This is a genomic window from Acidovorax sp. K2F, from assembly GCF_025246485.1.
Lineage (GTDB): Bacteria > Pseudomonadota > Gammaproteobacteria > Burkholderiales > Burkholderiaceae_C > Acidovorax > Acidovorax delafieldii.
Window position 1 is genome coordinate 57,063 of the sequence record NZ_JAOBSQ010000052.1, and the last position, 56,576, is coordinate 113,638.

The window sequence follows — 56,576 nt, forward strand, 5'->3', positions numbered from 1 at the left end:
GCATGCAGGCCGATGGTGGGCTCGTCGAGCACGTAGCACACGCCCTGCAGGTTGCTGCCCAGCTGCGCGGCCAGGCGGATGCGCTGGGCCTCGCCACCGCTCAGGGTGGGCGCGCCCCGGTCCAGCGTGAGGTAGCCCAGGCCCACTTCTTCCAGAAATTCGAGGCGGCTCTGGATCTCGGGTACCAGGTCGCGGGCAATGTCGGCCTCGCGCTGGGTCATGCCGCCTTCAATGCGCAGGGTCTCGATCCAGCGGCGCACATCGGTCACCGACAGCGCGGCGATGTCAGTGATGCCTACACCGGCAAATCGGACCGCTCTTGCTGTGGCATTCAGCCGCGTACCGCTGCAGGTCGGGCAGGCCGTGTCGGCCAGATCTTCCACCTCGGGCTCGGCAAAGGTCTGCTCGCGGCCTTTTTCTTTGTCGTCCTGCACCGAGTCGTCAAACACCTTGCGCTGGTCTTTGGTGAGCTTGACGCCCGTGCCCACGCAGTCGGGGCACCAGCCGTGTTTGCTGTTGTAGGAGAACAGGCGCGGGTCCAGCTCGGCATAGCTCGTCGCGCACACGGGGCAGGCGCGCTTGGTGGAGAACGCCTGCATCGTGCCAATACCCGCCGTGGGCTGGCCGCCCTCCATGGCTTCGCGCAGACCTGTGATGCCTGAGAGAACATGCACCACGCCCTTGCCGTGCGTGAGCGCATCGGCCAGCGCGGTGCGCAGCGCCGCCTCGTTCTCGGGCGACACATCGAGGCTGGCCACGGGCAGCTCGATGGTATGTTCCTTGAAGCGATCGATGCGCGGGAAGTTGGTGGTGGGCAAGAAGTTGCCGTCCACCCGCAGATGCGTATAGCCGCGCGGGCGGGCCCAGTCGGCCAGCTCGGTGTACACGCCCTTGCGGTTCATCACCAGCGGCGCGAGCAGGCCGATGTGCTGCCCACGGAACTGGGTGAGCAACTGCGCGGCAATGCTCTCGGGCGTTTGCGGCTGCACGGCGGCGCCGTCCTTGGTGCAATGCTGCGTGCCGAGCTTGACGTACAAGAGGCGCAGGAAGTGCCACACCTCGGTGGTGGTACCCACGGTGGACTTGCGCCCGCCGCGCGACAGGCGCTGCTCGATGGCGACGGTGGGCGGAATGCCGTAGACCGCGTCCACCTCGGGCCGACCGGCGGGCTGCACGATGCTGCGGGCATAGGCGTTGAGCGATTCCAGATAGCGGCGCTGGCCTTCGTTGAACAGGATGTCGAACGCGAGCGTGGACTTGCCCGAGCCGCTCACGCCCGTCACCACATTGAACTTGCCGCGCGGAATGTCCACGCTCAGGTTCTTAAGGTTGTGTTCCTTCGCGTTGACAATTTCAATGGCGTTTTTGGCCGCAGGCGCTTGATGAATATGCGCAAGACGCTCTGATTTTCGTAGCGCAGCAGCCTTTTCATGCACCGAATGGCCGCCCACGCCCAAAGCCAATTCGTAGTCGCGCAGGGCCTGCCCGGTGTGGGATGTGGCGTGCGCTCGCACGTCTTCGGGCGTTCCTTCGGCCACGATGAGGCCGCCCGCATCACCGCCTTCGGGGCCCAGGTCGATGAGCCAGTCGCTGGCGCGGATCACGTCCAGGTTGTGCTCGATGACGATGAGCGAGTGCCCCGCATCGATGAGCTTGCGCAGCGCGCGCATGAGCTTGGCGATGTCGTCAAAGTGCAGGCCCGTGGTGGGCTCGTCGAACAGGAACAGCGTGCCCTTGCGCGTCACAGCCTGACGCGATTTGGCGGCCGTTTTCGCCGCCTCGGCCAGGAAGCCTGCCAGCTTAAGGCGCTGCGCTTCACCGCCGGACAAGGTGGGCACGGGCTGGCCCAGCGCCACGTATTCGAGCCCCACGTCCACGATGGGCTGCAGCGCGCGGATCACGTCGCGGTCGTTGGCAAACACCGCCGCCGCCTCGGCCACGGTGAGCGCCAGCACATCGGCCACGTTCAGCGTCTTCCCGCCGCGCTCGATGGTGATTTCCAGGATCTCGGGCCGGTAGCGCTTGCCGTCGCAGTCCGGGCAACGCAGGTACACGTCGCTCAGGAACTGCATCTCCACATGTTCGAAGCCCGAGCCGCCGCAGGTCGGGCAGCGCCCGTCGCCGCTGTTGAAGCTGAACTTGGCAGCGGTGTAGCTGCGTTGTTTGGACAGCGGCGCCACGGCGAAGAGTTCGCGGATGCTGTCCCACGCGCCCACATAGCTCACGGGGTTGGAGCGCGCGGTCTTGCCGATGGGCGACTGGTCCACAAACACCACGTCCGACAAATGGTCCGCGCCCAGCATGCGGTCGTGCGCGCCGGGCGCGTCGGTGGCTTTGCCGAAGTGACGCAGCAGCGCCGGGGCCAACACGTCCTGGATCAGACTGGACTTGCCCGAGCCACTCACGCCCGTCACGGTGACCAGGCGCTGCAGCGGGAATTCGACCGTCACATCCTTCAGGTTGTGTTCGCGTGCACCTTCCAGGATGAGGCGTGGGGTTGACTCCGTCACCATGCGCTTGAAGCCAAAGCCCACATGCTTGCGGCCGCCCAAGTAGGCGCCCGTCAGGGTGTCAGCCTTGCGCAAGTCGGCGGTGGTGCCGTCAAACACGATCTGCCCGCCCAGGCGGCCGGGGCCGGGGCCCATGTCGATCATGCGGTCGGCCGCGAGCATCACGGCCGGGTCGTGCTCCACCACAACCAGGGTGTTGCCCGCGTCGCGCAGGCGCAGCATGGCCTCGGTGATGCGGTGCATGTCGCGCGGGTGCAGGCCGATGCTGGGCTCGTCCAGCACAAACAACGTGTTGACCAGGCTGGTGCCCAGAGCCGTGGTGAGATTGATGCGCTGCACCTCGCCGCCGCTCAGAGTACGGCTTTGCCGGTCGAGCGTGAGGTAGCCAATGCCCACGTCGCACAGGTACTGCAGGCGTGTGGTGATTTCTTCGTGCAGCAGCTTCAGCGCCTGGGCATCACCGCCTTTGGCATCGTCGCCCACGGGCAACTGCATGCGCGCAAAGAACTGGCGGAGGCGGTCAATGGGCAGGAGCATCAGGTCATGCAGGCACAGGCCGGGCAAGGCCTCCAATTGCTCACGCGACCATTGCACGCCCTCGGGCATGAAGCGTTTTCCGGGCTCCAGCACCGCGTCGGCGTCTTCCTTGCGGCCGATGCGCCAGAGCAGGCTTTCGGTCTTGAGGCGCGCCCCCGCGCAGGTGGGGCACGGCGTGTAGCTGCGGTACTTGGACAAGAGCACGCGGATGTGCATCTTGTAGGCCTTGCTCTCCAGGTATTCAAAGAAGCGCTTGATGCCGTACCACTGCTTGCTCCACTGCCCGTCCTTGTAGCCCGGCGCGCCGTTGATGACCCATTTCTTCTGGTCGTCGGTGAGCTTGTACCAGGGCGTGTCGCGCGGGATGCCTGCGGCCTCGGCGTGGCGCATGAGGTCGTCCTGCGCCTCTTGCCATGCGGGGGTCTGGATGGTCTTGATGGCGCCCGCGCGCAGCGTGAGCTTGTCGTTGGGGATGACGAGGCCGTAGTCCACCCCGATCACGCGGCCAAAGCCCCGGCAGCTCTCGCACGCGCCCACGGCGGAGTTGAACGAGAACATCGAGGGGATGGGGTCGCTGTAGCGCAAGTCGCTGTCCGGACAATGCAGGCCTGTCGAAAATCTCCACAACTCGGGCTCGCCCTCATCCACCAGCCGGTACACATTCAGCCGCCCTGTTCCGCGCTTCAGTGCCACCTCAATGGCCTCGATCACACGTGCCTTCTCGGCGTTGCCCAGGCGGAAGCGGTCGGCCACCACGTCCAGCACCTTGCGCGGACCGGTGGGCGTGCCCACCTCGCGCTCGGCCTGCACCTTGGTGAAGCCGCTGGCGGACAGCCACTGCTCGACCTGTTCGGCGGAGGTGCCCCCAGGCAGTTCCACAGGGAATGTCAGCACGATGCGCGGGTCGCCTGCCTCGGCACTGCGACGCTGCAGCTCCGCGTAAATGGTCTCTGGCGAGTCGTGCCGCACCGGCTGCGCGGTCTGCTTGTCAAAGAGCTGGCCCGCACGCGCGAACAACAGCTTGAGGTGGTCGTTCAGCTCCGTCATCGTGCCCACGGTGGAGCGGCTGGAGCGCACGGGGTTGGTCTGGTCGATGGCAATCGCGGGAGGCACACCCTCGACCTTGTCCACAGCCGGTTTGTCCATGCGGTCGAGGAACTGGCGCGCGTAGGCGCTGAAGGTCTCCACGTACCGGCGCTGGCCTTCGGCATACAACGTGTCGAACACCAGGCTGGATTTGCCCGAACCGCTCGGCCCCGTCACCACCGTGAGTTCGCCGGTTCGGATGTCCAGGTCCAGGTTCTTGAGGTTGTGCTGGCGTGCGCCACGGATACGGATCTGTCCCTGGGTCATGGAGGCGGTCTTTCTGGGGTGAGGCGGGACATTCTAGGGACGCACTCCGGGTTTGCGCGTGCGCCCGTCGATTACCCCCGAGGCGCACTGCGGTGCTTTTGACCATGGACAAAGCACGCGCAATGGAGCAGCGGCTAGGGAAAAGCGTGTGTTCTGGCCGGGAACATGCGGCTAGACTGCGGCCTCCACACAAAACAAGAGGAGACCGCCATGACAAAACAATGGCAACTGCGGGCGGCGGGCTTGGTCCTGGCGCTGGCGGCCAGTGCAGCCAGCCATGCCCAGATCCTGATCGGCCAGACGGCAGGTTTCAGCGGCCAGGTCGCCGCCGGGGTGAAGGAGACCACCGACGGCGCACTGCTTTACATCGATGCCATCAACGCCAAAGGCGGTGTCAACGGCCAGAAAATCGAGCTGATCTCCCTGGACGACAAATTCGACCCCAAGCTGGCCGCGGAAAACGCCCGCACGCTGATCGAGGACAAGAACGTCTTGGCCCTGTTCCTCAACCGGGGCACCCCGCACACTGAGGCCATCCTGCCCCTGCTGGACAAACACGGCGTGGTGCTGGTGGCGCCGTCCACGGGTGCCATGGTGCTGCACCAGCCGGTGCGCAAATACATCTTCAACGTGCGCGCCACCTACCAGCGCGAGGCCGAAAAGGCGATCACCCACCTGGCCTCCATGGGCATCACCCGCGTGGCGCTGGTGTATGCGGACGACAGCTTTGGCGCCGACGGCATCCAGGGCGCACAAAAGGGCCTGGCAGCCGCCAAGCTGACCGCCGTGGTGTCCGAAAAGTTCGACCGCGCCAAGCCCGACTTCGCCCCCATTGCCGCCAAGGTGGCCAAGGCCGACGCGCAGGCGGTGTTGATGGTGGCCTCGGGCTCTGCGGTGGTGGACGCCACCAACGCGCTGCGCACGGCGGGCTCGGCCGCACAGATCGTGACGCTATCCAACAACGCCTCCAGCGGCTTCATCAAGAGCCTGGGTGCCAACGCACGCGGCGTGATCGTGACCCAGGTGTTCCCCAACGAGCGGGCCGTGACCTACCCGATGGTGAAGGAAGCCCAGGAACTGGCCAAGACCAAGGGACTCACCGAAATCAGCCCCGCCATGCTCGAAGGCTTTGCCGCCGCCAAGGTACTGGTCGAAGGCCTCAAGCGCGCAGGCCCCAAGCCCACCCGCGACAAGATCCAGACCGCGCTAGAAAGCATCAAGAAGCTGGACCTGGGCGGGCTGGAGGTGAACTTCAGCCCCGAGGACCACACCGGACTGGACTTTGCCGACCTGTCCATCATCGGCACGGACGGGCGCTTCCGCCGCTGAGCGGCCGCGCACCGGGTCTACGCGTTTTTACAGTTGTCCCGCGCGGGAGCATGCCTACACTCGGGCGCTCTACACGCAGGAGACAACCCCATGAAGAAAACTGGCCTGGCCGGTGCGCTCTGCGCCCTGGCCGCCGCCCTGGGCATCGGTTCCGCCCACGCACAGATCCTGATCGGCCAGACGGTAGGCATCACCGGATCGGCCGCCGCCACGGTGGCCGAATCCATGCAGGGCGCCGCCCTCTACATCGACCACATCAACGCCAAGGGCGGCGTGGGCGGGCAGAAGGTGGAGGTGCTGTCGCTGGACGACAAGTTCGACCCCAAGCTGACCCTGGACAACACCCGCACGCTGATTGAACAAAAGGGCGTGATCGGCCTGTTCATGACCCGTGGCACGCCCCACACGCAAGGCATCATCCCGGTGCTGGAGCAGCATGGCGTGCCGCTGGTGGGCCCGTCCACTGGAGCGATTGCGCTGCACCAGCCGGTGAGCAAATACGTGTTCAACGTGCGTGCGCCCTACCAGCGCGAGGTGACCAAGGCCATTTCGCACCTGCACACGCTGGGCATCCAGCGCATTGGCGTGGTACATGTGGACGACACGTTTGGCGCAGACGGCCTGGCGGGCGCCCAGGCCGGCTTCAAGGCCAACAACATCGAGGCGCTGTTCATCGAGAAGTTTGACCGCGCCAAGCCCGACTACAGCGCCATCGCACCCCGCGTGGCCGGCAAGCAGCCCCAGGCCGTGATTTTCATCGGCACGGGAGCGGCGGTGGTCGATGGCATCAAGGCCTTGCGCGCTGCGGGCGTTGCCGGCCAGATCGTCACGCTGTCGAACAACGCGTCGGGCGGGTTTGTGAAGGCCCTGGGCGACCAGGCCCGGGGCGTGGTGGTGACGCAGGTGTTCCCGTCGGAGCGCTCGCTCAACTACCCCGTGGTCAAGGAGGCCATGGACTTGGCCAAGGCCAAGAACATCGGCGACCTGACGCCCGCCATGCTGGAGGGTTTTGTGAGCGCCAAGGTGCTGATGGAAGGCCTGAAACGCGCGGGCGCCAAGCCCGACAGCGCCAAACTCCACATGGGGTTGGAAAGTATCAAGAAGTGGGATCTGGGCGGCATGGAGCTGAGCTACAGCCCTACCGACCACAGCGGGCTGGACTTCTCCGACCTGTCCATCATCGGCACGGACGGCCGCTTCAAGCGCTGACACGGCTCAAGCTTCCGAGCCGCAGGACACTACAAAAAAAGGCCCTGCCAGCGATTGCTGGCAGGGCCTTTGTCATGCCGGGCAATGCGCTTATTGCGCGCTGGCGGCCGAGGCAGGAGCCGCAGCGGGTGCAGGTGCCGCTGCGCTGGCCGGTGCCTCCGGCGCGTGCACCGCATCGGCACCGTGCTTTTCACCGCCCATGTCGGCCTTGTCGCCCGCCGTGATGATCACGTACATCGACAAAGCGGCAAACAAGACGAAGCCAACAACAATCTTCCACATATCAATATCTCCTGGGATGGGTTTGTTCAATCAAGGGGCCTGGCTGAACGCGCAAGGTTGTGGGTTGTACTGGTGCGCGGTACAAGCCCCTTGATGGAACACAGGGCCCAGCCCTTGCGGGGCGGGCCCTGTACACCGGTCAGTAACGATCAGTCGTTGGCGTAGATGTCAACGTCCTTGGTTTCCTTGATGAACAGACCACCGATCACCACCGTAGCACCGGCGATGATGATGGGGTACCACAGGCCGTTGTACATGTTGCCGGTCTGGGCCACGATGGCAAACGCCGTGGTGGGCAGCAGGCCGCCGAACCAGCCGTTACCGATGTGGTACGGCAGGGACATGGACGTGTAGCGGATGCGGGTGGGGAACATTTCGACCAGCATGGCGGCGATGGGGCCGTACACCATGGTCACCAGCAGCACCAGATAGGTCAGGATGATGGTGACCATCACCTTGTCGATGCGGGCTGGGTCAGCCTTGGTGGGGTAGCCAGCAGCCTTCAGGTCGTCGGCCACGAGCTTCTTGAACTCGGCGTCCTTCTTCTTGGCTTCGTCAGCGCTCAGGCCCTTGCTGGAGTACGAGGGGATCGCGGTTTCGCCAATCTTGATGGTCGCCACCGTGCCAGCGGGTGCCACAGCGTTTTCATAGCTCACCGAAGCGCCCGCCAGCACCTGCTTGGCGATGTCGCACGAGCTGGTGAACTTGGTGGTCCCTGTGGGGTTGAACTGGAACGAGCATTCGGCGGGGTCGGCGGTGATCACCACCTTGTTCTTGGCCTGGGCTTCAGCCAGAGCGGGGTTGGCCGCCTTGGTCAGTGCACCGAACACGGGGAAGTACGTCAGCGCGGCCAGCAGGCAGCCTGCCAGGATGATGGGCTTGCGGCCGATCTTGTCGGACAGGGCACCGAACACGATGAAGAACGGCGTGCCGATCAGCAGCGACACGGCCACAAAGATGTTGGCGGTGGCGCCATCGACCTTCAGCGCTTGCGTCAGGAAGAACAGCGCATAGAACTGGCCCGAGTACCACACCACGGCCTGGCCGGCGGTCAGGCCCACCAGTGCCAGGATCACGATCTTGAGGTTCTTCCACTCACCGAAGGATTCCTTCAGCGGAGCCTTGGAGGTCTTGCCTTCGGCCTTCATCTTCTGGAAGGCCGGCGATTCGTTCATCGACAAACGGATCCAGACGGAGATGGCCAGCAGCAGGATCGACACGATGAACGGAACACGCCAGCCCCAGTCGGCAAAGGCTTCTTCGCCCAGCGCGGTGCGGGTGCCCAGGATCACCATCAGCGACAGGAACAGACCCAGCGTGGCAGTGGTCTGGATCCAGGCCGTGTAGGCGCCGCGCTTGCCGTGTGGAGCGTGCTCGGCCACATAGGTGGCAGCACCGCCGTACTCACCGCCCAGTGCCAGGCCTTGCAGCAGACGCAGGGCAATCAGGATGACGGGAGCGGCCACACCGATGGACGCGTAGGTCGGCAAGATGCCCACGATGAAGGTGGACAGGCCCATGATCAGGATGGTGACCAGGAACGTGTACTTGCGGCCGATCATGTCGCCCAGGCGGCCGAAGAAGATGGCGCCGAAGGGACGAACAATGAAGCCCGCCGCAAACGCCAGCAGCGCGAAGATGAACGCCGAACCGGCATCCAGACCGCTGAAGAACTGCTTGGCGATGATGGCTGCGAGCGAGCCGTACAGGTAAAAGTCGTACCACTCGAAAACGGTGCCGAGCGACGAGGCGAAGATGACCTTCCTCTCTTCGGGCGACATCGGCCGCGGTGCGGGATGAACAGTTGCCATGGTGTGTGTCTCCTATTGGTGTTACAGACCGCACTGCGGCGGGCTTTGGGAACGTGTTCGCGGTCTTTTCGAGGTCGCGCAAGTGCCTTGCCGGGATGGGGTGCAAGGCGCGGTGCGCAGCCAATAGCTCGGCTATTGGCAAGCGCCGCAACGCCGCAGACCGCCCGGCAAAACACTTGCCCGAAGGGTTGGAGCGAAATCGGGCGATTGGGCGCCTCGACTGCTTGCATGGGCATGAGCCCATGCGGCGCATCCGAGGCATCCACTCATCCCGATTGCGCTCCAACGCGGCCCCGAAAAGACCGCGAACACGTTCCCTTGCATTCTTGGAGATGGCACTGACCACCCTCTGACGCGAAACCAACAAGAGCTTTCATCAAACTGACCGCTCTCTGACAACTTAGGGTGAAACCCGCAGCACCCCTTTCAGCATCCGGAAATTGTTCAGCGCTTGCCGGGTAAACCCGATGGGAGCTGGCTGACGGCGTCCCAAGCCGGTCCGTCAAACCAGGCGTCGCCATCAAGGTAGGCACGCAGCATGGGCAGGCCGTCGAGCCCCCAGAACAGCTTGCCGTCCACGCCGAACGCGGGCACACCAAACACACCGGCGGCCTGCGCAGCTTCGGTGTTGGCGCGCAGTAAGGCCTTGGGGCCGTCGCTGTTCACGTCCTGTCCGGGGCGCATCTGTTCCGCCAACGCCTCGGCCAGCGCGGCCAGACGCGCAGGGTCGAGCGCGTCACCACCGCCCTGCCACACGTGACGCAGCACCGTGCCCGCCACGTAGCGGTTGATGCTGCCGTCTTCGCTGCAGGCCAGGGCCTGGCGCAGCAGGGGCAGCGGGTTGAACGGGTGGCGCGCTGGCATCTGCAGCGGGGTGCCCTGCGCATGGCCCAGCCAGGTCACGTGGCGGTAGGTCCAGTCACGTTTGGGGGCAATGCCCGCAGGGCCGGGGTTGCCGTGCTGCTGCAGCAGGGCACCCAGCAGCACGGGCTGGTACGTCACGCTGTAGGTCAGCCCTTCCAGCACCTCGGGCAAGCGCTCAAACGCCAGCCACGCATAGGGCGAAATGAAATCCAGGTAGAACGTGATGCGCTTCATGCTTCGGTCTCCGGCACGGGCCAGGCAATGCCCGCACGCTGCAACAGCTGCGCCCAGATGGCGCGCCGCTGCGGGGCGTCGGCGCGCGACCAGGCACGGATTTCATCCAGCGTGCGAAAGCAGCCTTCACAGTGGCTGCGGTCGGGCGTCATGCGGCACACCGAGATGCAGGGTGAAGGTACCGGCTCGGTGCTTTGGGGGTCCAATTGGCCGGTAGCGCTAGTGTCTTTTGCCTTGGCAGCTAGCAAATCAATAGCATTCATGCGGCCACCTGGGGCGCAGGGGTGTCCGCCACAGGCGCTTGCACCACGTCCACCACGGGAGCGCCCGTCAGGCGCTGCAGGTCGCTGGGGTGCAGGGGGAACACGCCATGCGGGTGGCCCGCTGCGGCCCACACCACGTCAAAGCGCAGCAGGTCCTGGTCGATGAGTGTGACGGGCGGCGTTGCATGCGCCACGGGCGACACGCCGCCAATCGAAAAGCCGGTGCGCGATTTCACAAACTCGGCATCGGCCCGCCCGATCTTGCCGCCCACATGGGCTTCCACCTTTTTCTCGTCCACGCGGCGGTCGCCCGATGTGACCACCAGCACCGCTGCATCGTCGCTCTTGCGCCGGAAGATGATGCTCTTGGCCACCTGCCCCACCAGGATGCCCAGCGCATCAGCGGCCTGCTGCGCAGTGCGCGCGGCATCGTCCAGCATCTGCGGCAGGTGCGGGTGGCCGAGCCGCTGCAGCTCGGCAGCCACACGCTGTACGCCCTCGGGCAGGTTATTCAGTTCGGCTCCACACATGCGCATCGGTCTCCAGCGGGCCCCCATGGGGGCGTGATTCGGTCGGGTCTCCCTCCATTTTGCCGCGCGCCAGGGCCTGCCTGGCGCCCTGCCCCGCATGTCCCTGCACGGCGCTCCGGCACCCGGGCCAAATCAGGCCACTTTACAAACAGGAAATGTGCGCCCTCCACAATGCGCCGAACTTTCCACCCCCACGCCCCAAGCCCCACGCCCATGAACGATGCCGCGTTGTCCCTGCTGTGCCCGAGCCTGTCTGCGCCGTCCCCTGCCGATCCCGTGTCAGGCCGCGCCGCCCGCACCGCCCTGGGGGCCTTGCCGTCCCGGGGAGCGTTGCTGGGGCTGCTGCTGATCGCAGGCATCCTGGCCGGCTGCAGCAAACCCAACGAGGCCCCTGCACCGGCCAAGGCCGCCCCTGAAGTGGGCGTGGTCACGCTCAAGCAGCAAAGCCAGCAGCTCGAAGCCGCGCTGCCGGGCCGCACCCGCGCCTCGCTCACGGCCGAAGTCCGGCCCCAGGTGTCGGGCATCCTGCAAAAGCGTCTGTTCACCGAAGGCGCGCTGGTGCGCCAGGGCCAGCCGCTGTACCAGATCGACGACGCCTCGCTGCGCGCCACCGAGGCCAGCGCGCAGGCCGCCCTGGCCAAGGCCGAGGCCACCGCGCGCACCCAGGAGGCCGCGGCCAAGCGCAATGCGGAGCTGGTGAAGATCGACGCCATCAGCCAGCAGGCGTTTGAAGAAAGCCAGGCCGCCGCCGCCCAGTCGCGCTCCGACGTGGCCGTGGCCCAGGCCAACCTGGCCACGGCGCGCATCAACCTCAAATACAGCCGCATCGAAGCCCCGATCAGCGGCCGCATCAGCCTGTCCAACGTCACGCCGGGGGCGCTGGTCACAGCCAACCAGACCGACGCGTTGACCTCCATCGTCCAGCTCGACCCGATGTACGTGGACTTCACCCAGTCCACCACCGAGCTGATGCAGCTGCAGCGGGACTGGGACGCGGGCCGCTTCCAGAAGGTGGAGGGTGACAAGATCCCGGTGCGCATCCGCCTGGACGACGGCACCGAGTACGCACAGCGCGGCCAGCTGCAGTTTGCGGGCGTGATCGTGAACGCCACCACCGGCACCGTCACGCTGCGCGCCGTGGTGCCCAACCCCAAAGGCACGCTGATGCCCGGTATGTACGTACAGGCGCTGCTGCCCACCGGCCTCGCGCCCGAAGCCCTGCTGGTGCCCCAGCAGGCTGTGACCCGCGACCTCACCGGCAAGCCCAGCGTGCTGGTGGTCAAGGACGGTGATGTGGTGGAAAAGCGCCCGATCAGCATCGACCGTGCAGTGGGCAACCAGTGGCTACTTCAAGGCGGGCTGGCTGCAGGCGAGCGCGTGGTGGTCGAGGGCTTCCAGCGCGTCAAACCCGGCGACAAGGTGCGCGCGGTAGAGGTGGACCCGAAGGCCCCCGCCAAGGGCCGCAAGGGCGCCCCTGGCGCTGACGCACCCGCCGCAGCAGGTGCCGCGCCCGCGTCGGCCCCCGCTTCAAATCCCGCTCCGGCAGCCTCCCGCTGAGCACGAAGGACGCAGCACATGGCTCAGTTCTTCATCAACCGGCCCATCTTTGCGTGGGTCATCGCCATCATCATCATGCTGGGCGGCGCGCTGTCCATCGTCACGCTGCCGCTGGAGCAGTACCCCGACATCGCTCCGCCGCGCGTGACCATCGGCTCGCAATACACCGGCGCCTCGGCCGAGACGGTTGAAAACTCGGTGACGCAGATCATCGAGCAGCAGCTCAAGGGCATCGACAACATGCTCTACATGAGCTCGACCTCGGACGCCTCGGGCCGCTCGCGCACCACCCTCACCTTCGCGCCCGGCACCAACATCGACGTGGCGCAGGTGCAGGTGCAGAACAAGCTGCAGGCCGCCACCAACCGCTTGCCCGACGCCGTCAAGAGCCGGGGCGTGTTCGTGAACAAGGGCGGGCAGGACTTCCTGGTCACCTACAGCTTCTTCTCCAAAGACCCGTCGATGAGCGCCGTGGACATCGGCGACTTCCTGACCAGCAGCTTGGTGGATGTGATCGGCCGCATCGACGGTGTGGGTGACGTGACCGTGTTCGGCACCAACTACGCCATGCGCATCTGGATGGACCCGGCCAAGATGGAGAAGTACGCGCTGATGCCGTCGGACCTGGTCAACGCGCTCAACGCCCAGAACGCCCAGGTGTCTGCCGGCCAGCTGGGCGCCCTGCCGGCGGTGTCCGACCAGCAGCTCAGCGCCACCATCACGGCCCGCACCAAGCTCAAGACGGTGGAGCAGTTCGAGGCCATCGTGCTCAAGTCGGCACTCGACGGCTCGGTGGTCACCATCAAGGACGTGGCCCGTGTGGAGCTGGGCGCCGAGAACCTGACCGTGAAGGCCAAACTCAACGGCATGCCCGGCGCGGGCATGGGCATCGTGCTGGCCGACGGCGCCAACGCCATGCAGGTGGCCGACGCCATCGCCGCCAAGCTTGCCGAGCTCAAGCCCTACTTCCCCAACCAGATCGACTACTTCGTGAGCTCGGACTCCACGCCCTTCGTGCGCGCCTCCATCAAGGAAGTGGTGAGCGCGCTGGGCGAGGCCATGATCCTGGTGGTGATCGTGATGTTCGTGTTTTTGCAGAACTTCCGCGCCACGCTGATCCCCGCCATCGCCGTGCCAGTGGTGCTGCTGGGCACCTTTGGGGTGCTGTCGCTCGCGGGCTATTCGATCAACACGCTGACCATGTTTGCCATGGTGCTGGCGATTGGCCTGCTGGTGGACGATGCGATCGTGGTGGTTGAAAACGTCGAGCGGGTGATGCACGAGACCGGCCAATCGGCCAAAGAGGCCACCCGCCAGTCCATGCGCGAGATCACGCCCGCCCTGGTGGGCATCGGCGTCACGCTGTCGGCGGTATTTGTGCCGATGGCGTTCTTTGGCGGCTCCACCGGCGTGATCTACCGGCAGTTCTCGATCACCATCGTGGCGGCCATGGCGCTGTCGGTGTTTGTGGCGCTGACCCTCACCCCGGCGCTGTGCGCCACGCTGCTCAAGCCCGCAGCCGCATCGGCTGGGCATGACCGGCCCATTCGGCGCGGCCTGCTGGGCCTGAACGACCGGTTCTTCCGCTGGTTCAACCACCATTTCGAGGCCACTGCGGCACGCTACCAGGGCACGGTGGCCTACACCCTGCGCCGCACCAAGCGCATGGCGCTGATCTTTCTGGCGGTGTGTGGCGTGGTGTGGCTGCTCATGGCGCGCCTGCCCACCTCCTTCCTGCCCGAGACGAAGACCAGGGCTTTCTGTATGTGAACGTGAACCTGCCCTCGGGCGCCGCCGATGCGCGGCTGCAGAGCGTGCTGGACCAGGTGCGCGACTACTTTGCACAGCAACCCGATGTGCTGAGCTTCTACCAGGTCTCGGGCATCAACGGCGACCAGGCCTCGGCACGCGGCTTTGTGCGCCTCAAGCCCTGGGAAGACCGCACCCTGCCCAACCAGGCGGCCGCGCAGATTGCCTACAAGGCCACGCGCGACCTCGCATCCATCCGTGATGCGCGGGTGCTGGTCGTCATGCCGCCGGCCGTGCGGGGCCTGGGCTCCAGCTCGGGCTTCAACTTCGTGATCAAGGACATGAACGGGCTGGGCCACCAGGCGCTGCTGGCGGCCACCAACACCTTCCTGACCGAAGCGCGCAAACGGCCCGAGCTGACCAACCTGCGCATGACCAATCTGGAGGACGCCAGCGAGCTGCGCCTGGAGATCGATGACCGCAAGGCCGCTGCGCTGGGGCTGTCGTACAACGACATCAACAGCGTGCTCTCCAGCGCCATTGGCGGCACCTACGTGAACGACTTCCTGAACAACGAGCGGGTCAAGCGCGTGTACATACAGGGCGACGCCCCAGCACGCATGCTGCCGCAAGACGTGGCGCGCTGGAGCGTGCGCAACAGCAAGGGCGAGATGGTGCCGTTTGGCGCGTTCTCCACCAGCTACTGGGCCTACGGCTCGCCGCAGCTGCTGCGCTACAACGGCAACCCTGCCTACGAGCTGGAAGGCCGCGCGGCACCGGGCGTGAGCTCGGGCGCCGCCATGAAGATCGTGGAAGACATCCTGCGCACGCTGCCGCCCGGCATCGGCTACGAGTGGACGGGCGCCTCGCTGCAAGAGCGCCAGTCTGGCGCCCAGGCGCCCATGCTGTACGCAATCTCGATCCTGTTCGTGTTCCTGTGCCTGGCCGCCCTGTACGAGAGCTGGACCGTGCCGCTGTCGGTGATCCTGGCCGTGCCGCTGGGCGTGGTGGGCGCGCTTGCGGCCACTTACACCCGGGGCCTGACCAACGACGTGTACTTTCAGGTGGGGCTGCTGACCACCGTGGGGCTGGCGTCCAAAAACGCGATCCTGATCGTCGAGTTTGCGGTGCAGCTGCAGGAGCAGGGCAAGAACCTGTTTGACGCCATCGTGGCCGCCGTGCGCCTGCGCCTGCGGCCCATCCTGATGACGTCGCTGGCCTTTGGCTTCGGGGTGATCCCGCTGGCCATCGGTACCGGCGCGGGTGCAGGCGGGCGGGTGGCCATCGGCACCGCCGTGCTGGGCGGCATGCTGGCGTCCACCGTGCTGGGCATCTTCCTGGTGCCGGTGTTCTTCCTGCTGATTCGCCGCTGGTTCAAGAGCCGGTCGCGCAGCGAGGACAACGCCCCGCCGCCCCCAGCCACCACCCCACCGCACCCCACACAGGAGAGCGCAGCATGACGCGCCCACCCTTGTCGCCAGGCCGCGAGCGTCGGCCCACTACCCTTGCCGCCATGACGGCCGCCCTGGCCGCTGCTGCACTGCTCGCGGGCTGCAACCTGGCTCCCATCCACCAGACCCCTGCCCTGCCTGTGCCCGACACCGTGGGCACAACCGGCGGACAACACGCCGTAGCCAGCGACGCCAGCGTGGAAGCGGCCGCTGCGCTGGGCTGGGTGCAGGCCCAGCCGTTGCGTGATGTCATTGCCCTGGCGCTGTCCAACAACCGAGACCTGCGCGTAGCCATCGAGGCCATCGAGCGGGCCCGTGCCCAGTACGGCATCACCCGGGCCGACCTGTTGCCCAGCGTCACCGCGCAGGCGCAAGCCAGCCGCGCACGCACCGCCGCCGGCATGAGCAGCGCCACCGCGCCCGCACAAGTGGCTACGCAGTACACAGCCCAACTGGGCTTTGCCAGCTACGAAATCGACTTCTGGGGCCGCGTGCGCAACCTGAACGAGGCGGCGCTGCAGCAGTTTCTGCAGAGCCAGCAGAACCAGCGCAACATCCAGACGGGCCTGATTGCCGATGTGGCCAACGCCTGGCTCACCCTGGCCGCCGACGAAGCACGGCTGCAACTGGCACGCGACACCCTGGCCAGCCGCGAGAAGGCCTATGCGCTGACCGAACGCATCCACGCCATCGGCTCCACATCGGGGCTGGTGCTGGCCCAGGCACAGACCACGGTAGACGCTGCACGCGGCGATGTCGCGACCTATCTGGCCCAGGTGGAGCGCGACCGCAACGCCCTGCAACTGCTGGTGGGCGGCCCAGTGCCTGCGGCCCTCTGGCCCACCGCCAGCACGCTGCGTGCCGACGCGCAGGCCCCGGCGGCCTTGCAGCCCGTGCCGGTGCCACTGGCCTCCAGCGTGCTGCTCGCCCGGCCCGACATACAGGCTGCCGAAGCCGCCCTGCGCGCCGCCGAGGCGAACATCGGCGCTGCGCGGGCGGCCCTGTTCCCCACCATCAGCCTCACGGCCAACGTAGGCACCGGCAGCCGTGAGCTGGACGGCCTGTTTGGCGCAGGCAGCGGCACCTGGAGCTTTGTGCCGCTGGTCCGTCTGCCCATCTTCGACGCTGGCCGCAACCGCGCCAACGTGCAGGTGGCCGAGGCCAACCAGCGTATCGCAGTGGCCCAGTACGAGAAGGCCGTGCAGACCGCGTTCCGCGAGACCGCCGATGTGCTGGCCGACCGCGCGCAGTGGGACGAGCGCATTGCAGCGCAGACGCGGCTGGTGGCCGCCACCCAGAAAGCGTTCGACCTGTCGGAGGCGCGTTTCAAGGCCGGGGTGGACAACTACCTCACGGTGCTGGATGCGCAGCGCAGCCTGTATGCGGCGCAGCAGACCCTCATCGGCCTGCGCCAGGCCGAGCAGGTCAATCGCGTGACGCTCTGGAAAGTGCTGGGCGGCACCCCGGACGCCGGTTGACGGCGGCCGGGTGCAGATGGATCAATAGTCAGCCCGCGCGCTTGGTCAGCAAGGCATTGGCCGCGCGTGAGTTGGGCTTGCGATCCAGGAAGCCGCTGATGTAGGCCCCGGCATCGATGAGCTGGTCCAGGTCGATGCCGGTCTCAATGCCCATGCCCTGCAGCATGTACACCACGTCTTCGGTGGCCACGTTGCCGGTGGCGCCCTTGGCATAAGGGCAGCCGCCCAGACCCGCCACGGACGACTGGAAGTTCCACACGCCCAGTTCCAGCGCGGCGAGCGTATTGGACAGCGCCTGGCCGTAGGTATCGTGGAAGTGGCCTGACACCGCGTCGATGCCAAAGTGCTGCAGCGTCGCCTCCAGCGCCTTCTGCACCTTGCGCGGGGTGCCCACACCAATGGTGTCAGCCACATCCACGCGCTGCACGCCAATGCCCTGGAGCAAGCCAGCCAGGTAGGCCACGCGCTCAGGGGCAATGTCGCCTTCGTACGGGCAGCCCACGGTGCAGCTCATGGCGCCGCGCACACGGAAGCCGGCGGCCAATGCTGCCTCCACTACCGGAGCAAAACGCTCGATGCTCTCGGCAATGCTGCAGTTGATGTTGCGTTGGCTGAAGGCCTCGCTGGCGGAACCAAAGACGACGATCTCGTCGGGTTTGTCCAGCAATGCCGCCTCAAAGCCCTTGAGGTTGGGCGTGAGCACCGAATACGCGACGCCGCTCTGGCGGGTAATGCCGCTCATCACTTCGTGGTTGTCGGCCATCTGCGGCACCCACTTGGGGCTGACGTAGCTCGTGACCTCGATCTCTTTCAGGCCGGCCTGCTGCAGGCGGTGCACCAGCTCGATCTTGACGGCGGCGGGCACCGGGGTCTTTTCGTTCTGCAGGCCGTCACGGGGGCCAACGTCGATGAGGCGGACGCGGGAGGGAATGCTCATGGGGCTACCAAGGGTGGATCAAGGAATGCCGCCATTGTCTCGCCACCGCCTTCACAGGGCCACCCCATATCGTGCCAGACCATTCGCCGGACGCGCCATCAGCCAGCCCGGGTGTGATCACCCTCGACCTCCTGCCGCAGCAAGGCCACCATGGCCTGCGCCGCCAGCGACAGCGGCCGCCCGCGCAGCGTGATCAGCCCGATGGGCCGGTGCAGCACGGGCGCCTTGAGCGGGCGTGTGACCACCTCGGGCCGGCGCACCACCTGGGCGGCCAGCTCGGGTAGCGCGCTCACACCCAGCCCCGCTGCCACCATGGCCGCAATGGTGGCCAGGTGCTCCACCTCGTAGCGGGGTTCAAAGCGGATGCGGTGTGTCAGCAGGGCCTCTTGCGCGTACTGCCGCACGCTGGTGCCCGCCGGCATGGAGATGTGGTGCAGCTCGGCCACCTCGGCCCAGGCGATGGCACCCCGCCCACGGGCCAGGGTGTGCGTGCGCTGCATCAGCAGCACAAACCGATCGGACACCAGCGGGGTGTAGTCCAGATCAGCATAGGCGGGGTTGGCGGCGGTGAGGGCAAAGTCCACGCGCCCGGCACGCACCATGTCAAACGCCGGGCCCGCCAGGCTGTCGATCAGCTCCATCTGCACGCCCGGGTGCTGTGTGGCGAACCGGGCAAACGCGCGGGGTACGGCCCCGGCTGCCAGCGACGGCAGCGCCGCCAGCGCAATGCGACCCACCTGCAGCTGCGCCACCTCCTGCACGCGGCGCACGGTCTCCTCCATCTGGTGGCGCAGAAACCGCGCCTGCTCGGCAAACACCTCGCCCGCCAGCGTGAGCTGCACGGTGCGCGTGGTGCGCTCGAACAGGCGCACGTCCAGCATCTCCTCCAGCCGAGCCACCGTGCCCGACACCGCCGACTGCGACAGGTGCATCTGCAAGGCCGTGCGCCGAAAACTCAGCGTCTCGGCCAACGACAGGAACACATCCACCTCGCGGGCGGACCAATTGATCTTCATAGCCGATCAGTCTATCGAAAAAGACGTCTGGACCGCGCAATGCGAGCCCCCTAGACTGAATTCGACGCAAGCACACCGCTTGAACAGATTGAGAGCAACAAGGAGACACGATGGAGAACAGTTCGCCGCGCAGCGCGCGCACCGTGGTGGTAGGCGGAGGCACCATGGGGGCCGATGTGGCCGTGGTCCTGGCCCGTGGTGGCGCACAGGTCACGGTGGTGGACCCCCACGCCGCCCGCCGCGAACACTTGCGGCCGCACATTGCGCAGGAGCTGGCCGCCGCAGGCCAAGCTACCCACGCCGGCCCGGTGCAGGTGTGCGCCAGCCTGCAGGATGTGGACTGGAGGGGCGTGGTGCTGGTGGTGGAATGCATCACAGAGCAACTGGCAGCCAAACAAAAGCTGTTTGCCGAGCTGGAAACCGTGGCGCCCCCCAACGCCGTGCTGGCCAGCAACAGCTCGGGTTTTCCCATCAGTGCCATCGCCCAGGGGCTGGCCACGGCGCAGCGCATGCTGGGCCTGCACTTCTTCATGCCCGCCCACCTGGTGCCCCTGGTGGAGGTGGTGCTGGGCGAGCGCAGCGACCCGGCCCTGGGCACCTGGCTGCACGCCTTCATGCGCGGCTGCGGCAGCGTGCCGGTGCTGGTCAAGAAGGACAAGCCCGGCTTTCTGGCCAACCGCATGCAGCACGCGCTCTCGCGCGAGGCCTTTGCACTCATCGACGAAGGCATTGCCTCGCCCGAAGACGTGGACGCCGCCGTGCGCTTTGGCTTCGGCTTCCGCTTTCTGGCGGCGGGGCCGGTGCTGCAGCGCGACCACGCGGGCATCGAGGTGCACACCGCAGCAGCAGCCACCATGTACCCCACGCTGTCGAACACCGACGTACCCGCCCAGGCCTTGCGCGACAAGGTGGCCCAGGGCGAGCTCGGCATGAAGACGGGCAAGGGCTTTTTTGACTGGCCCGAAGACCGCAAGCAGGCCGAACGCGCGCGCTACGACACGCTGCTGCGCCAGGGCCTGGCCCTGCTTGCCAGCGAGCTGCCCACCATCGAGCCCCCCACCGATATGTCACAGACGGACACCCCAACGACCACCGGAGCCCGCGCATGATTGCATCGCCCGCATCACCCACCATTGCCAGCCAGTGGGGCGACCCGCTGATCGTGACCGTGGCCCCCAACGGCGCGTACAAACAGCCCGCCGACCACCCCGCCGTGCCCATCACCCCCACCACGCTGGCCACTACGGCCAAAGCCTGCCTGGATGCAGGCGCGGCCATGCTGCACATGCACATCCGCGACGCACAAGGCCGCCACAGCCTGGACGTGGAGGGCTACCGCGAGGCCCAGCGCGTGGTGCGCCAGGCCGTGGGCGATGCCATGGTGATCCAGATCACCAGCGAAGCCGCAGGCGTCTACCAGGCCCCGGCGCAGATCGCCATGGTCGAAGCCCTGCAACCCGAGGCCGTGTCCATCGGCCTGCGCGAAATCGACAAGCCCGAGATTGGCGAGGCCGGGCTGCAGCGCTTCTTCACCGGCCTGGCCCAGCGCCGCACCATGGTGCAGGTCATCCTGTATGACGTGGCCGACCTGTGCCGCTGGCAGGCGCTGCGCGCCAGTGGCGTGGTGCCCGATGCACCCTGGTTCCTGCTGTTTGTGCTGGGCCGCTACAGCGCGGGCCAGACCTCCAGCCCGCGCGACCTGTTGCCTTTTCTGAACGCCCATGACGGCAACGAGCCCTGGGCGGTGTGCGCCTTCGGTGCCGCAGAAAACGCCTGCGTGGCCGCCGCTGCCGTGTTTGGCGGCCACGCCCGCGTGGGGTTTGAAAACAACCTGCTGTGCAAGGACGGCAGCGTGGCCCCCGACAACACCGCGCTGGTGCGCCAGGCCGTCGAAGCGGCCGCCGCGCTGGGTCGCCCACTGGCCACCGCCGCCGACATCCGGCAGCGCTTTGGCGCAGGCTGAGCGGCACCGCTCCATCGCGCTCCCCATTCATTGACATCAACCCGCAGCAGACGGGCTTTATCCATCCCCACAGGAGACAGACATGCACCACCGCCACCTTTCCTCATCCACGCATCGCGCCGCCCGGCGCGCCGTGCTGCACGCAGCCCTTGCCGTGCCCCTGGCCCTGGGCATCGCAGGTCACGCTGCGGCGCAGACGGCCGCCACCGCCTTCCCGAGCAAGACCATCCGCTTTGTGGTGCCCTACCCGCCCGGTGGACCCACCGACCTGATGGCCCGCATGCTGCAGCCCGAGCTGCAAAGCCGCCTGGGTGTATCTGTGGTGGTGGACAACAAGGGCGGCGCCGGTGGCAACACCGGCAGCGCCGAGGTGGCCAAGCAGGCCCCGGCCGACGGCCACACGTTGCTGCTGGCCGCCAGCGGCCCCATGGCGGTCAACTCCTCGCTGTACGCCAGCATGCCTTTCAACCCCTTGTCTGATCTGGCACCGGTGATCCAGCTCTCCGCCTTCCCGCTGGTGCTTGAAGTGCACCCCTCGCTGGGCGTCAAGACACTGGCCGAGTTCCTGGCCATGGCCAAGGCCGGAAAGCCGGTGCTGAGCTACGCGTCTGCCGGCAACGGCACACCGCAGCACTTGGCGGGCGAGCTGTTCAACACCACGGCGGGCGTGAAGATGGGGCACATCCCCTACCGTGGCGCTGGCCCCGCGCTCAACGACCTGATCGGCGGACAGGTGAACGTGATGTTCGACATCGTCGGTAGCTCCCTGCCCCACATCCAGGCGGGCAAACTCATTCCGCTGGCCGTCACATCCAGCGAACGCGCCAAGGTGCTGCCCAATGTGCCCACCATGGCGGAGGCCGGCATTGCGGGCTACCAGATCACCGGCTGGCATGGCATTGCGGTGCGAGCTGGCACCCCGCAAGCCACCGTCGACAAGCTCAATGCCACGGTGAATGCGATCTTCAAGGAACCCGCTTTCCGCACCAAATGGGAAGCCATTGGCACGCCCGTGGTGGGGGGCTCAGCGGCAGACTTTGGGGCGCTCATCAAGGCCGACGCGCAGCGACTGGGCAAGCTGGTGCGCGATGCCGGCGTGACAGTGGATTGAAAAGGCACACCCTCTGTGCCCGCGCACAGAGGGCTATGCGACAGACCTGGGGCGCAAGCGCAGCAACAGCCAGCCCACTGCCATACCGATGGCGCTGGAGAGCAGCATCACTGCACCGATCACGATCTTCACGGTGGTGGAACTGCGGATTTCCGCCTGCGCCGGGTCCTTGGCGGAGTAGCGCACCGAAACCGTCTCACCCACCTTGTGGATGGCCTGCTGCTGGCGTGCGACCGAATCCGTGAAACTGTAGGTTCGCCCATCGCCCGCCACAAACTCCACAATGCTTTTCTTGGCAAGCCCCCGGCGGTGGGATGGGCCTGTCATGATTTCTTCATGCGCCACCACCCGGCCCTTGGCGGTGTGCGTGTCGCCCAGCATGTTCATGCCAGAGGCCAATAACCACGCCGCACCCAGCGCGGTCAAGGCGCTGGGCACCAGGAGGATCCAGCCCAAAAGACCAAAGAAACGACGGAACGTGGAGGTGCTCATGCCCGCCATTCTCCACGCTGGCGAGCGCGTGGACCGGCGGCTTCAGTAGCCTCGGGCAGGGTTCACGATGCCCGCCACCGCCTCGCCGTGCTCCAGCGCCACCATCTTGCGTGCGATCTGGGCAATGCTCTCGTCGCGCAGCGTGCGCGCCGAAGTGTGGGGCGTGACGGTGATGCGTGGGTGCGTCCAGAACGCATGGCCTGCGGGCAACGGCTCGGTGCGGAACACATCGAGCGTGGCTCCAGCCACATGGCCGCTGTCGATGGCGGCCACCAGGTCTTCGTCCACCAGGTGCGCGCCGCGCGCCACATTGATCACATAGCAGCCGGGCAACAGGCGGCCCAGCGTGTCCTTGTTGATCACGTTGGCCGTATCAGGCGTGAGGGGCAGCAGGTTGACCAGCACGCGGCTCGCGGCCAGAAAGTCATTGAATTGATCTGCGCCCGCAAAGCCGCGCACGCCGTCGATGGCCTTGGGGCTGCGGCTCCAGCCGTTGATGGGAAAGTCAAACTGCGCCAGCGCCTTGGCAACCCGCTCGCCCAGCACGCCCAGGCCCATCACACCGATGGGATAGTCGCTGCGCAGGCGTGGCTTGCGGTAGCCCCAGCGGCCCGCCTGGGTGTCGGCCTCATAGCCATCAAACTCGCGGAAGTGGCGGATGACCGCGTGGCACACGTACTCGGCCATCTGCACCGCCATGCCCGCATCATCCAGCCGCACCACCAAGGCCTGGGGCGGCAGGCGCAGCTTGAGCAGGGCATCCACCCCTGCGCCGATATTGAAGAGCGCCTTGAGGCCAGGCTGTTCGTCCATGAACTGCTGGGGTGGTGCCCAGACCACGGCGTAGTCGGCCTGCGGGGCGCCGGGCTGCCAAACAGAAATCTCAACGCCGGGCAGCGCGGCGGAAAAGCCCTGGAGCCAGGGCTCGGGCTTGGCATCGGTACAGCAAAAGGTGATTTTCATGGGGCCCAAGCGTAGCCGCATTGGGCCCCCTGCGCTGTCACCTGCAGACGACTCGGGACACTACTTGGCTCAGGCCTTGTCGGCGGCTACCAGCTTGAGCAGCTCTGCCCCCTCGGTCACCTGGTCGCCTGGCGCGTAAAGCAGCTCCTGCACCACGCCGTCGGCTGGGGCGGCGATGGTGTGCTCCATCTTCATGGCCTCCATCACCGCCAGCGGCTGCCCCTTGGCAACCTTGTCGCCCGCCTTCACGGCAAACGACACCACCTTGCCGGGCATGGGGGCTGTGAGGCGCCCGCCTTCAGCCGCTGCCTCGCCCGCGTGGGCCAGCAGGTCGATGGCGGTGATCTGCGTGGCGCCCAGCGGGGTGAACACATGGTCCACCTCGCCCTGCGCGTACACTGCAGCGCGCGTGCGCTGGCCGGCGAACTGCAACTCGATGGCGCCCTGGGGCGCTGCGCCAAAGACCAACGAACCGGACACGGCAGCGTCGCCCTCGCCCACCTTCAAGTGCAAGCCGCCACCGCGCTCGTAAGTCAGCAGCGCCTTGGCGTGTTCACCGCCAAATTCAAATTCAAACCGGCGCTGCACCACGCCATGCGTGTGAAAGCCGTCGCGGCGGCTGAACGGGTCCACGCCCTCGCTCGTGCGCTCATTCAGCAAGGCCTGCGCCACGGCCGCCGCAGCGGCCAGGGGCAAGCCCACGGGTTCCTGGTGGAACAACACAGCCTGCTCACGCGGGATCAGCGCCGTGTCCAGCTTGGCGCGGGCAAACGCATCGGTGCGTGCCACGCGGCGCAAAAACTGCACGTTGGTTGCCAGGCCCACGATGTGGGTCTGGGCCAGCGCCTCGTCCAGCCGCGCCAACGCCTGTTCGCGCGTGTCGCCGTGCACGATGAGCTTGGCCACCATGGAGTCGTAGAACGGGCTGATCGCATCGCCCTGTCGCACGCCGGAATCCACGCGCACCGCGCCTCTTTCAAACGTCACGCAATCGGGCAGCGCATACACATTGAGCGCACCGGTCGCGGGCAGGAAGTTGTTGTCCGGGTTCTCGGCACAGATGCGGGCCTCGATGGCGTGGCCTGTGATGCGCAGGTCTTGCTGCTGGAGCGGCAAGGGCTCGCCCGACGCTACACGCAGCTGCCACTCCACCAGGTCGAGGCCGGTGATCGCCTCGGTCACAGGGTGCTCCACCTGCAGGCGGGTGTTCATCTCCATGAAGTAGAACTTCATCTGCTCGGGGGCGTCGTAGCCGCCGGGCTGCTCGACGATGAACTCCACCGTGCCCGCGCCCACGTAGTTCACAGCCTTGGCGGCGGCCACAGCGGCCTCGCCCATGCGAGCGCGCAGCTCGGGCGTCATGCCCGGCGCAGGCGCTTCTTCCAGCACCTTCTGGTGGCGGCGCTGCACGGAGCAATCGCGCTCGAACAAGTACACGCAGTTGCCGTGCGTATCGCCAAACACCTGGATCTCAATGTGGCGCGGGCGCTGCACGTACTTTTCGACCAGCACCGCGTCGTCACCAAAGCTGTTGATGGCCTCGCGCTTGCAGGAGTCGAGCGCCGCCGCAAAGTCCTCGGCCTTGTCCACGGCGCGCATGCCTTTGCCGCCGCCGCCGGCGCTGGCCTTGATGAGCACGGGATAGCCAATACGGTCCGCCTCGCGTTGCAGCAGCGCCGGGTCCTGGTCAGCACCGTGGTAGCCGGGAACCAGGGGCACCTGTGCCTGCTCCATGAGGCGCTTGGACTCGGCCTTCAGCCCCATGGCATTGATGGCGCTGGCGGGGGGGCCAATGAAAACCAGGCCCGCGTCGGCACAGGCCTTGGCGAAGTCTTCGTTCTCGCTCAGAAAACCGTAGCCAGGGTGGATGGCCTGCGCGCCCGTGGCCTTGGCCGCTTCAATGATGCGCTCCCAGCGCAGGTAGCTGTCCTTGGGTGCGCTGCCGCCGATGTGCACGGCCTCGTCGCACACGGCCACGTGTTTAGCGTCGGCGTCGGCGTCGGAGTACACGGCGACGGTTTTCACGCCCAGGCGCTTGGCGGTCGCTGCGACACGGCAAGCGATCTCGCCACGGTTTGCAATAAGGATCTTGTTGAACATGTTTAAGCCACCTTGGCAGAACCAGAAAAGAAAGAGGACAAGCGCCGCACGACGGCGCGCAGAAACTTGAACAGCACCACCAGCAGCAGCACCGACACCGCCACCATCACCACCAGCGCGATGCCAAAGGCCACCGGGTGCTGCGTGGCCAGCCAGACCACGGCCACGACCAGGCCGTCTTCAAAGAACGACAGCCCCCAGTTGGAAAACGGCTCGGGCGAGGTGTTCACGGCAGCGCGGGTGGTCATCTTGGTGGCCAAGGCCGTGGCAGAGAGCGAGCCGCCCAGCAGTCCCGCCACCACGGCCATGGTCGCGTTGTCGGCACCGAACACGCCGTAGGCCAACGCAGCACCCGCAGGTACGCGGATGAAGGCATGGATGGCATCCCAGGCGCTGTCCACCCAGGGCACCTTGTCGGCAAAAAACTCCACCATCAGCATGAAGCCGCTGACCATCAGCACCAGCGGGTGCTGCAGCATGGCCAGGCCTGGCGGCAGGGGCATCCAGCCCAGCACGCCCATCATGCCGACCAGGAACACCACGGCATACAGCCGGAACCCGCTGGCCCAGCCCAGTGCGGCGGCCAGCGCCAGCAGGCTGGGCATGTCGAGCTTCGCAGTTGCTGTGGCTGCCGCGTCGCCCACGGCGCGCGCGGTGCCGCCATCCACATGCAGCCCCAGCGTGTGGAGCCACTGCACGATGTTGAACCAGAGGGTGTCCATAGCCTGCTTGTACTGATCAGCCCAACCAGGCGGGTTTGCGCTTGTTGAGGAAGGACTGCACGCCTTCCTTGCCCTCATCGCTGGCGCGGATGTCGGCAATGCCCTGCACCGTGGCGGCGATGAGGCCCGCGTTGATCTCCCGCTCTGCCACATCCATCACCAGCTTCTTGCAGACGCGCACAGCGTTGGGGCTGGCGCTGGTCAGGGCCTTGAGCAGTTCGTCCACTTTGGCGTCGAGCTGGTCAGCCACCACGACCTCATGCACAAAGCCAATGCGCAAGGCTTCGGCCGCACCAAAACGCTCAGCGGTGAGGAAGTACCGGTGCGCAGCACGTGCGCCCATGGCACGGATCACATAGGGGCTGATGGTGGCGGGGATGAGCCCCAGCTTCACCTCGCTGAGGCAAAAGCCTGCCGTGTCCACGGCCACGGCCATGTCGCACGCGGCCACCAAGCCCATGCCGCCTGCATATACATCGCCCTGCACGCGAGCAATCGTGGGCTTGGGGCATTCGTAGATCACGCGCAGCATCTCGGCCAGCTTGCCTGCATCGGCGATGTTTTCGTCGCGCGTGTAGTCGGCCATGCGGCGCATCCAGTTGAGGTTGGCACCGGCGCAAAAGGCAGGGCCTTCTGCGGCGAGCACCACGGCACGCACATCGGCACGCCCACCCACATCTTTGAAGGCGGCGGTGATCTCGGCAATGACCTCATCGCTGAAGGCGTTGCGAATCTCAGGCTGCGTGAGCGTGATGCGCGCCACGGCGCCGGTTTGGGTGATGGAAAGGTTCTGGCTGCTCATGGCTTGGACGGGTTTTGCAGAAAGTAGACGAAGTCCAGCTCGGGACAGGGCTGGCCCAGCGCGGTCAATGCCGCAGTGATCTGACCCCGGTGGTGCGTTCCGTGGTTGAACACGTGCGCCAGCGTGGCCGCAAACGGCAGCGATGCCGCCGTGCCACGCATGGTGGTGTAGTCGAGCGTGCCGCTCCAACGACCAGGAGCGAACGAAGCTATCAGCGGTGCCCAGCGAGCCGCTCCTTCGCGCAGGCGGGCATCGAGTTGCGCGCGGTCGGGTTCCAGCTCGGCGTCCAGCGCCACCTTGGGCGAGGTGCCTTCGGCAAAGCGCACGAACCACAGATGGTGCTCGCCCACCAGCAGGTGGTTGAGCGTGCCGTGGATACTTTTGAAGAACAGGCCCACATCGCGCCGGTAGTCGTCCCCTGGTACCTCCGCCACTGCGTCGAGCAGGCGAGCAGTGGCCCACTGGTTGTAGCGTGCGAGTTGGGTGAAATGGTCGGTGGCGTTCATGGCGCGGTCGGGGTGCCCAGCACCCGTTTCCAGAAGGATTGCAGCGCGGCCAGCGACTGAACGCGCGCTGTGGGGTTTCCGCCCTGGTGCACACCATGGGCCGACGTGCCATTGGGCACATCGCCGCGCAGGCGCAAGGGCGCGGTGCCATCAAAGCCGTGGTAGCTGCTTTCGTACACGTGCACCGTCACGTCGCTGCCAGCGCGGGCCTTCAGCGTGCCGGCCCAGTCCACGCAGGGTTGGGCTGGGGTCCAGTCGTCCAGCGCACCCAGCTGCATCAGCAGCGGAACACTTTCTGCCACGGCCTGGTGTTTGAGCAGGGGCCCGCAGCCGGGGTAGAAGACCGCCGCACCGGCCAGTGTCGGCTCGCCCTCGCGCGGGTGGATGAGCCGCTGCACCAGCAAGTTCAACGTGGTGGTGCCGCCGTTGGACCAGCCCATCACGCCGATGTGCCGCGCATCCACGCCGGGCTGTGCGGCCAGCCACACCAGGGCAGCGCGCGCGTCTTGCACGCGGTCGTTCACGTTCAGGCTGCGGTCGCTGTAACGGGTCTGGCACACATCACGCAGCCCGCGCGATCCGAAACTGTCCGGCATCAGCACGGCATAGCCTGCGGCGTGCAGCGTTTCGGCCGTTTCACGGTAGCGGGAAGACAGCACACCCGCCTTGGCAAACAGGCCTCCACAGCCATGCAGCGCCAGAACGGCCGGCTGTACAGACGCATTGGCCTGCGCGGATGATGGCTGGGGCGCTGGCCACCAATGGGCACGCAGCACGGTACCCGAAGGCAAAGGTAACTCCACCTGGTGCAGCGCCGCAGGCTCTCCAGGGGGCGACTGGGCCCATGCGGCGCCAGTGCAGACGCCAACGCAGGCGACAACAAGAGCCAACGCGGCGAAGGCCTTGCGAGGAGAGAGGTAGATGGCGAACGTCATGGCAGACAAGTCAACGCGCAACGGCGGCGGGAAATCCGTTCGCATCCAGAAACTCGGACACTGCGGGCTGCCACACCTGCGGGAAACGCGTGAAGAGGGAATGCCCGTCCTCGCCATGGGGCGGCAACTGCACAAAGCTCGCCTTGCCGCCCGCCTTGGTGAACGCAGCGTGCCACTGGCGTGGCAACTGGGGGCCGAAGTACATGTCATTTTCGGTGTAGATCCACAGCATGGGCACCTTGGCCTGCGCACCGTAGGCCTGAAAAGTGCGCTCCAGCGCTGGCTGCGAGCAGGGATTCTGGGGCCGGCCCTTAGGGTCGCCGCCACTGCCGCCTGCAAAGTTGACGGCCGCAACCACTCCGGGCGGATTCATCGCAGCCAGGGCCACGGTGCTGGCGCCACCGAACGACTGCCCGACCACCAACACCCTGTCGGGTGCAACGTCCGGCCGCTGGCGCACGGCGTTCAGGGCGGCCAGGATTTGCACGGCTGCGGCGTCGAACCCTGGCGCGTAGTTGCGGTTGTTGCAAGCCCCCGTGTCCTCCACGTCTTCGCCACCGCTCACGCCATAGCCCACGCGGGTCGGCACGGCCACCACAAATCCACGGCGCAGCAGGTAACGCGATGCATCGGTATAACGCGCCCGCCCCAGGCTGGCCCGGCCTTGCGCATCCGGTGCGCGACCGTGGTTGATGAGTGCAATCGGCGCGGGCCGGGGGTTGGTGTCGTCGGACCAGACCGTCACGCGGATGTCTTGGGCGATCTGCTTGCCCCAGGGGTTTTTGACCTGCACGGGAACATGGATCTGCTCCTCCACCACCCGTGCATGCGCGGCACTGGCCAGCACCGCCAACGCCACACCCCAAGACAGTCCACAAGACACGCGCATCTCTGCAGCCCCTTACATGCGGAACAGGCCGAACTTGGTGTCTTCGATCGGCGCATTGCGCGTGGCGGCCAGCCCCAGCGCCAGCACACGGCGGGTGTCGGCCGGGTCGATCACGCCGTCGTCCCACAAGCGCGCAGTGGCGTAGTAGGGGTGGCCCTGGTCTTCGTATTGACGGCGGATGGGGGCCTTGAAGGCTTCCTCCTCCTCCATGCTCCACTGGCCGCCCTTGCCTTCGATGCCGTCGCGCTTCACCGTGGCCAGCACGCCTGCGGCCTGCTCGCCGCCCATCACGCTGATGCGCGCGTTGGGCCACATCCACAGGAAGCGGGGCGAGTACGCGCGGCCGCACATGCCATAGTTGCCTGCGCCAAAGCTGCCGCCGATGATGATGGTGAACTTGGGCACGCTGGCCGTGGCCACGGCCGTCACCATCTTGGCGCCGTTGCGGGCGATGCCTTCGTTCTCGTACTTGCGGCCCACCATGAAGCCGGTGATGTTCTGCAGGAACACCAGCGGGATCTTGCGCTGGCAGCACAGCTCGATGAAGTGCGCACCCTTGAGCGCCGACTCGCTGAACAGGATGCCGTTGTTGGCGATGATGCCGACCATCATCCCTTCGATGCGTGCAAAGCCCGTTACCAGCGTGGTGCCGTAGCGCGCCTTGAACTCGTCGAACTCGCTGCCGTCCACGATGCGCGCAATGATCTCGCGCACATCGAACGGCTTGCGCGTGTCCACGGGGATCACGCCGTACAGCTCTTCTGCTGCGAATTTAGGAGCTACCGGTGCATGATCTGCGGGCGCCTGCGGCTTGTTTTTATTCAAATTGCGCACTGCATTGCGTGCCAGTTGCAGCGCGTGCATGTCGTTCTGCGCCAAGTGGTCGGCCACACCCGACAGGCGGGTGTGCACGTCACCGCCGCCAAGGTCTTCGGCCGTCACGACCTCGCCCGTCGCGGCCTTGACCAGCGGCGGGCCACCCAAAAAGATGGTGCCCTGGTTTTTGACGATGATGGACTCGTCGCTCATCGCAGGCACATAGGCGCCGCCCGCCGTGCACGAGCCCATCACCACCGCAATCTGGCTGATGCCCATGGCGCTCATGTTGGCCTGGTTGAAGAAGATGCGGCCGAAGTGGTCGCGGTCAGGAAAGACTTCGTCCTGATTGGGCAGGTTGGCGCCGCCGGAGTCCACCAGGTAGATGCAGGGCAGGTGGTTCTGCTGCGCCACTTCCTGCGCGCGCAAGTGCTTCTTGACGGTGAGCGGGTAGTAGGTGCCGCCTTTCACCGTGGCGTCGTTGCACACGATCATGCAGTCCACGCCGCTCACGCGGCCAACGCCCGCAATGAGCCCCGCGCTGGGCGCGTCGTTGTTGTACATGTTGAGCGCGGCCAGCGGCGCCAGTTCGAGGAACGGCGTTCCCGGGTCCAGCAGCATCTGCACGCGCTCGCGCGGCAGCAGCTTGCCCCGCGCCGTGTGCTTGGCGCGGGCCGCCTCACCGCCGCCCTGGGCAACCTTGTCGAGCTGCGCGCGCAGGTCATCCACCAGTGTGCGCATGGCGGCGGCATTGGCCAGAAAGTCCGCCGAGCGGGCATTGAGTTGGGTGTCGAGAATGGTCATACGTTGTGGCTCTTTCAAGCGGTTTTCTGTTCTTCCAGGCCCAGCTGGTCCTTCATCTCGTCGCGGATCTTGAACTTCTGGATCTTGCCCGTCACCGTCATTGGAAAGCTGGTGACAAAGCGGATGTAGCGCGGCACCTTGTAGTGCGCAATCTGGCCCTTGCAGAAGGCGCGGACGTCGTCCTCGGTGGGCCGCGTGCCGGGCTTGGCGACGATCCAGGCACAGAGTTCTTCGCCGTACTTCTGGTCGGGCACGCCCACCACCTGCACGTCCTGCACCTGCGGGTGGCGGTACAAAAATTCTTCGATCTCGCGCGGGTAAATGTTTTCGCCGCCACGGATCACCATGTCCTTGATGCGGCCGACGATGTTCACGTAGCCCTCGGCATCCATGGTGGCCAGGTCGCCGGTGTGCATCCAGCCGCCGTCGTCGATGGCCTCGCGGGTCTTGGCCTCATCGCCCCAGTAGCCGTGCATGACGGAATAGCCCTTGGTGCAGAACTCGCCGCGCTGGCCGATGGGCACGATGGCGCCCGTGTCAGGGTCCACGATCTTCACCTCCAGGTGCGGCTGCACCTGGCCCACGGTCGATACGCGCTTGTCCAGCGGCGTGTCGGTGCTGCTTTGGCAGCTCACGGGGCTGGTCTCGGTCATGCCGTAGGCGATGGTGATTTCGCGCAGGTTCATCTGCTCCACCACGCGCTTCATCACCTCGGTGGGGCAGGGCGATCCCGCCATGATGCCGGTGCGCAGGGTGCTGAGGTTGAACTCGGCGAAACGCGGGTGGTCCAGCTCGGCGATGAACATGGTGGGCACGCCGTGCAGGCCGGTGCAGCGCTCGTCCTGCACCGTCTGCAGCACGGTGATCGGGTCGAATCCGTCATTGGGGTACACGATGGCAGAGCCATGCGTGAGGCAGGCCAGGTTGCCCAGGACCATGCCAAAGCAGTGGTACAGCGGCACGGGGATGCACAGCCGGTCTTCGAGCGTGAGCTTCATGCATTCGCCAATGAAGAAGCCGTTGTTCAGGATATTGCGGTGCGTGAGCGTGGCCCCCTTGGGGAAGCCCGTGGTGCCGCTGGTGAACTGGATGTTGATGGGGTCGGTGGCCTTGAGCGCGGCGGCGATCTGCGCCAGGCGCGGGTCGGCCGCGTTGCCGCGTGCCATCAAATCGGTGAAACGCATCAGACCCGGTTCGTCGGCGCCCTGCCCCGCCCCGTCGTCGATCCACACCACGGTGTTCAGGTGGGGCAGCTTCACGGAGCCCAGCTGGCCCGGCTGCTGGTGGTGCCACTCGGGTGCCAGCTCGCGCAGCATGCCCAGGTAGTCGCTGGTCTTGAAGCGGGCCATGGTCACCAGCAGCTTGCAGCCCACCTTGTTGAGCGCGTATTCCACCTCAGACGTGCGGTAGGCCGGGTTGATGTTGACCAGCACCAGGCCCACCTGGGCGGTGGCCAGCTGCATCAGCACCCATTCGGCATTGTTGTGCGACCAGATGCCCACCCGGTCTCCGGGGGTGAGCCCCATGCCCAGCAGCGCGCTGGCCAAGCGGTGGGCTTCAGCCTGCAACTGAGCGTAGGTGTAGCGGCGGCCCTGGTGCACGCTGACCAGCGCCTCGCGCTCGGGCTGGCGGGCCACCATGTCGGCAAAAAAGGCGCCGATGGTCTTCTCGATCAGGGGAACATCGGTGGCGCCACGGGCGTAGCTCTCCACCAGCGGTGCGGATTGTGTTGCGGCTGCAGTCATCACGGGTTTGTCTCCTCGGTCATCCGGCCAGCGCAGGCAGAACGCGCACGGCGGGCGGGCAATTAGCAAGCTTGGGCAAGCATAGAAGCCCACGCCCCGGCCGGGTTGCCACAATGGTTGCAAATCGTGCCACGGCTGGCACACTCTGTGGCGTGAAACCGCCCGCCCCACCCGCTCCCCGCCTGCCCGCACTCGCTAAAGCCCCCTCCTCCACGCCCATCGCACCTGCGGCCACGCCTATAGCGTTCGTGCGGGCCATTGTCCTGGCCTACGAAGCGCGCGGCAAGAGCCCCGACCAGGCCCTGGCCCAGGCACAGATTGCGCCGCAACTGCTGCATGACGACACCGCCCGCATCACCGCCTGGCAGATGGAGCAGATCTCCGACGCCGCCATGCAGGAGCTGGACGACGAAGCCCTGGGGTGGTTCAGCCGCCGCCTTCCCTGGGGCAGCTACGGCATGCTGGCGCGCGCCAGCATCAGCTCGCCCACGCTGCAAGTGGCCCTGGCCCGCTGGTGCCGCCACCACGGTCTGCTGGCGGACGACATTGCGCTGCACCTCACCACTCAGGGCGACACCGCCACCCTGGCCATCACCGAGGCCCGCGACCTGGGTGCCCTGCGCGAGTTCTGCCTAGTCTCCGTATTGCGCAACGCGCACGGCCTGGCCTGCTGGATGGTGGACTCGCGCATCCCCCTCATCGCTGCCGAATTTGCGTTTGACGCACCGCCGCACGCCGATGCGTATGCCGTGCTGTTCCGCGGCCCCGTCACCTTCCACGCACCACGCACCGCCATCCACTTCGACGCCCGCTACCTGCACCTGCCCCTGCGCCGCGACGAACAGGCCCTGCGCCAGATGCTGCAGCACGCCCTGCCCCTGACCGTGCTGCACTACCGCCGCGACCGCCTGCTGGTGCAGCGCGTACGCCAGTTGCTGGCCGCCCCCCTGCCCGGCCAGCCCGCCCACGCCCTGCCCCAGCACAGCGCCGAATCACTCGCCGCGCTGCTGCATGTATCGCCACGCACACTGCACCGGCAATTGAAGGAAGAAGGCGCCACGCTGCAGGGCCTGAAAGACGAGGTGCGCCGCACCCGCGCGGTGGAGCTGCTGCACCGCACGCAGCGACCGATCAAGCAGGTGGCCGAGGCGGCGGGTTTCGAGAACGAGAAGAGTTTTATCCGGGCGTTCCGGGGGTGGACAGGGCAGTCGCCGGCGGAGTTTCGGCGCCAAGCGAGCCCAGCGTGACAGGACGTTGCCCAATGACGCGATCTGCACCCTGCATGGCTGCCACGGGGCTGCGTCCGCAGCCAGCCACCACTACACTGACTAGCGCTCCCGCCCGCCCTCTTGCCGCTTGCCTTCATGCTCCATCTCCACCACTGCGTCAGCGCCCGCTCCTTCCGCCCCCTGTGGATGTTCGAAGAGCTGCAACTGCCCTACCAGCTCCACATGTTGCCCTTCCCGCCGCGTGCCAAGGCGCGGTGGTTTCTGGACGAGAACCCGCTGGGCACCGTGCCGCTGCTGGTGCAAGGCGATGTCCGCATGACCGAATCCGCCGCGATGTGCCAGTACCTCGCGGCCACACACCCGGATGCGGGGCTGGACGTGGCGCCCACGCACCCGGCGTATGGTGCCTACCTGAACTGGCTGCACATGAGCGATGCCACGCTGACCTTTCCGCAGACGCTGGTGCTGCGCTATGGCCGCTTTGAGCCTGCGGAGCGGCAGCAGCCGCAGGTGGTGGAGGACTACAGCCGCTGGTTCCTTGCCCGGCTGCGCGCCGTAGAGACGTCCCTGACCCACGGCCGCAGCGACCATCTGTGCGCGGGCCGCTTCACGGCGGCGGATGTGGCGGTGGGGTATGCGCTGCTGCTGGCGCAGCACCTGGGGCTGGATGTGCAGTTTGGCCTGGCCACGCAGGCCTATTGGCAGCGGCTGCAGCAGCGGCCCGGCTACCAGCGTGCCATGGCGGCGCAGGTGCGGGCTGCCGAGGAGCAGGGCGTGCCCACAACCCCGGCGCCGGATACGCGGCCCTGAGCGCCGTCAAGAGCCCCTGAGCGCGCGCCCTCAGTCCTTGGCCTGCAGCCCCGCTGGCGGTGCATGCGGCGCATGGGGATCGGGGCTGAGCAGCGATTGCACCAGCGCCCGGAACTCGGGCGAGTGGCGCAGCACGCTGCCGCCCGCCTCGATGAGGTCGGTGACTTCTTCCGACGTGATCGAAAACGCCGTGGGCACCTGCAGCAGGCGGCGGCGTGCGATGTCGTCGGGGGCGTCGCGCAGGTTGACGGGGATGACGTGGATCTCCGCGTCGGGCGCGAACACGTCGTTGGCGCTGGTGGGGCCTGACGCCAGCGAGCGCTGCCATTGGCGTGTGATGTCGCGCAAGAACTCTTGCGTCTCGCGCGTGGCGCGGGCGCCGGTGCCGAACAGCAGGGCGTCCACCACCTGCGCCATGTTGGGCACCTTGTCGCTCATGTCGATGTTGACCGAGGGATCGCGCTCGGCGTTTACCGTGATCAGCACCAGCTTGCGGATGGTGGCAGGCGGTATGCCGACCTCGCTGAAGGTCTGGCGCAGGCCGCCATTGGCCAGGGCACGGTCCAGCAGGCGCTGCACCCCCAGGTTGTCGGCCAGGCCGCCATCGACCAGATGGATGTAGGGCTTGCGCTGCGCATCCACATAGCTCAGTTCATGGGCGCGATTGAGCCGCACGCGGTAGTCGCCCGTCGCCGCCGCGGCGACCGATGGGGAGGGACGATCGGGGCACTGGTCGGCGTAGTTCTTGAGCGTCATCGGGCTCAGCAGCAGCGGCACCGCCGACGAGGCCGCCACGGCGAACGACAGCGGCACCTTGCGCAGGTCTGAGCAGATCAGCGAAAACTGCTCCCAGGTGAACTCAAAGCCGGTGCCCAGCGACATGTCGGTGGCGGTGATGAACAGCTGCGGGTGGCGCGGGCGCCGCTCCACGTCGCCAAAGGTGAGGCCGCCATACAGCTCGTCCAGCCGCCGTGCCAGCAGGTGGGTGCGGCCCAGCCAGGGGGAGGTCAGGTCGATCAGATTGCCCGGGCGCAGCGCCTGGGTGATGAGGCTGTTCTGGAAGTTCTGGCGCAGAAAGTCCTGTTCAAAGCGTGGCAGCCCTTCGATGCCATGCGCCGCAAAGTAGGCCGCCACAATGCTGCCGCCCGACACGCCGCTGACCACGTCGGTGGCGTCCAGCAAGGTGGTGGGGTTGCCGTTCCACACAAACCGCGTCTGCTGCAGCTCGGTCAGCACGCCATAGCCAAACGCGGCGGCTCGCGCCCCGCCGCCTGACAGCGTGACGGCCACGAGGATGGTCGGGTCGCGCTCGGACTTGCGCACAGGGATGTTCTGATCGCCCGCAGGCAGGGGTTCGTTGATCCAGGGTTTGACCGACGAACAGCCCGCCAGCAGCGCCAGGGCGGCAGCCAGTACCGTGTGCTTCATGACCCGCGCAAAGGTGTTCATCGCCATGTCCCTTTTTTCTGTGCACCCGTGTCAGCAGCCGAGCAAGCCGGGCAGCTCGGCCATGCTGCGAAACACGTGCTGCGCACCTGCCGCCCGCAGCGCGGCCCCATCGTCCAGCGGGGCGTAGGCAAACACGGTGGCCCCGGCAGCCACACCGGCGGTGACGCCGGTCACGGTGTCTTCGACCACCGCACAGCGCGTGGGCGCTGCCTGCAGCGCTGCAGCGGCGGCAAGGTACACATCGGGCGCGGGCTTGGTGGCGGGCATTTCGTGGCCGCTGAAGATGCGGCCCGCAAAGTACGGCGCCAGGCCCACCTTGGCCAGCTGCATCTCGATCTTGAAACGGTCGGCCCCCGAGGCACAGGCAATGCGCCCGCCGTGGTGGGCGTGCACACGCTCGACAGCGCCGTGGATGTGCTCGATGGCGGTGAGCTGCGCCTCCAGTGCGGCGTTGCGGCGTGCGTAGAAGGCCGACATCCATTCGTCGGTCAGCGGACGGCCCGTGTGGTGCTCAATGCGCGCGGCCTCGCTGCGCACCATCTTGCCGATGAAAAGGCGCATGCACTCATCGGGCGTCAGCACCCACCCGGCCTCGGCCAGCATGTCGCGCAGCACGCCGTTGGTGATGGGCTCGCTGTCCACCAGCACGCCGTCACAGTCAAACAGGATTGCTTCAAATTTCATAGCTATCAAGACATATTGCACTAGCGCTTGGGGTGGTTTTGGCTTGAATTTCAGCCATGGAGATCTCCATCGACATAGAACCAGCGCCCCTCCTCGCGCACAAAACGGCTGGTCTCGTGCAGGCGCACGGCGCGCCCGGCGACACGGTAGCGGGCCACAAACTCGACCACGGCGTGGTCGGCGTCGGTGGCGACGTATCGGCGCACGTCCAGCCCGAGCCATTTGGCCCCCGCGTCAAAGTCGAGCGTGGCCGGGCGCGTGCTGGCATGCCAGGTGGCCTGCAGGTAGTCGGCCCGCTCGCACGCAAAGGCGGTGTAGCGCGACCGCATGAGGCTTTCGGCATCGGGGGCGGCCATGGCATCCAACCCAGGTGCCGCCAGGTAACGGCCGCAACAGCTGGCGAAGGGCAAGGGGGCTGCGCTTTTGCCCTTGCTGCCACCCGGGCCCGCAGGCGCCAGGCGCCCGCAGGGGCAGGGGTCGTTAGGCTGTGGCAAAGGCATCGTGATGCCCTTCAGCGCAAGGCACCAAACACCTTGCGCGCGATGGCGCTGCCGGCGGCGGCCGGGTCCTGGCGGATCTTGCGCTCTTCCTCACCGATCATGAGGTACAGGCCGTCCAGCGTCTTGCCGGTGACATACTGCGCCAGGTTGGCGTCTTCGGCCTTCAGCAGGCCAAAACTCGCGGCCTTGCCCGCGAAGGCGTTGTATTTCTGCGTGAGGCCGACTTTCTCGGTGGCCTGGTTCACCACCGGCAGAAAGCGCTGGCCCAGTGGCGTGCGCGTCTTGTCGGCAAAAAAGGCGGTCACCGAGTTGTCGCCGCCGGTGAGGATGTTCTTGGCATCGGTCACCGTCATGTTCTGCACCGCGCCCACCAGCAGGTCCTTGCCCATGGGCACGGCCGCTTCGGCGGCGCGGTTGATGGACACCACCAGCTCATCGATGCGCTTGCCCTGGCCCAGCGACTTCATCACCTTGGCCGCGTCGTCCAGGTAGCCCGGCAGGCCGATGCGCACCTTGGGGTTGCCCAGAAACCCGTCGTTGCGGCCCAGCAGCGACACCGCCGCCTGCGCGCCCTGGGTCAGCGCGGCCTTGAGGCCGCTGGAGGCGTCGGCATTGGTGAGGTCGCCCAGCGACAGCGCCCAGGCGTGCTGCGCAGTGGCGCACAGCAACGCCCCCATGAGGCTGGTTTGGTGGAATTGGCGGCGTTGCATGGGGCGGTACTTTCGATGGGGGCAGCAGAGGAGGCCCACTCGGCCGCCACTGCAATGAGGGCGCACTGTGCCGGAGCCGTGCGGGGGATTGCCCGGGATTTTCGCTCAGCGAATGAGGGGCAAGCCGCAGGCCGTAGACTGGCCCCACCCAAGCATCCAACAAGGAACCTTGCAATGTGGCAAATGAGTGTGCCGTGGTGGGAGTTTGTGCTGCGCGGCGTGGTGGTGTATCTGTTCTTGCTGGTGTTCATGCGCCTGTCGGGCAAGCGGCAGACAGGGCAGTACGAGCCGTTTGACCTGATCCTGCTGCTGATCCTGTCGAACGCGGTGCAGAACTCGATGAACGCGGGCGACAACTCGCTCGTGGGCGGACTGATCTCTGCCAGCACGCTGATGCTGCTGCATGTGGCGCTGGCGCGGCTGGCGTTCCACTTCCCGCGCATCGGGCGCTGGGTGGACGGCAAGGCCCAGGTGCTGATCCACCAGGGCGAGCTGAACCAGGCGCTGATGCGCAAGGAGCTGCTGACCCGCGACGACGTGGAGGCCGCACTGCGCGCCGGTGGCTGCCTGCACGCGCACGAAGTGGAACGCGCCACCATCGAGACCAACGGGCAGATCACTGTGGTGCTGCGCCGCCGTGGCGAAGAGGGCTGAGCCGCCCCGCGCCCACTCCAACAATCTGCGCCCCCCATAGGCCCTCACAACACACGCGACCCGATATGACTGCACTGAACGTTCTGGGCACCATGCTGATGCCCTGCTCCTACGACCCACTGACCGGCTACTACCGCGATGGCTGCTGCAACACCGACGAGCACGACCACGGCACCCACGTGATCTGCGCACGCATGACACAGGCGTTTCTGGACTTCTCGCTGTCGCGGGGCAATGACCTCATCACCCCCCGGCCCGAATACCGGTTTGCAGGACTCAAGGCCAACAACCGCTGGTGCCTGTGCGCCCTGCGCTGGAAAGAAGCCTACGAGGCGGGTGTGGCACCGCCGGTGATCCTGGAATGCACTCATGCCCGCGCGCTGGAGTTTGTGACGCTGGCGCAGTTGCAGAGCGCGGCGCTGTCCAGCAGCTGACCGTTCTGATAAGCGCGGGGCGCACTCCGGGCCGGGTGCGCCACCCCTTGCACCCTACCTCTGTCGGGTTGCCGGTGATTGGCTGCACGGCGAAAGATCAGGACTTTGTGTTCCTCCCTTTCGCTGCACATGCGGCCACATCCGTCACCATGACTATCACCCTTTCTGTCCAGCAACGGCGCGCGCGTGCCGCTGCCACCCCGCCCCGTTCAACCACCCCGCTGCGCCTGTGCGCAGTCAGCGCTGCCGTGGCCGCTGCTGCACTACTGAGCGGCTGCGAGACCACCAACATGCGCATGGGCAGCGCCGATGCCAAGACCGTGGCCACCGGCAGCGCTGCGGGCGGAGCCTCTACCGGCGCCAGCGACTCGCTGGAGCGTTGCGAAAGCCCGCTGGGCACCGTCTCGCTGATTGAAAACCAGCAGGCTGGCTGGTACACCATCCTGCGTGACCAATACCGCCTGCCGCCCACGGCCAACCTGCTGCGTCTGCTGGTACAGCAGTCCAACTGCTTTGTGGTGGTGGAGCGCGGCGCCGCCGGCATGAACGCGATGACGCGCGAGCGCGCGCTGATGCAGTCGGGCGAAATGCGGCAGGGCAGCCAGTTTGGCCAGGGGCAGATGGTGGCCTCGGACTATGGCCTGTCGCCCGAAATCGTGTTCCAGAACAACAACGCAGGCGGTGCCTCCGCATCGCTGGGCGGCCTGGTCGGTGGCCGTGCGGGGGGCCTGCTGGCAGCCATCGGCGGCAACATGAACACCAAAGAGGCCAGCGCGCTGCTCACGCTCATCGACAACCGATCCGGTGTGCAGGTGGCGGCGTCAGAAGGCAGTGCCGCCAAGACCGACTTTGGCGCCATGGGGCAACTGCTGGGCGGATCGGGCGGCGCGCGCATGGGCGGCTACTCCAACACGGCCGAAGGCAAGGTGATTGCGGCCGCTTTCATGGATGCGTTCAACCAGATGGTGCAGTCGCTGCGCAACTACCGCGCCCAGACGGTGAAGGGCCAGGGCCTGGGGGGTGGCGGGCGGCTGAGTGTGGACGGCGCCGCACCGCCCTCGCAGACATCGGCCGCGCGTGCTGCCGCGCAAAACAATGGAGCCACCGCAGGACTTTCGCTGCGCGATGCGCAGGCCCGCCTGAACGAGCTGGGCTATAACGCGGGCACGCCCGATGGCGCCATGGGCGGCAAGACGACGGCAGCGCTGCGCGCCTTTCAGAAGGACAAAGGGCTGCCCACATCCGGGCGGCTGGATGCGGCCACGGCGGCGGAACTCGCTCGCTGAAGCCTGAGGGATGCCCCGGGGACACCGGGGCGGGTGGCCCTGCAGCAATGGGCGCGCTCCAACACAAAGCGGATCACATCCGAGCAAAGAAAAGCCCCCGCAGCAACTTCGCTGCGGGGGCTTTGGGTTGGTTGGGGGGCCGTACAGCCCCCAGCACTCAGTTTTGCGTGTAGCAGGTCTTGGCGGGCAGAACGGTGTCCACGTAGCTCTCCACGCTGGCCGCCGTCGGGAACGCGGTGGGTATCTGATCGCCAAAGATGCACAGGCGGGGCCCCTTGCGTGCCCAGACAGCGCGCGATGTCAGGCCCGACGGCTGGGTCCACAGCCCCCAGAAAGCGGTCAGCGTGGCCGTGCTGCCGTTGCGGTCGAACGCCACATTGCCCACATCGGTCAGCGGACCTGCGACGGTGCCCGTGCCGGAACAGTTGGCGTCGGCATAGGTCACCACGCCAATCTGCCCCGTCACGCGGGTGTCGCTCTGGCGGGTGATGCGCCACAGCGAGCGTCCCCAGGTTCCTGGCCGCACCACCACGCACAGCTCCTGCTTCCAGTCGCCCTCCGGCAGCCCCAGCGCCGCCGTCGCGCAGCTCACGTCCACCGAACTCACATTGGCCGCCCCTACCGTGCCCGTTCCATTGCGCACCGTGCAGCTCTGGCCCGAAGGCTGCGTGCGCACCGTGATGGCGTAGGCCGTGCCACCCGCCAGTGCCGTGCCGAACGTGAAGCCGCCGTTGCTGGAGACCGAGAGATCGTCGCGCCCGTTGTTCTGCAGCACCACGGCGCCACCCGCCAGGCCGCTGACCGAGCCGCCCACCGTGTAGGTGGCAGCCGCCAGGTTTTCACAGCGCACCTGCACGTTGCTCACGTTGGCAGTGGCCGTGCCGGTGCCTTCCGTCACCGTGCAGCGCTGCCCGCTGGGCTGGGTCTTCACGGTGACGGCATAGGCAATGCCGCTGTCCAGACGCGTGACGAACACGAAGTTGCCATTGGCATTCACGGTCAGGTCGTCCTTGCCGGCGTTCTGCAGCGTCACCGTTTTGCCAGCCCCCAGGCCGCTGACCGCGCCGCCGATACTGAATGCGCCAGCGCTGGGCGGAGGCGTGCCGTTGTCGTCATCACCACCGCCGCAGCCCACCAGCAAGGCGGCAGCCAGGCCCAGGGGGGCCCAGCGGAAGATAGGTCGTGCAGAGTGCCAGGTGCGCCCGGCACCCGTTGCGCTGGCTTGTCGTGTCATGAACAGAAACCTCGTGATGGTGAATGGAGCGCGGATTCTGTGCAGCACCCCATCCCGTGCGAAACCCTACGCTAGTAGGGTTTGCGCGCCGCCCATCCTGCTGAACACTTGGCAGAATTTGCCCGCAGGCATACCTTCTGGCACCGGCATCCCGCCGGGTTGCGCCCCCTCCACCACCGCATGTCCTCCACCTCTCAGTACGCGCTCATCCTTGACGACCATCCGTTGGTGGCACACGGCATGGCCGAATTCCTGCGTGCCCGACTGCCGCAGATGGACGTGGTGGTGGCCGCAGGGGCAAACGACCTTCTGCGCTGGGTGGACACGCGGGGCACACCGGCCATCGCGCTCATCGACTTCTGGCTGGCAGAAGGCGCCGCCGTGGGCCTGATCGCCCAGGTGCGCAACCACTGCCCCGGAATGCCCATCGCGGTGATCAGTGGCGACGATGACCCCGCCGTGATGGACCAGGCCCGGCAGGCAGGCGCGCAGGGCTTCATCCACAAACAAGCAGCGCCTGAAACCTTCGGGCTGGCGGTGGAGGCCTTGCTGAGTGGGCTGGTCTGGTTTGAGCCGGGTCATCCGGGCAGCCAGCCGCTGCGCAGCCGCGACCTGCCGGTGACACCGGCCGAGCTGGGCCTGTCTGCGCGGCAGGGCCAGATCCTTGCGCTGGTGCTGCAGGGACTGCCCAACAAGCGCATTGCATCGCAGCTGGATATTGCAGAGAGCACCGTGAAGGAGCACGTGACGGGCATCCTGGAGCGGCTGCGGGTGCGCACACGGGTCGAGGCCATCACCCTGCTGCGCGGGCGGCGGCTGGAGCTGCCCTGATGCGCCTCGTCCGGGCTGTGGTGCTGGTCGCGGCCTTGTGCCTGCAGACGGCATTGCCCGCAAGGGCGCAGGCACTGAACCCGGACCTGGCCGAGCTGGACCGGCTGCAAAACCTGTCGCAACGCAACAGCGCCGAAGCCGTGCAGGCGCTGCAGGCCGCCGCGGCACGTTTTGCCAACGCGGCCGATGCCGCGACCCGGCGCACTTACTTGGCGGCGCTGACAGACGCGGCCTTCGAGACCGGGCAGACAACGGTGGTGACCGAGGGCATTGCGCAGCTGAAGGCGCTCGCCGCTGCGCAGAAAGATCCGTCGTCGCAGGTGCTGGCTGTCTGCTTCGAGGCCCGGCAACTGGCCGTGGCGGGAAAAACACGCGCCGGACTGGACGCACTGGCGCGCGAAGCGGCCGCCGCCGAGCGCGTACCCGACCCCTGGGTGCGCTGGCTCTACCACCTGACGCTGGGCGCCCTGCACAGCGGCAACGGCCAGTTCGAAACGGCGATGACCCACCTGCTGCGCAGCCTGGAACTCTCGCGCACGCTGCCACGCCAGGCGGCCACGTCTGAGCTGCGGTCGCGCACCCACCTGGAGCTGCTGCACTTCGACATGAAGAACCCGGAGCGGGCGCTGCAAACCATCCGCGAGACGCTGCCCCTGGCCGCAAAGCTGGACGCCCGGCAGGCGCAGGGCTGGCTGCACCTGCACCGAGGGAATGTGGAAAACGTGCAGGGCAACCTCGACACCGCCGTGGCCGCCTACCGGCAGTCCTTGCAGATCGCCCGCGCTGGAGGGCTCACCGGGCTCCAGGCCACGGCGCTGAACAACCTGGGCGACGTCCTGCTGCAGCGCAAGGCGTATGCCGCGGCCGAGCCCGTGATGCGCGAGGCCCTGGCCGCGTACCGCAATGCACACGAGCTGAACGGGGCCGCAATGGCGCAGGCCAATCTGGGCTTTGCACTCATGGGCCAGGGCCGCATTGCGGCCGGCGTGCATGAGGTGGAGGCGGGCATCCGGTTTGTGCACGAAGCGGGCTCTCTGCCCATGGAAGAGCAGTTGCTGGGCGAGCTGTCGCGCATGTACGAGCAAGCCGGCCTGTACCGCGAGGCCATGGCCACCACCCGCAAGCAGCAGGCGCTGGCCAAGGAGCTGTTCCATGCCGAGCGCGACCAGGCCGTGACGACCTTGCAGGAGCGCTTTGACAGCGCTGAACGGCAGCGCCAGATCGAGCAGCTGGCGCAGGCCAACCGGGTGCAGGATGCCGAGCTGCGCGTGCGCCGCATGCAGCAGATCGGACTGGCGGCTGCGGTGGCACTGGCACTGCTTGCAGCGGGCGCCAGCTTCTGGCTGTACCGCCGCACGCGCACTGCCAACGAGGCCCTGGCCGAAGCCCGGCGCCAGGCGGAAGGCGCCCTGACCGAGAAAAACCTGTTCCTCGCCACCGCCAGCCACGACCTGCGCCAACCCGTGCACGCCATGTCCTTGATGGTGGAGGCGATCAACCTGCGCAATACCGACCCGGTCCTGCGCCCGCTGGTGGCCGACCTGCGCACCAGCATGCAGGCCATGAGCCAGCTGTTCAATGCGCTGCTGGACCTGTCGCGCCTGGAGTCGGGGCAGCCGCTGGGCCACAAAGCCGCCGTGGACCTTGGCGCCCTGCTGGCGGACGTTGTGCGCCTCTTCCGCGAGCAAGCCAGCCTCGGCGGCCTGACCCTGCGGCTGCGGTTGCCGCGCCGTGGCGCCACCGTATGGGCCGAGCCGGTGCTGCTGCGCCAGGCGCTGGCGAACCTGGTGCAGAACGCCATCCGCTACACACCGCAGGGCAAGGTGCTGGTGAGCGCACGCGCACGCGGCGGTGACTGGCTGGTGGAGGTGCGGGACACGGGCATTGGCATCGCCCCCGCCGATCAGGCCCGGGTGTTCAGCCCCTACTACCGGGGAGCGCGGGCCGACCAGATGGACGACGCGGGGCACGGCCTGGGCTTGGCTGTGGTGGCGCGGTGCGCCGAGCAGTTGGGGGCGGCGTACGGCGTACGTTCGCTGGCGGGACAGGGTTCGCGCTTCTGGCTGCGGCTGCCAGCCCATGTGGCACCCGATGCAGGCACGTCCACCGCCCCCGCAGCGGCACACCGCCAGTCCATCGTGGACCGTCCGCTGCAGGGCCAGTGCCTGGTGCTGGACGATGACCCCCAGGTGCTCAAGGCCTGGCGCGCCATGCTCGAAGCCTGGGGCGTGACGGCAGCCTATGCCACCACCGGGGCCGAAGCCCATGGCCGGCTGGACGAAGGCATGGTGCCAGATGCCATCTTCTGCGACCAGCGACTGCGCTCGGGCGAGAGCGGCTTTGACATCCTGCGCACGCTGCTGGCCCGCTGCCCTGCCGCCCGGGGTGCGATGGTCAGCGGCGAGTTCGACGCCCCCGCCTTGCGGGACGCCGAAGACGAGGGCTACCTGGTGCTGCGCAAGCCCGTGAACCCTGCCGAGCTGCACGCTGTGCTGGCGCAGTGGCTGGCCCCCAGCAACAGGCGGCAGGACCAGAGCGCGGTGCCTTTCCCATAAGCACAGGCAGCTATCTTTCCAATAGCGCGGTAGTACACCTACCGGTGTCTTTCGAAGCCCCAGCCGCCGCAGAACGTGCGGTTGTTGCCTGCGGCCTGCTCAGGCAAAGGCAGGTATCACGGCACCGGTCGTCTGCCAGCGGTGCACCGCCCGTCTGCCCGCTGCACGCGGCGATCACGCAGCCCCCTACCATCCGCAGCCAACGACCGGCGACCTCGACACGCTGGCAAATCACACCAGGAGGGAGCCACGCCATGACCACCACCGGGACCACCCCGCCCCCACCGCCCGGCCAGCCCCGCTGGCTGTACCAGGCGCAAGACGCCCAAGGCCGCCCCACCGAGGGGTTTGTGCATGCCCAGACAGCTGAAGAGGCCCTGCAGGCCATCGCAGCGCTGCAGCAACCGCCGCTGACCCAGGTGCAGCTGCACACCTCGGGTCTGTATGCCCGTGCATTGACCGAGATGGCGGACGACGCACTGGGCACCCTGGACGTGAAGGCACTGCGCCAGCTGGCGCGCGACCAGATCGAAGCGCAGCAGAACCTCGGCCTGTGGACCACGCTGCGCCAGCTGTTGCGCAACAACCGTACCTGGCTGCTGGTGTGCGCGGCCCTGGTGGCGCTTGCCGTGTGGCGCCAGTGGAGCCCATGGGTGCAAGGGATTCTGGTACTGGCCATGCTGGCGCCCCTGGCCGTGTTTGCCTACATGCACCAGTTTCAGCGCACGTACCAGCAGATGCTGCACGCGCACGCCACGGGCGACCTGCCCCGCCTCGACGTGCTGGCCCAGCGGCTGGCCCGCGCGGCCGAACGGCATGCGTTCTTGCGGCAGCCCGCCTGGGACGCCGCCGTGCGCATGGCCTGGTTCGAGGCGCGCGCCGAAGGGGTGGACGCCGCCATCCTGCGCCTGCGCATCCACTCCATGCGCCCGGCAGATGAGGGCGAATTTCTGGCACGCATCTACACCCTGCCCCTGGCCACGGGCGACCATGCGGGCTTTACCGCCCGCCTGCGCGAGCTGATGGCTCAGCGGCCGGGAGAGCCCACTTTGCAGTTGGACCTGGCCCTGGGTGAGGCCCGCGCGGGCCACACCGACGAAGCCCAGCGCCTGCTGGACACGCTGCAGCCCGCCCTGCTGCCACCCCACGGGCAAGCGTTCATCGACTGGGTGCGGGGCATGATTGCGCTGCGCGACCCGGCCCGGGCGGGCGAGGCCGCCAGCCACCTGGGCAAGGCGTGTGAGCAATTTCTGGGGCTGGTGCGCAAGGCCCCGGGCGCCTGGCCCTCACTGGCCGTGTGCACCTGCGACTACGCGCTGGCCTTGGCCTGGAGCGGGCGCGCCGAAATGGGGCGCACCGTGTTTGCCAGCGTGCAGCCGGTGGCCCGGCACCACGCCGAGCCCGAGCGGCTGGCGCTGCTGGAGCGCGAGTTGCGCCTCAGGGGCTGAGCGTTTTTTGAGCTGCGCCTGAAAGGCTGGCAAAAGGCGGGCCGAGAAACCTGACTCGCAGGCTCAAGCCAGCGCGCGCTGGATGATGATCTTCTGCACGTCGCTCGTGCCTTCGTAGATCTGGCACACGCGCACGTCGCGGTAGATGCGCTCCACCGGGAAGTCGTTCACCACGCCGTAGCCGCCCAGCGTCTGGATGGCGGCGCTGCACACGCGCTCGGCCATCTCGCTGGCAAACAGCTTGGCCATGGCGGCTTCCTTCAGGCAGGGCTTTCCGGCATCGCGCAGCGCGGCGGCGTGCCAGATGAGCTGGCGCGCGGCCTCGATCTGCGTGGCGCAGTCGGCCAGGCGGAAACCCACGGCCTGGTGGTTGAAGATGGCGGTGCCGAAGCTTTCGCGCTCTTTGGAATACGCCAGCGCCGCGTCGAACGCGCTCCGCGCCATGCCCACGCTCTGCGCGGCGATGCCGATGCGGCCGCCTTCGAGCGCGCCCAGGGCGATCTTGTAGCCCTCGCCCTCGGCGCCGATGAGGTTCTCGGCGGGGACGCGGCAGTTGTCGAAGTTGATCTGCGCCGTGTCGCTGCTGTGCTGGCCCAGCTTGTCTTCCAGCCGCGCCACCACGTAGCCGGGGCTGCTGGTGGACACGAGGAACGCGCTCATGCCCTTCTTGCCCGCGCCCTTGTCGGTGACGGCGATGACGATGGCCACATGGCCGTTCTTGCCGCTGGTGATGAACTGCTTGACCCCGTTGATCACGTATTCGTCGCCCTGCTTCACTGCCGTGGTGCGCAGGGCGGAGGCGTCGGAGCCCACATGTGGCTCGGTCAGGCAAAACGCGCCCAGCATTTCGCCACGCGCCAGCGGCGTGAGCCAGTCGCGCTTTTGCTGCGCGTTGCCGTAGCGCATGAGGATGGCGTTGACCGGGCAATTGGTCACGCTGATGGCGGTGCTGGTGCCGCCATCACCGGCGGCGATCTCTTCGAGCACCAGCGCGAGCGTGAGGTAGTCGAGGTGGGCACCGCCAAACTCTTCGGGCACGCAGATGCCATACGCGCCCAGCGCGGCCAGGCCCTGGTGAGTCTCCTTGGGGAAGTGGTGTTCCTTGTCCCAGCGTGCGGCATTCGGCCACAGCTCGGTTTGCGCAAAGTCGCGCACCGCGTCGCGGATCATTTCCTGGTCTTGGGTCAGCAGCATGGGAGTGTCTCCAGAGTCGTTGTTCAAAAATTCGGGGGCATAGTGGCTTGCGGACTACCAGTGGGCAGCGCGGCGGCCGTCGTGGTGCAGCAGGCGGCCCTTGTCGGCAGCGGTCACGCTGGCCAGCGTGCTGCGCAGGCCGCGCACACTGTCTTCGACCGTCAGCGGCGCACCGCCGCCGCCCATGTCGGTCTGCACCCAGCCGGGGTCGATGGTGACCAGCGTGGCGTCGGGGTAGTCGTGCTGCGCGGCGGCCACGGCCATGTTCAGCGCGGCCTTGCTGGTGCGGTACAGCCACGAGCCACTGTTCGGCACGCTGCCGATCTGCGACATGGACGAGGACAGAAACGCAAACACGCCGCCCGCCTCCACCACCAGGGGCGCCACCTGCGGAATGGCCTGCATGGCGCCCAGCACGTTGGTGTGCATGACGGCATCAAAGTCTTGCTGCGTGGGTGGGGTGAGCGCGTTGGGGCGGCGGATGACACCGGCCACATACAGCGCCAGGTCCAGCTTTTCGCCGTCAAGCTGCCAGGCCAGACCGCTCACGCTGGCGGGATTGGCCACATCCACGGTGAGTACCTCGGCGCCCAGCGCCAGCACGCGCTCGCGGCCGGCGTCGTCGCGCACGGTGGCGATCACGCGGCGCCCGGCATCGGTGTACTGGCGCACCAGCTCCAGGCCGATGCCCCGGGACGCGCCCATCACGAGTATGGAGTTCATTTTCAAGCCCAATATGCCGCAAGCGCTAGTGAATCATTCGCCAACAGCTATCAATTCAGGAGTAAACAAAACAGCGACACCCACTCAGGCAGACAGGTATCCGGCGTACTCGAAATAGCCCGACCACGCGGGGTCGTACGCCACCTTCAGCTCCAGCGATGCCGCCTCGTCGCGCAGCAGCAGGGGCGCCAGCGTCTGTTTGGCCAGTTGCTCGTCGCTCACGTAGTACAGCGCCTGCCGGCGGCCCGCGCGCATCAGCGTCAGCACCAGAATGCCCAGCTGCGGCACTTGGAGCAGCGTGGCGGCTTGCTCGTGCAGGTCTTGCACGGCAGTCAGTGTGTCGCTGTCGGGCACCGCCAGGTCCACGGTGAGGGCATAGGCCAGGTCGGCCCGCATGGCCACAGCGTTGGCACTGGTGTTGACCATGACCACGCCGGTCTCGGGCGCGTCTTCGCTGTCGATGTCGTCAGCGGGCAGTTCGTTGCCGTCCTCGTCGATGGGGCAGTCAAACTGCAGTTCCAGCCCGTCCCATTCGGCATCGCCCGTGGGAAAGTGGCCGGTGTGGCCCAGGGTGTCGGTCCAGTAGCGGTCGAACACCGGGGGCAGCTGGCTCAGCGGCACCCAAGGCGTGTGGGTGTCGCCGGGCTCGCCCACAAAGTCCACTGCGCCCACCTTCACGGCAAAGTCGTACTCGCCCAGCACATGGTCGAGCATGATGAATGCCATGTTGCGCGCATGGTCCTGGTAGTCGCTGGGGATCTCGCGGCCAAAGCGGATCTCCAGCGCCGCCTGCCCGCCGTCCTGCTCCAGCGCCACCAGCACGTCGGACGTGGCCAGCTCAAAGCCTTCCATGCCGATGGGAAAGTCCGGCTGCGTGGTGCGCTCGCGAAACGCACGCACGCGGTAGTGCGGCAGCGCGGGTGCGGCCGCCACCACCTGCGCCAGCAACGGAAACCGCTCGATGCTGCCGTGGGCCGTGACGATGAGGTCCACCACGGCATCGGCATCGTCGCCGGACATCTCCAGCGCCAGGCCTTCCAGGTGCTGATCTATCAGCGCATTGGCCGCCCCCACGCGCTCGCGCAGCGGCAGGTTCTGGAGCGATGCCTGGGCATCCGAAAACGCGCGCCAGAAGGCGCCGATGGCGGGAGAGGGAGTGGTCATCGCGGTCCTTGTACAAAGTCGGGGATCATCCCATCTCCAGCCAGCGGCCTCAGACGAGTTCCAGCGCCACGGCCGTGGCCTCGCCACCGCCGATGCACAGCGTGGCCAGGCCCTTGGTCAGGCCGCGCGCCTTGAGGGCATGGATCAGCGTGACCATGATGCGCGCACCGCTGGCGCCGATGGGGTGGCCCAGTGCGCAGGCGCCACCGTTCACGTTGACCTTGTCATGGGGCAGGTCCAATTCCTTCATCAACGCCATGGGCACCACGGCAAAGGCTTCGTTGATCTCCCACAGCTGCACGTCGCCCACTTGCCAGCCGGCCTTGGTGAGTGCCTTTTGTGTGGCGCCCAGGGGGGCGGTGGCAAACCACTCGGGCTCCTGCGCATGGGTGGCGTGGCTCACGATGCGGGCGACGGGCTTGCAACCCAGCTTCTTCGCGGTGGACTCGCGCATCATCACCAGCGCGGCCGCGCCGTCGTTGATGCTGGAGCTGGACGCGGCGGTGATGGTGCCGTCCTTCTTGAAGGCGGGCTTCAAGGTGGCGATCTTTTCGAGCTTGACCTTGCCCGGGCCTTCGTCCACCGACACCACGGTCTCGCCCGCACGGGTCTTGACGGTGACGGGCACGATCTCGGCCGCGAACGCACCGGACTCGGTGGCCGCCTTGGCGCGCTGCACGCTGGCGGTGGCAAACGCGTCCTGCTGCTCGCGCGTAAAGCTGTACTTGGCCGCGCAGTCTTCACCAAAGGTGCCCATGCTGCGGCCCGCTTCGTAAGCGTCTTCCAGGCCGTCGAGCATCATGTGGTCGAAGATGCGGTCGTGGCCCAGGCGGTAGCCGCCGCGGCCCTTTTGTAGCAGGTAGGGGGCGTTGGTCATGCTTTCCATGCCACCCGCCACCATGACGTCGTGCGTGCCGGCCAGCAGCATGTCGTGCGCCATCATCGCGGCCTTCATGCCGGAGCCGCACATCTTGCTGAGCGTGACGGCGCCCGCGCCCTTGGGCAGGCCGCCTTTGAACGCCGCCTGGCGTGCAGGCGCCTGGCCTTGGCCTGCCATCAGGCAGTTGCCAAATAGCACTTCGCCCACGGCGTCGGGCGAGACACCGGCACGCTCGATGGCGGCCTTGATGGCGGCGCCACCCAGGTCGTGCGCGGCCAGGCTGGAGAAGTCGCCCTGCAACGAGCCCATGGGGGTGCGTGCAGCGCCAACGATGACGATGGGGTCTTGGATGGACATGGTGAAGGTCTCCTGGGTAAGGGTCAGAGGAAAAGTGGGGACGAAAAACGGGGTTTTGGCGGGCGGTCAGCGGGCCGCAGCGCCTTGCGCAAAGCGCCGCTCCGTGTCGTAGGGGAAAACATCAAACATATGACCCGCCTGGATGCGCTCCTTGTGCGACTGCCAGAACGCGGCGTCGAGCAGGTCGGCGTGGTGCTGCATGAACACCTCGCGCACCGCGTCGTTGCCCAGTAGGAAGGGGCCAAAGGTTTCGGGGAACACATCGCGCGGGCCCACGCTGTACCAGACCTCGCCGCTCATCTCTTCTTCCTCGTTGCGCGGCGTGGGCACACGGCGGAAGTTGCAGTCGGTGAGGTATTCGATCTCGTCGTAGTCGTAGAACACGACCTTGCCGTTGCGCGTGACACCAAAGTTCTTCCAGAGCATGTCGCCGGGGAAGATGTTGGCGGCCACGAGGTCCTTGATGGCGTTGCCGTATTCGATGACGCTGTGCTCCATCTGCTGGCGCGCGCGCGGGTCGGACAGGCCGGTGTCAAAGGCCTCTTGCAGGTAGATGTTGAGCGGGATCATGCGCCGCTCGATATAGAGGTGCTTGATGATCACCTCGGTCTGGCCGTCGCCATCGCGGTCGCTGATTTCGAGCTGGCTGGGGGCGAACTTCTCGATCTCGGCAATCAGGGCATCATCAAAGCGGTCGCGAGGAAAGGCGACCTCGCTGTACTCCAGCGTGTCGGCCATGCGGCCCACGCGGTCGTGCTGCTTGACCAGCAGGTACTTGGCCTTGATCTGCTCGCGCGTGGTTTCCTTCTGGTGCGGGAAGTAGTCCTTGATGAGCTTGAACACGAACGGGAAGCTCGGCAGGTCGAACACCAGCATCACCATGCCCTTGATGCCGGGGGCGATGCGGAACTGGTCGCTGGAATGCTTCAGGTGGTACAGGAAGTCGCGGTAGAACAGCGTCTTGCCTTGCTTGGCCAGGCCCAGGGCGTTGTAGATCTCGGCGCGCGGCTTGCGCGGCATGAGGCTGCGCAAAAACTGCACGTAGGCGCTGGGGATCTCCATGTCCACCATGAAGTAGGCGCGGGCAAAGCTGAACAGCATCTGCATGTCGTCTTCGCCGAACAGCGCGGCGTCGATGGTCAGCTTGCCGCTGTCGTCGTGCAGGATGGGTAGCGCAAACGGCACCTCGTTGAAGCCATTGATGATCTTGCCCACCACATACGCGCCCTTGTTGCGAAAGAACAGGCTGGTGAGCACCTGGATCTGGAAGTTGGTGCGCAGCCTCACCTTATCGAGCCGGCTGCGCATGGCGCCCACCACACAAGCGGTGTCACGTGGCAGGTCGGCAAATTCGCGCTGAAGCTGGAAGTTCTCGACGATGGCCTGGAAGGTGTCGCCCAGCGTATCGCGCGTGGGGTAATAGGCGCGGTAGGTGGGCCGCGCGGCAGGCTCGTCGTTCTCGATGTATTCGGTGCTGACCGCAGGCCGCACAAAGATGAAGTCGTTGTGGAAATGCGTGCGGTGCAGGATCTTGGTGGTGACCGAGTTGAAGAAGGTTTCGGCCAGCTCGGGCTGGTGGTGGTTCACCAGCAGCCCGATGTAGTGCAGCTTGACCTGGTGCCACACATCCATCGGCTGCGCGCCGGCCTCGAACTCTTTTTCCAAGCGGCGCACACATTCCTTCACCCGCAGGTCGTAGAACTCGATGCGCTCGCGCTGTGCCCGCTGCTGGCCGTGCCAGTCAGCGGTTTCAAAACGGTGTTTGGCGCGCGCGGACTCGGTGCGGAACAACCGGTAATGCCGGTTGAAGCCGTCCATCATGGCCTTGGCAATGCCGTAGGCCTGGGGCGCATCAAGGCGTTGCGGGAACATGGTGGCGGGCCTATTGGCTTCTTCGTCAGCGCAACCGTCGCTCGGCAGACACAGGGCGGCGGCAGGCCTACTGCCGCCGGGTTGCGGCCACCCCGGCAATTGCCGCCTTGTACAGCGATTCCAGACCTTCGGTGCTGTCCACGGACATGTGCAGGTTGTTGATCAGCCCATCCTTGAGGCCGTAGCACCAGCCATGCAGCGTAACCTTCTGGCCCCGGCCCCAGGCGTCCAGCATCACGGTGGTCTGTGCAATGTTCACCACCTGCTCGATGGCATTGAGCTCGCACAGCACGTCGTGGCGCCACTCAGGCGCGGTGGCGGCGATCAGGTCGCGGTGGCGGTCACGCACGTCCTGCACATGGCGAATCCAGTTGTCGGCCAAGCCCACGCGCGTACCCTCCAGCGCGGCCAGCACACCGCCGCAACCGTAGTGGCCCACCACCATCAGGTGCTCGATGCGCAGCTGGTCCACCGCGTATTGGATGGTAGACAGGCAGTTGAGATCGGTCGGCACCACCACGTTCGCCACATTGCGGTGCACGAAGACCTCACCAGGCTCCAGCCCGGTGATCTGGTTGGCGGGCACCCGGCTGTCGGAGCAGCCGATCCACATGTACTTGGGCTTCTGCTGCGCCAGCAGACTGGTGAAAAAGCCAGGCCGCTCGCGCTCCATCTGGGCCGCCCAGGCGCGGTTGTGAACAAACAGGTCGTCGATGGAGGAAGGCATGGGGTCCTTGGTGTGTGAGGGTTGGTCGATCAGTTGTCGCAGGTCAGCAGGTTTCGGCAAACAGCTCGCGGCCAATCAGCATGCGGCGGATCTCGCTGGTGCCGGCACCAATCTCGTACAGCTTGGCATCGCGCCAGAGGCGGCCCAGCGGGTACTCGTTGATGTAGCCATTGCCACCATAGATCTGCACGCCTTCGCCGGCCATCCAGGTGGCCTTTTCGGCGCACCACAGAATCACGCTGGCGCAGTCCTTGCGGACCTGGCGCACGTGGTCGGTGCCCAGCATGTCGAGGTTCTTGGCCACAGTGTAGGCAAACGAGCGACCCGCCTGCAGCACGGTGTACATGTCGGCCACCTTGCCCTGGATGAGCTGAAACTCGCCAATGCTCTGGCCGAACTGCTTGCGGTCGTGAATGTAAGGGATCACGTTGTCCATCACGGACTGCATGATGCCCAGCGGACCGCCGGTCAGCACCGCGCGTTCGTAGTCCAGGCCACTCATCAATACCTTGGCACCGTTGTTCACGCCGCCGAGCACGTTTTGTGCAGGCACCTCGACGTCCTGGAACACCAGCTCGCCCGTGTGGCTGCCGCGCATGCCCAGCTTGTCGAGCTTTTGCGCAATCGAGAAGCCCTTCATGCCCTTCTCGATCAGGAAAGCCGTGACACCGCGTGCGCCCATTTCAGGCTCGGTCTTGGCATACACCACCAGGGTGTCCGCATCGGGGCCGTTGGTGATCCACATCTTGCTGCCGTTGAGCAGGTAGTAGCCGCCCTTGTCCTCGGCCTTGAGCTTCATGCTGATCACGTCGGAGCCCGCGCCGGGTTCACTCATGGCCAGCGCGCCCACGTGCTCGCCGCTGATGAGCTTGGGCAGGTACTTGGCCTTTTGTGCCTCGTTGCCGTTGCGGTTGATCTGGTTCACACACAGGTTGCTGTGGGCGCCATAGGACAAGCCCACCGAGGCACTTGCGCGGGAGATTTCTTCCATCGCCACCATGTGGGCGAGGTAGCCCATGGCGGCGCCGCCATATTGCTCGGGCACCGTGATGCCGAGTACACCCAGATCACCCATCTTCCGCCACAGGTCCATGGGGAATTGGTCGTTGCGGTCAATCTCGGCCGCGCGGGGAGCGATCTCTGCCTGCGCGAAGTCGCGCACGGCATCGCGCAGGGCATCGATATCTTCGCCCAGCTGGAAGTTGAGGCCAGGAAGGTTGGCGGGAATGCTCATGGGGTTTGTCTCCTCGTAGAAGGTAGGGAAATGGGCAGGGCTCAGCCCCGGATGCTGTCGCGTCCGGTGACCGCCATGAGAGTGCACCCCATGGTGGCGACCAGCTTTTCTTGGTTGCCGTCGATAGCGAAGGCTCGGCCTTCGCAGACGGTGATGGTGCGGCCGGGCTTCAGCACCCGTCCTTCCATGCGGAATCGCTCGCCTTTGGCAGGGGCCAGCAAGTTGATCTTGAATTCGATGGTGAGCACGGCAGCATCTGCAGTCATGAGGGTGAAACCGGCATATCCGCACGCTGAATCCAGCGCGGTGGACACCATGCCCGCATGGAGAAATCCATGCTGCTGGGTCAGGGCGGCTGCCCACGGGAGTTCAATGTCTACAGCACCTGGCGCCACCAATCCCAGCGACGCGCCAAGCGTCTGCATGGCCCCTTGCCGCGCAAAGCTGTCGCGCACGCGGTCGGCAAAGTCGATGCAACGCGGCTCAAAGGGGGGCGTGCTCACTGCAGTCTCCTGATTTACGTTTACGTAAACGTCAATTATGGATCAATTTTGCTTTTCTACCTTGGCCAGTAGCGTGCGCGCCTCTTCTTCGTGCTCGCGCACCTCTTCCAGGTTGGCCTGCAGATCGGCCATTTGCTCTTCGAGTTGCTTGCGATGGACCACCAGCACGTCCAGGAACTTGCGGAGCTGTACACCGGTATCGCGGGGGCTGTCATAGAGGTCGATGATCTCCTTGGCTTCCGTGAGAGACAGTCCCAGGCGCTTGGCCCGCAATGTCAGGCGCAGCCGCGTGCGGTCGCGTGCGCTGTACACCCGGTTGCGGCCTGCGGCGCCGGTGCGTTCAGGCTGCAGCAAGCCCATGTCTTCATAAAAACGGATCGCCCGGGTGGTGAGATCGAACTCTTTGGCAAGGTCGCTGATGGTGTAGGTATTGGCCATGGTGGGTGCTGCACACAGCAGTATCGGTTTCGCACAGGAGACAGCCGCGTGGCGGCAGCTCCCTACAATGCATCGAGTGCATGACGTTTACGTTAACGTCAATGCTAACCCATCACACCGCCTCCATGAATCTACTTGAACACCAGATCCACTACCCGCTCGGCGACGCGCTGCCCGTCGAGGGCGCCACCTTGGAGGTCGCGCCTGGAGTGCATTGGATCCGTATGGGCCTGCCCTTTGCCCTGGATCACATCAATCTGTGGCTGCTGCGCGATCGCCAGCCGGATGCTGGCGGTGTGCTGGTGGACGGGTGGACCGTGGTGGATTGCTGCATCGACAGCGCTGCGAGCCGCGCGCAGTGGGAGCAGATATTTGCAAACTGCATGGAGGGCTTGCCCATTCTTCGCGTCATCGTGACCCACATGCACCCAGACCATATCGGGCTGGCACATTGGCTGTGCGAGCGCTGGGATGTGCGCTTGTGGATCAGTGCCACGGACTACAACGTAGCGCGTGTCGCCATCTATGACCCGCAGGGGTTTGGCGGGGAAGCAGGGGCCGATTTTTATGCGCTGCACGGTGCACAAGAACCGTCTTTTTTAGACCATGTGCGAGGACGCGCTTCGTATTTTCCGACCCTGGTCCCTGCTCTCCCACCCCGTTTTCGACGAATCATGGATGGCGACACGCTGAACATCGGGG

The 56,576-nt window shown here is 66.5% G+C and carries 48 protein-coding genes and 1 pseudogene (2 of these 49 cut by a window edge); 17 read left to right on the top strand and 32 right to left on the bottom strand.

Features of this window, described 5'->3' with window-relative positions:
- Positions 1-4,400 carry the 5' portion of an excinuclease ABC subunit UvrA gene (gene uvrA / locus N4G42_RS20810; protein ID WP_260668556.1) on the bottom strand. It extends 1,474 nt beyond the left edge of the window, so the window shows 4,400 of its 5,874 coding nt (coding positions 1-4,400); the start codon lies at positions 4,398-4,400; the stop codon falls past the left edge of the window.
- A 210-nt stretch (positions 4,401-4,610) separates the two neighbouring features.
- On the opposite strand from uvrA, the gene N4G42_RS20815 reads away from it, so the two are divergent.
- The gene (locus tag N4G42_RS20815; RefSeq protein WP_260668557.1) at positions 4,611-5,729 is read left to right on the top strand and encodes an ABC transporter substrate-binding protein; all 1,119 of its coding nucleotides are present in this window, start codon (positions 4,611-4,613) and stop codon (positions 5,727-5,729) included.
- A 90-nt stretch (positions 5,730-5,819) separates the two neighbouring features.
- Positions 5,820-6,938, top strand: coding sequence for an ABC transporter substrate-binding protein (locus N4G42_RS20820; RefSeq protein ID WP_260668558.1), 1,119 nt, complete (start codon positions 5,820-5,822; stop codon positions 6,936-6,938).
- 90 nt (positions 6,939-7,028) lie between these two features.
- On the opposite strand, the gene N4G42_RS20825 is transcribed toward N4G42_RS20820, so the two are convergent.
- The 5 genes from N4G42_RS20825 to N4G42_RS20845 all read right to left on the bottom strand — a co-directional run bounded on the left by N4G42_RS20825 (position 7,029) and on the right by N4G42_RS20845 (position 10,922).
- Positions 7,029-7,220 carry a hypothetical protein gene (locus N4G42_RS20825; protein WP_260668559.1) on the bottom strand — a complete coding sequence of 64 codons (192 nt, stop codon included), beginning with the start codon at positions 7,218-7,220 and terminating at the stop codon, positions 7,029-7,031.
- A 149-nt stretch (positions 7,221-7,369) separates the two neighbouring features.
- Positions 7,370-9,031: an MFS transporter gene (locus N4G42_RS20830; RefSeq protein ID WP_260668560.1), complete on the bottom strand. Its 1,662-nt coding sequence runs from the start codon at positions 9,029-9,031 to the stop codon at positions 7,370-7,372.
- A gap of 444 nt (positions 9,032-9,475) precedes the next feature.
- Complete coding sequence (locus tag N4G42_RS20835; protein ID WP_260668561.1) at positions 9,476-10,129, bottom strand: 2-hydroxychromene-2-carboxylate isomerase; 654 nt, start codon at positions 10,127-10,129, stop codon at positions 9,476-9,478.
- Positions 10,126-10,392 carry a DUF1289 domain-containing protein gene (locus tag N4G42_RS20840; protein WP_260668562.1) on the bottom strand — a complete coding sequence of 89 codons (267 nt, stop codon included), beginning with the start codon at positions 10,390-10,392 and terminating at the stop codon, positions 10,126-10,128. The genes N4G42_RS20835 and N4G42_RS20840 overlap by 4 nt, the downstream gene beginning before the upstream one ends.
- Positions 10,389-10,922 (bottom strand): YbaK/EbsC family protein, encoded by a 534-nt coding sequence (locus N4G42_RS20845; RefSeq protein WP_260668563.1) that lies wholly within the window; start codon positions 10,920-10,922, stop codon positions 10,389-10,391. Before N4G42_RS20845 ends, N4G42_RS20840 begins: the two co-directional genes overlap by 4 nt.
- Before the next feature lie 213 nt (positions 10,923-11,135).
- Between N4G42_RS20845 and N4G42_RS20850 the strand changes: the two genes are divergently transcribed.
- From N4G42_RS20850 to N4G42_RS20860, 3 genes and pseudogenes are all read left to right on the top strand, one after another.
- Entirely contained in the window at positions 11,136-12,479 is a 1,344-nt protein-coding gene (locus N4G42_RS20850; protein WP_260668564.1) for an efflux RND transporter periplasmic adaptor subunit, read from the top strand.
- A gap of 75 nt (positions 12,480-12,554) precedes the next feature.
- A pseudogene (locus N4G42_RS20855) lies at positions 12,555-15,688 on the top strand (efflux RND transporter permease subunit).
- The gene (locus tag N4G42_RS20860; RefSeq protein WP_313771924.1) at positions 15,685-17,157 is read left to right on the top strand and encodes an efflux transporter outer membrane subunit; all 1,473 of its coding nucleotides are present in this window, start codon (positions 15,685-15,687) and stop codon (positions 17,155-17,157) included. Before N4G42_RS20855 ends, N4G42_RS20860 begins: the two are co-directional and overlap by 4 nt.
- A gap of 28 nt (positions 17,158-17,185) precedes the next feature.
- Here the strand turns inward: N4G42_RS20860 and N4G42_RS20865 are convergent, their stop codons facing one another.
- Together N4G42_RS20865 and N4G42_RS20870 are read right to left on the bottom strand one after the other, a co-directional pair.
- The gene (locus tag N4G42_RS20865) at positions 17,186-18,094 is read right to left on the bottom strand and encodes a hydroxymethylglutaryl-CoA lyase (protein ID WP_260668565.1); all 909 of its coding nucleotides are present in this window, start codon (positions 18,092-18,094) and stop codon (positions 17,186-17,188) included.
- 98 nt (positions 18,095-18,192) lie between these two features.
- Entirely contained in the window at positions 18,193-19,110 is a 918-nt protein-coding gene (locus N4G42_RS20870) for a LysR family transcriptional regulator (RefSeq protein WP_099729225.1), read from the bottom strand.
- Positions 19,111-19,220: 110 nt separating this feature from the next.
- Here N4G42_RS20870 and N4G42_RS20875 point away from each other — a divergent pair, with 110 nt between their 5' ends.
- The 3 genes from N4G42_RS20875 to N4G42_RS20885 all read left to right on the top strand — a co-directional run bounded on the left by N4G42_RS20875 (position 19,221) and on the right by N4G42_RS20885 (position 22,184).
- Complete coding sequence (locus N4G42_RS20875; protein WP_260668566.1) at positions 19,221-20,219, top strand: 3-hydroxyacyl-CoA dehydrogenase family protein; 999 nt, start codon at positions 19,221-19,223, stop codon at positions 20,217-20,219.
- A complete protein-coding gene (locus N4G42_RS20880) occupies positions 20,216-21,073 on the top strand; it encodes a 3-keto-5-aminohexanoate cleavage protein (RefSeq protein WP_260668567.1) in 858 nt (285 codons plus the stop codon). Before N4G42_RS20875 ends, N4G42_RS20880 begins: the two co-directional genes overlap by 4 nt.
- An 82-nt stretch (positions 21,074-21,155) precedes the next feature.
- Positions 21,156-22,184 (top strand): tripartite tricarboxylate transporter substrate binding protein, encoded by a 1,029-nt coding sequence (locus N4G42_RS20885; RefSeq protein ID WP_260668568.1) that lies wholly within the window; start codon positions 21,156-21,158, stop codon positions 22,182-22,184.
- A gap of 33 nt (positions 22,185-22,217) precedes the next feature.
- On the opposite strand, the gene N4G42_RS20890 is transcribed toward N4G42_RS20885, so the two are convergent.
- The 10 genes from N4G42_RS20890 to N4G42_RS20935 form a co-directional block, all read right to left on the bottom strand.
- Positions 22,218-22,676, bottom strand: a complete 459-nt coding sequence (locus tag N4G42_RS20890; RefSeq protein WP_218301623.1) for a DUF3592 domain-containing protein — start codon at positions 22,674-22,676, stop codon at positions 22,218-22,220.
- Positions 22,677-22,718: 42 nt separating this feature from the next.
- Positions 22,719-23,639 carry a 2-hydroxyacid dehydrogenase gene (locus tag N4G42_RS20895; protein ID WP_218301622.1) on the bottom strand — a complete coding sequence of 307 codons (921 nt, stop codon included), beginning with the start codon at positions 23,637-23,639 and terminating at the stop codon, positions 22,719-22,721.
- A 69-nt stretch (positions 23,640-23,708) separates the two neighbouring features.
- Positions 23,709-25,739, bottom strand: coding sequence for an acetyl/propionyl/methylcrotonyl-CoA carboxylase subunit alpha (locus tag N4G42_RS20900; protein WP_260668569.1), 2,031 nt, complete (start codon positions 25,737-25,739; stop codon positions 23,709-23,711).
- A gap of 2 nt (positions 25,740-25,741) precedes the next feature.
- Positions 25,742-26,461, bottom strand: coding sequence for a DUF4126 domain-containing protein (locus N4G42_RS20905; RefSeq protein WP_056057844.1), 720 nt, complete (start codon positions 26,459-26,461; stop codon positions 25,742-25,744).
- A 16-nt stretch (positions 26,462-26,477) separates the two neighbouring features.
- Entirely contained in the window at positions 26,478-27,263 is a 786-nt protein-coding gene (locus tag N4G42_RS20910; protein WP_056057841.1) for an enoyl-CoA hydratase/isomerase family protein, read from the bottom strand.
- Entirely contained in the window at positions 27,260-27,769 is a 510-nt protein-coding gene (locus tag N4G42_RS20915) for a DinB family protein (protein WP_056057839.1), read from the bottom strand. Before N4G42_RS20915 ends, N4G42_RS20910 begins: the two co-directional genes overlap by 4 nt.
- Positions 27,766-28,704, bottom strand: coding sequence for a dienelactone hydrolase family protein (locus N4G42_RS20920; RefSeq protein ID WP_260668570.1), 939 nt, complete (start codon positions 28,702-28,704; stop codon positions 27,766-27,768). Before N4G42_RS20920 ends, N4G42_RS20915 begins: the two co-directional genes overlap by 4 nt.
- A 10-nt stretch (positions 28,705-28,714) precedes the next feature.
- On the bottom strand, positions 28,715-29,587 hold the full coding sequence (locus N4G42_RS20925) for an alpha/beta hydrolase family protein (protein WP_409557852.1): 873 nt from the start codon (positions 29,585-29,587) through the stop codon (positions 28,715-28,717).
- Positions 29,588-29,605: 18 nt separating this feature from the next.
- Positions 29,606-31,213, bottom strand: a complete 1,608-nt coding sequence (locus tag N4G42_RS20930; RefSeq protein WP_146869715.1) for a carboxyl transferase domain-containing protein — start codon at positions 31,211-31,213, stop codon at positions 29,606-29,608.
- A 14-nt stretch (positions 31,214-31,227) separates the two neighbouring features.
- On the bottom strand, positions 31,228-32,958 hold the full coding sequence (locus N4G42_RS20935; protein WP_260668572.1) for an AMP-binding protein: 1,731 nt from the start codon (positions 32,956-32,958) through the stop codon (positions 31,228-31,230).
- Between the two features lie 113 nt (positions 32,959-33,071).
- On the opposite strand from N4G42_RS20935, the gene N4G42_RS20940 reads away from it, so the two are divergent.
- Both N4G42_RS20940 and N4G42_RS20945 read left to right on the top strand, forming a co-directional pair.
- Complete coding sequence (locus N4G42_RS20940) at positions 33,072-34,205, top strand: AraC family transcriptional regulator (protein ID WP_260668573.1); 1,134 nt, start codon at positions 33,072-33,074, stop codon at positions 34,203-34,205.
- Between the two features lie 117 nt (positions 34,206-34,322).
- Positions 34,323-34,997 (top strand): glutathione S-transferase family protein, encoded by a 675-nt coding sequence (locus N4G42_RS20945; RefSeq protein WP_260668574.1) that lies wholly within the window; start codon positions 34,323-34,325, stop codon positions 34,995-34,997.
- 30 nt (positions 34,998-35,027) lie between these two features.
- Here the strand turns inward: N4G42_RS20945 and N4G42_RS20950 are convergent, their stop codons facing one another.
- The 4 genes from N4G42_RS20950 to N4G42_RS20965 are packed head-to-tail and all read right to left on the bottom strand — an operon-like array spanning position 35,028 to position 38,340.
- Positions 35,028-36,452: a patatin-like phospholipase family protein gene (locus tag N4G42_RS20950; protein ID WP_260668575.1), complete on the bottom strand. Its 1,425-nt coding sequence runs from the start codon at positions 36,450-36,452 to the stop codon at positions 35,028-35,030.
- Between the two features lie 24 nt (positions 36,453-36,476).
- The gene (locus N4G42_RS20955; protein WP_260668576.1) at positions 36,477-37,130 is read right to left on the bottom strand and encodes an HAD family hydrolase; all 654 of its coding nucleotides are present in this window, start codon (positions 37,128-37,130) and stop codon (positions 36,477-36,479) included.
- A 50-nt stretch (positions 37,131-37,180) separates the two neighbouring features.
- Entirely contained in the window at positions 37,181-37,630 is a 450-nt protein-coding gene (locus N4G42_RS20960) for a YchJ family protein (protein WP_260668577.1), read from the bottom strand.
- Between the two features lie 11 nt (positions 37,631-37,641).
- Complete coding sequence (locus tag N4G42_RS20965) at positions 37,642-38,340, bottom strand: DUF4197 domain-containing protein (RefSeq protein ID WP_099729207.1); 699 nt, start codon at positions 38,338-38,340, stop codon at positions 37,642-37,644.
- A 174-nt stretch (positions 38,341-38,514) separates the two neighbouring features.
- Here N4G42_RS20965 and N4G42_RS20970 point away from each other — a divergent pair, with 174 nt between their 5' ends.
- The 3 genes from N4G42_RS20970 (at position 38,515) to N4G42_RS20980 (ending at position 40,714) form a co-directional block, all read left to right on the top strand.
- Positions 38,515-38,994 carry a DUF421 domain-containing protein gene (locus N4G42_RS20970; protein ID WP_056057813.1) on the top strand — a complete coding sequence of 160 codons (480 nt, stop codon included), beginning with the start codon at positions 38,515-38,517 and terminating at the stop codon, positions 38,992-38,994.
- Positions 38,995-39,059: 65 nt separating this feature from the next.
- Positions 39,060-39,428 carry a DUF2237 family protein gene (locus tag N4G42_RS20975; RefSeq protein ID WP_056057809.1) on the top strand — a complete coding sequence of 123 codons (369 nt, stop codon included), beginning with the start codon at positions 39,060-39,062 and terminating at the stop codon, positions 39,426-39,428.
- 149 nt (positions 39,429-39,577) lie between these two features.
- Positions 39,578-40,714: a peptidoglycan-binding domain-containing protein gene (locus tag N4G42_RS20980; protein ID WP_243415645.1), complete on the top strand. Its 1,137-nt coding sequence runs from the start codon at positions 39,578-39,580 to the stop codon at positions 40,712-40,714.
- A 157-nt stretch (positions 40,715-40,871) separates the two neighbouring features.
- Here the strand turns inward: N4G42_RS20980 and N4G42_RS20985 are convergent, their stop codons facing one another.
- Complete coding sequence (locus N4G42_RS20985) at positions 40,872-41,948, bottom strand: hypothetical protein (protein WP_260668578.1); 1,077 nt, start codon at positions 41,946-41,948, stop codon at positions 40,872-40,874.
- 180 nt (positions 41,949-42,128) lie between these two features.
- Between N4G42_RS20985 and N4G42_RS20990 the strand changes: the two genes are divergently transcribed.
- The 3 genes from N4G42_RS20990 to N4G42_RS21000 all read left to right on the top strand — a co-directional run bounded on the left by N4G42_RS20990 (position 42,129) and on the right by N4G42_RS21000 (position 46,782).
- On the top strand, positions 42,129-42,779 hold the full coding sequence (locus N4G42_RS20990) for a response regulator transcription factor (protein WP_260668579.1): 651 nt from the start codon (positions 42,129-42,131) through the stop codon (positions 42,777-42,779).
- Positions 42,779-45,334 carry an ATP-binding protein gene (locus tag N4G42_RS20995; RefSeq protein WP_260668580.1) on the top strand — a complete coding sequence of 852 codons (2,556 nt, stop codon included), beginning with the start codon at positions 42,779-42,781 and terminating at the stop codon, positions 45,332-45,334. Before N4G42_RS20990 ends, N4G42_RS20995 begins: the two co-directional genes overlap by 1 nt.
- Positions 45,335-45,588: 254 nt before the next feature.
- On the top strand, positions 45,589-46,782 hold the full coding sequence (locus N4G42_RS21000; RefSeq protein WP_260668581.1) for a hypothetical protein: 1,194 nt from the start codon (positions 45,589-45,591) through the stop codon (positions 46,780-46,782).
- Between the two features lie 63 nt (positions 46,783-46,845).
- On the opposite strand, the gene N4G42_RS21005 is transcribed toward N4G42_RS21000, so the two are convergent.
- The 9 genes from N4G42_RS21005 to N4G42_RS21045 all read right to left on the bottom strand — a co-directional run bounded on the left by N4G42_RS21005 (position 46,846) and on the right by N4G42_RS21045 (position 55,874).
- On the bottom strand, positions 46,846-47,976 hold the full coding sequence (locus N4G42_RS21005; RefSeq protein ID WP_260668582.1) for an acyl-CoA dehydrogenase family protein: 1,131 nt from the start codon (positions 47,974-47,976) through the stop codon (positions 46,846-46,848).
- Between the two features lie 54 nt (positions 47,977-48,030).
- Entirely contained in the window at positions 48,031-48,699 is a 669-nt protein-coding gene (locus N4G42_RS21010; protein ID WP_260668583.1) for an SDR family oxidoreductase, read from the bottom strand.
- 84 nt (positions 48,700-48,783) lie between these two features.
- On the bottom strand, positions 48,784-49,863 hold the full coding sequence (locus N4G42_RS21015) for a DUF695 domain-containing protein (RefSeq protein ID WP_260668584.1): 1,080 nt from the start codon (positions 49,861-49,863) through the stop codon (positions 48,784-48,786).
- Positions 49,864-49,912: 49 nt separating this feature from the next.
- A complete protein-coding gene (locus N4G42_RS21020) occupies positions 49,913-51,100 on the bottom strand; it encodes an acetyl-CoA C-acyltransferase (RefSeq protein ID WP_260668585.1) in 1,188 nt (395 codons plus the stop codon).
- Positions 51,101-51,166: 66 nt separating this feature from the next.
- The gene (aceK, locus tag N4G42_RS21025; RefSeq protein ID WP_192422296.1) at positions 51,167-52,972 is read right to left on the bottom strand and encodes a bifunctional isocitrate dehydrogenase kinase/phosphatase; all 1,806 of its coding nucleotides are present in this window, start codon (positions 52,970-52,972) and stop codon (positions 51,167-51,169) included.
- Positions 52,973-53,039: 67 nt separating this feature from the next.
- Entirely contained in the window at positions 53,040-53,699 is a 660-nt protein-coding gene (gene can / locus N4G42_RS21030) for a carbonate dehydratase (RefSeq protein ID WP_056057784.1), read from the bottom strand.
- Positions 53,700-53,742: 43 nt separating this feature from the next.
- Positions 53,743-54,933, bottom strand: a complete 1,191-nt coding sequence (locus N4G42_RS21035; protein ID WP_056057780.1) for an isovaleryl-CoA dehydrogenase — start codon at positions 54,931-54,933, stop codon at positions 53,743-53,745.
- A gap of 41 nt (positions 54,934-54,974) precedes the next feature.
- Positions 54,975-55,436 carry a PaaI family thioesterase gene (locus N4G42_RS21040; protein WP_260668587.1) on the bottom strand — a complete coding sequence of 154 codons (462 nt, stop codon included), beginning with the start codon at positions 55,434-55,436 and terminating at the stop codon, positions 54,975-54,977.
- 42 nt (positions 55,437-55,478) lie between these two features.
- Positions 55,479-55,874 carry a MerR family transcriptional regulator gene (locus N4G42_RS21045; RefSeq protein ID WP_056057775.1) on the bottom strand — a complete coding sequence of 132 codons (396 nt, stop codon included), beginning with the start codon at positions 55,872-55,874 and terminating at the stop codon, positions 55,479-55,481.
- Between the two features lie 125 nt (positions 55,875-55,999).
- Between N4G42_RS21045 and N4G42_RS21050 the strand changes: the two genes are divergently transcribed.
- Positions 56,000-56,576 carry the 5' portion of an MBL fold metallo-hydrolase gene (locus N4G42_RS21050; RefSeq protein ID WP_260668588.1) on the top strand. 503 nt of this gene lie beyond the right edge of the window, so the window shows 577 of its 1,080 coding nt (coding positions 1-577); it begins with the start codon at positions 56,000-56,002; the stop codon falls past the right edge of the window.

What these genes read in the sequence shown, in the direction of transcription:
- N4G42_RS20815 (WP_260668557.1), top strand. Translation starts at nt 4,611, where the DNA reads ATGACAAAACAATGGCAACTGCGGGCGGCGGGCTTGGTCCTGGCGCTG.
- N4G42_RS20820 (WP_260668558.1), top strand. Translation starts at nt 5,820, where the DNA reads ATGAAGAAAACTGGCCTGGCCGGTGCGCTCTGCGCCCTGGCCGCCGCC.
- N4G42_RS20825 (WP_260668559.1), bottom strand. Translation starts at nt 7,220, where the DNA reads ATGTGGAAGATTGTTGTTGGCTTCGTCTTGTTTGCCGCTTTGTCGATG.
- N4G42_RS20830 (WP_260668560.1), bottom strand. Translation starts at nt 9,031, where the DNA reads ATGGCAACTGTTCATCCCGCACCGCGGCCGATGTCGCCCGAAGAGAGG.
- N4G42_RS20835 (WP_260668561.1), bottom strand. Translation starts at nt 10,129, where the DNA reads ATGAAGCGCATCACGTTCTACCTGGATTTCATTTCGCCCTATGCGTGG.
- N4G42_RS20840 (WP_260668562.1), bottom strand. Translation starts at nt 10,392, where the DNA reads ATGAATGCTATTGATTTGCTAGCTGCCAAGGCAAAAGACACTAGCGCT.
- N4G42_RS20845 (WP_260668563.1), bottom strand. Translation starts at nt 10,922, where the DNA reads ATGTGTGGAGCCGAACTGAATAACCTGCCCGAGGGCGTACAGCGTGTG.
- N4G42_RS20850 (WP_260668564.1), top strand. Translation starts at nt 11,136, where the DNA reads ATGAACGATGCCGCGTTGTCCCTGCTGTGCCCGAGCCTGTCTGCGCCG.
- N4G42_RS20860 (WP_313771924.1), top strand. Translation starts at nt 15,685, where the DNA reads ATGACGCGCCCACCCTTGTCGCCAGGCCGCGAGCGTCGGCCCACTACC.
- N4G42_RS20865 (WP_260668565.1), bottom strand. Translation starts at nt 18,094, where the DNA reads ATGAGCATTCCCTCCCGCGTCCGCCTCATCGACGTTGGCCCCCGTGAC.
- N4G42_RS20870 (WP_099729225.1), bottom strand. Translation starts at nt 19,110, where the DNA reads ATGAAGATCAATTGGTCCGCCCGCGAGGTGGATGTGTTCCTGTCGTTG.
- N4G42_RS20875 (WP_260668566.1), top strand. Translation starts at nt 19,221, where the DNA reads ATGGAGAACAGTTCGCCGCGCAGCGCGCGCACCGTGGTGGTAGGCGGA.
- N4G42_RS20880 (WP_260668567.1), top strand. Translation starts at nt 20,216, where the DNA reads ATGATTGCATCGCCCGCATCACCCACCATTGCCAGCCAGTGGGGCGAC.
- N4G42_RS20885 (WP_260668568.1), top strand. Translation starts at nt 21,156, where the DNA reads ATGCACCACCGCCACCTTTCCTCATCCACGCATCGCGCCGCCCGGCGC.
- N4G42_RS20890 (WP_218301623.1), bottom strand. Translation starts at nt 22,676, where the DNA reads ATGAGCACCTCCACGTTCCGTCGTTTCTTTGGTCTTTTGGGCTGGATC.
- N4G42_RS20895 (WP_218301622.1), bottom strand. Translation starts at nt 23,639, where the DNA reads ATGAAAATCACCTTTTGCTGTACCGATGCCAAGCCCGAGCCCTGGCTC.
- N4G42_RS20900 (WP_260668569.1), bottom strand. Translation starts at nt 25,739, where the DNA reads ATGTTCAACAAGATCCTTATTGCAAACCGTGGCGAGATCGCTTGCCGT.
- N4G42_RS20905 (WP_056057844.1), bottom strand. Translation starts at nt 26,461, where the DNA reads ATGGACACCCTCTGGTTCAACATCGTGCAGTGGCTCCACACGCTGGGG.
- N4G42_RS20910 (WP_056057841.1), bottom strand. Translation starts at nt 27,263, where the DNA reads ATGAGCAGCCAGAACCTTTCCATCACCCAAACCGGCGCCGTGGCGCGC.
- N4G42_RS20915 (WP_056057839.1), bottom strand. Translation starts at nt 27,769, where the DNA reads ATGAACGCCACCGACCATTTCACCCAACTCGCACGCTACAACCAGTGG.
- N4G42_RS20920 (WP_260668570.1), bottom strand. Translation starts at nt 28,704, where the DNA reads ATGACGTTCGCCATCTACCTCTCTCCTCGCAAGGCCTTCGCCGCGTTG.
- N4G42_RS20930 (WP_146869715.1), bottom strand. Translation starts at nt 31,213, where the DNA reads ATGACCATTCTCGACACCCAACTCAATGCCCGCTCGGCGGACTTTCTG.
- N4G42_RS20935 (WP_260668572.1), bottom strand. Translation starts at nt 32,958, where the DNA reads ATGACTGCAGCCGCAACACAATCCGCACCGCTGGTGGAGAGCTACGCC.
- N4G42_RS20940 (WP_260668573.1), top strand. Translation starts at nt 33,072, where the DNA reads ATGGTTGCAAATCGTGCCACGGCTGGCACACTCTGTGGCGTGAAACCG.
- N4G42_RS20945 (WP_260668574.1), top strand. Translation starts at nt 34,323, where the DNA reads ATGCTCCATCTCCACCACTGCGTCAGCGCCCGCTCCTTCCGCCCCCTG.
- N4G42_RS20950 (WP_260668575.1), bottom strand. Translation starts at nt 36,452, where the DNA reads ATGGCGATGAACACCTTTGCGCGGGTCATGAAGCACACGGTACTGGCT.
- N4G42_RS20955 (WP_260668576.1), bottom strand. Translation starts at nt 37,130, where the DNA reads ATGAAATTTGAAGCAATCCTGTTTGACTGTGACGGCGTGCTGGTGGAC.
- N4G42_RS20960 (WP_260668577.1), bottom strand. Translation starts at nt 37,630, where the DNA reads ATGCCTTTGCCACAGCCTAACGACCCCTGCCCCTGCGGGCGCCTGGCG.
- N4G42_RS20965 (WP_099729207.1), bottom strand. Translation starts at nt 38,340, where the DNA reads ATGCAACGCCGCCAATTCCACCAAACCAGCCTCATGGGGGCGTTGCTG.
- N4G42_RS20970 (WP_056057813.1), top strand. Translation starts at nt 38,515, where the DNA reads ATGTGGCAAATGAGTGTGCCGTGGTGGGAGTTTGTGCTGCGCGGCGTG.
- N4G42_RS20975 (WP_056057809.1), top strand. Translation starts at nt 39,060, where the DNA reads ATGACTGCACTGAACGTTCTGGGCACCATGCTGATGCCCTGCTCCTAC.
- N4G42_RS20980 (WP_243415645.1), top strand. Translation starts at nt 39,578, where the DNA reads ATGACTATCACCCTTTCTGTCCAGCAACGGCGCGCGCGTGCCGCTGCC.
- N4G42_RS20985 (WP_260668578.1), bottom strand. Translation starts at nt 41,948, where the DNA reads ATGACACGACAAGCCAGCGCAACGGGTGCCGGGCGCACCTGGCACTCT.
- N4G42_RS20990 (WP_260668579.1), top strand. Translation starts at nt 42,129, where the DNA reads ATGTCCTCCACCTCTCAGTACGCGCTCATCCTTGACGACCATCCGTTG.
- N4G42_RS20995 (WP_260668580.1), top strand. Translation starts at nt 42,779, where the DNA reads ATGCGCCTCGTCCGGGCTGTGGTGCTGGTCGCGGCCTTGTGCCTGCAG.
- N4G42_RS21000 (WP_260668581.1), top strand. Translation starts at nt 45,589, where the DNA reads ATGACCACCACCGGGACCACCCCGCCCCCACCGCCCGGCCAGCCCCGC.
- N4G42_RS21005 (WP_260668582.1), bottom strand. Translation starts at nt 47,976, where the DNA reads ATGCTGCTGACCCAAGACCAGGAAATGATCCGCGACGCGGTGCGCGAC.
- N4G42_RS21010 (WP_260668583.1), bottom strand. Translation starts at nt 48,699, where the DNA reads ATGAACTCCATACTCGTGATGGGCGCGTCCCGGGGCATCGGCCTGGAG.
- N4G42_RS21015 (WP_260668584.1), bottom strand. Translation starts at nt 49,863, where the DNA reads ATGACCACTCCCTCTCCCGCCATCGGCGCCTTCTGGCGCGCGTTTTCG.
- N4G42_RS21020 (WP_260668585.1), bottom strand. Translation starts at nt 51,100, where the DNA reads ATGTCCATCCAAGACCCCATCGTCATCGTTGGCGCTGCACGCACCCCC.
- aceK (WP_192422296.1), bottom strand. Translation starts at nt 52,972, where the DNA reads ATGTTCCCGCAACGCCTTGATGCGCCCCAGGCCTACGGCATTGCCAAG.
- can (WP_056057784.1), bottom strand. Translation starts at nt 53,699, where the DNA reads ATGCCTTCCTCCATCGACGACCTGTTTGTTCACAACCGCGCCTGGGCG.
- N4G42_RS21035 (WP_056057780.1), bottom strand. Translation starts at nt 54,933, where the DNA reads ATGAGCATTCCCGCCAACCTTCCTGGCCTCAACTTCCAGCTGGGCGAA.
- N4G42_RS21045 (WP_056057775.1), bottom strand. Translation starts at nt 55,874, where the DNA reads ATGGCCAATACCTACACCATCAGCGACCTTGCCAAAGAGTTCGATCTC.